Here is a 55,743-nt window from a genome sequence, read left to right on the forward strand (position 1 = left end):
GATATGATCATCGGTGTCGATTTGAACAACGACAAGAAGGCCTGGGGCGAGCGATTCGGAATGACGCATTTCGTCAATCCGAAGGAGATCGACGGCGATATCGTCCCCCACCTCGTCAACATGACCAAGCGCGGCGCCGACCAGATCGGCGGCGCTGACTACACGTTCGACTGCACCGGCAACACCAAGGTGATGCGTCAGGCACTGGAAGCTTCGCATCGCGGTTGGGGCAAGTCGGTCGTCATCGGCGTCGCCGGCGCTGGCCAGGAGATTTCGACCAGGCCGTTCCAGTTGGTCACCGGACGCAGCTGGATGGGCACCGCCTTCGGCGGCGCACGCGGTCGCACCGACGTGCCGAAGATCGTTGACTGGTACATGGACGGCAAGATCCAGATCGACCCGATGATCACCCACACGCTGAAGCTCGAGGACATCAACAGGGGATTCGACCTCATGCATGAGGGCAAGTCGATCCGGAGTGTCGTGGTTTACTGAAGACGGCCACATGCCGCCGGCCATCCGGCCAGCGACCCCTGTGGTGAAACATGGGAGGAGAGAAAAATGGCGGAGAAACTGCATCCGAAAATCGACAATGGCCTGCCCAAGGAAAGCGCGAGCTTTGCCGGCGGCACGCTGGTCTGCGCCTGCACCAGCAAGCCGGTCAAGGTGAAGGTCAAGGGCCAGATCGCCCACAACCACGCCTGCGGCTGCACCAAATGCTGGAAGCCCGAAGGCGCTATATTCTCGGTGGTAGCGGTTGCCGGTACCGGCGATGTCACGGTCACCGAGAACGGCGACAAGCTGAAGGTGGTCGACCCCTCAGCGCTGATCCAGCGTCATGCCTGCACCCAATGCGGCGTCCACATGCATGGACCGGTCGAGCGCGATCATCCGTTCAAGGGCCTGTCCTTCATTCACCCCGAGCGCTTCGAGGAAGACGGCTGGTCGCCTCCGGGCTTCACCGCCTTTGTCTCGTCGATCATCGAATCGGGTGTCGACCCGAGCCGCATGGACGGCATTCGCGGCAGGCTGAAGACAATCGGCCTGGAGCCCTACGATTGCCTCAACCCTGGCCTGATGGATTACATTGCCACCTGGACGGCCAAGAAGTCCGGCGCCTTGCCGGCCTGATCACTATAAGATTTTCAGGCAGGGGCCGGATACATTTCCGGCCCCTGCTCGTCTCTGGAGAGACAATGCCCGCACCCGCCATCTACGTCGACGCCGACGCTTGCCCGGTCAAGGCCGAGGTGGAAAAGGTCGCTGAACGCCTTGGCGTCGTCGTCACTTACGTCTCCAATGGCGGCCTGCGCCCATCGCGCGACCCGATGATCCGCAATGTCGTGGTCTCCAAGAGCGCCGACGCCGCCGATGACTGGATCGTCGAGAACGCCAGGCCCAACGACATCGTGGTGACGGCGGACATTCCGCTTGCCGCACGCACGGTGGCGCTCGGCGCGCATGTGCTGGGACCGACCGGGCGGCCGTTCACGCCCGAGACGATCGGCATGGCAGTGGCGATGCGCGACCTCAAGCAGCACCTGCGCGAGACCGGCGAAAGCAAGGGCTACAATGCCAGTTTCGCGCCGCAGGACCGCTCCCGGTTTCTCGGCGAACTCGACCGTATCTTGCGGCGGGCGCTGAAATCCGTCACACCGGAGTAGCAACCACGCGCCATTCAGGTGGAGACCGCCATGGCCGCCGAAACCCCGATCGAGAAACCGATGCAGCGCCATATGCTGTTCGCGGTGTCGGCCTGTATCGGTGCGTTTGCGCTGCTTGTGGCGTTGCTGCTGCACGCCCCGCTCGCCTATTCGATCGGCGCCAACGCATTTTTTGCCGCTTACGTCGTTCTTGTCGTCAGTCAGATGCCCAAGTTCACCGGCAAGTACCTGAGCAAGAACGCACGCGCCACCGACCAGCCGGTTTTGGTCATCTTCGCGGTGACGCTCATTGTTGTCGGCGTTGCGCTTATCTCGCTGTTCCTGCTGATCAATCGGAAGGATGGGGATCACCCGATCGAACTCGGCTTCGCACTGCTGTCGATCCCGCTCGGCTGGTTCACCATCCATGCCATGGCGGCGCTCCATTATGCCCATGTCTACTGGATGGACGGCGACGCGGTCGATACCGGCACCAATAAGAAGATCCCGGTCGGTGGCCTGCTGTTCCCGGGCGACAGACGCCCGGAGGGCTGGGATTTCCTCTACTTCTCGACCGTCATCGGCATGACGGCGCAGACCGCCGACACCAACATCTCGACGACGCATATGCGTTGTGTCGTGCTTGTCCACTCGATCCTGTCGTTCTTCTTCAACACGGTCATCGTCGCCGCGGCCGTCAATCTCGCCGTCAGCCTGGGCGGTCCGTCCATAATAAATCCGTGATCGGATGAAACATCGGTTTGGATCGCGACGTATCAGGAGGACAATGAACACGTAGGACAAGCCGCAAGGCCGGGAGACCAGACAAGATGGAATCGGTTGCCAGAAGCCAATCCGAAATTGGACCGGGTCTCCCCGCTTCAAAAGAGAAACCATTGATCTACCGGCAGTCGGGCTGGACGCGGCTGACACACTGGCTCTGGGCCATCTCCTTGTTTTTCATGCTGCTTTCCGGCCTGCAGATTTTCAATGCCCGGCCTCAGCTCTACATCGGCAAGCAATCCGGCTTCGGCTACAACAACACCGTTTTCGCCATAGGCGCCGAAAACACCAATGCCGGGCCGCGCGGTTACACCGAAATCTTCGGGCACCGTTTCGACACGACAGGCGTCCTCGGCTGGTCGGGTCCGGCAGGTAACGAGACGGCGCGCGGTTTCCCATCCTGGGCGACGATCCCCTCCTACTATGATCTCGGCACCGCCCGCGTCATCCATTTCTTCTTTGCCTGGATGCTGACGACGACATTGATCGTCTGGCTGGTCGCCAGCCTGATCAACGGCCACATCCGCCGCGATCTGGCGCCGCGCCTGGATGACCTCAAACGGTTGCCGCAGGACATCGCCAATCACGCCAGGCTGAAATTCCACCACACGCGCGAATACAACACGCTGCAGAAAATGGCCTATGGCGGCGTGCTGTTCGTGCTCTTGCCGCTGATGATCATCACCGGCCTCGCCATGTCGCCGAGCATGAATTCGGTGCTGCCGTTCCTCAATGATTTGCTCGGCGGACGGCAGACCGCCCGCACCATCCATTTCACCGTCATGGTTCTGCTGGTCGCCTTCTTCATCATTCACATCCTGATGATCGTGGCCGCCGGCCCTATCAACGAACTGCGTTCGATCATCACCGGCTGGTACCGCACCGATCCTCCCGTGCATGACGACAAAACGCCCGAGAGGAGTGCCTGAAATGGCGAAATTTGAGATCAGCCGCCGGAAATTCCTGACCGCGGCCAGCCTCGGCGCTTCCGGCGTCATGCTGTCGGGCTGCGACGCCTTCGACAGTCAGCTCAGCATCGGCAGCGGCCTGCGCGGTTTCCTCGAAAATGCCAACGGCCTGACCCACAGGGCACAGCGGTTGCTCGGCGGCGGCAATTCGCTGGCGCCGGAATTCACCGAGGCAGATATCCGCCAGCCGCAACGGCCGAACGGCGTGACCGCGCCCGATGACGACACCTACAAGAACCTGCTCGCCAACAACTTCTCCGACTGGCGTCTGGAGGTTTCAGGCCTCGTGGAAAAGCCGCTATCGCTTACCCGCGAGCAACTGATGAACATGCCGAGCCGCACCCAGATCACCCGTCACGACTGCGTCGAAGGCTGGAGTTGCATCGCCAAGTGGACCGGCACGCCGCTGGCGCTGGTGCTCGACCAGGCGGTGGTCAAGCCGCAGGCGCGCTATGTCATGTTCCATTGCCTCGACACGATCGACCGCAGCCTGTCGGGCGACGTCAAATACTACGGCACCATCGACCTGATCGATGCCCGCCATCCGCAAACGATCCTCGCCTATGGCGTGAACGGCAAGCCGCTGCCGGTCGAGAACGGCGCGCCGCTGCGTGTCCGCGTCGAGCGCCAGCTCGGCTACAAGATGCCGAAATATCTCTACAAGATCGAACTGGTCGACGGCTTCGCCAATGTCGGCGGCGGCCGCGGCGGCTATTGGGAGGACAATGGCTACGACTGGTATGGCGGCATTTGAACCGCGCACGGCAAAACGATGATCGGCCCGTGGGGGCCACGAGCCCATCAGTTACGCCTGGCCAGGGCACCGGATGGAAAACGGTTTGGCGGTTTTCGCAAACCCGATGCTCAATAACGAGATGAAGCCCCCCGGCCCCGCTCGGTAGCCGGCGTAAATCCATTGGCCGCCAACGAGGATTGCAAGCCTATGCCGACCGGTCCAACATCTCGATGAACACGGCATCATCTCAAGGCGGCATACAGCCGAACCGGCGTGCGCCGTCAATCGGAACAGGTCCGGCTGGTCAGCATTGCGCTGCGGGATCTCACCGATCACCGTGACGGCAGCATATCGTAGAGTGATCCGAGTGATCGCCGGTTTCGCCGCCATCGCGCCCCTCAAGGAACACTTGCGAGGTCGCAGTTCGCCACGTTGCTAGCTAACTGTGCGCTAGCAAGGTCGGCGATAATCTCGATTTCACCCGGTTTTCTGCGCTTCCGTCGTCTGACAGGTTGGGGTAAAATCCCTCTTGTCGAGCCAAGGAAATTAGGTGCAAAAGCCTCAGCGAAGATCCGCCAGCCTGCAAGACATCGAGCCGTCTTCGCGCGTTTGGTGGACGAATGCCCAGAGAGCTATGTCCACAATATTCTTTGCGCTCGCGATTTCTTGTTTTTTCTTTAGTGGGATTATCGGCGTAATTTTCGAGAGTTTTGGAAGACCACGATCGCCTAATATCGAGAAAGGATTCATATCCCTGGCCCATGACAAAATGGGGGACTTCTATGGAACTCCATTGGAAGCGTTTTTTGGAACCGGTCACGGCCCATTCTGCGCACTCTGTTTGTTCTTCATCGGAACCATATTGTCTCCGGAAGTCTGGCGCGGCGAAAAACCTATACCAACAGAGCGCCTATTCGGCAGTGTAGCCATTTTATCGTTTGGTGTTTTTCTAGCTGTTTGGTGGCGTGGCTTTTGACCGGCCAACTCATGCCAGGCGATCAAACTTCTTAGGCTACCTTGTCGAGCAACGGCTTCAGCGCCGGATGGATTTCCGGCGAGGCATGCTTGATCAGGGTCAGCAATGCGCGCTCATTCTCGTACAAAGGCCGGTCCGCCCCGATATGCTCGATTAGCCATCCGGCTTCACCGGCATCGATCGTCTCGGCCCGACGGGCTAGCGCCTCGGTTGCCCTATTCTTGGCTTCCCATTCGGTCTCTACGTCGTCAGGAGACCGGTAGGCCTCTATGATACCGGCAAGGCCGCCGGAGACCATGCGGCTGAAGAAGCCGCCGATTTCCGGATCGGCGTTTTCGAGGAAGGTTTCCTGGCGCAGCGCCACCTCGCGGGTCGGGGCCTCGTAACCGGCCGAGCACATGACGAAATTGGCGATCGCCTTGACGAACAGGTCGTTCCAGGACGGATCGTTGTTGGCCTGGGCTGTCCGCTCGTTGATCCTGAACAGCACCTCGGCCTCGGCCCGGGTGATGGCGATGTTGCCGTCGCCGCCATGGGCATGGAGGATACGGCGCAGAAGCTCGACTTCGGCCCTGGCGATCAATCCGGGCGCCAGCGCACCGCCGAGCATCAGCGGTCCCTTGCCGTCGACGACGGCATGGGCGACCTGCTCCAGCGCGTAGACGCAAAGCCGGCTCGGCGAGGATTTCGCCTCTTCCAGCACATGGACCAGCAATTCGAGTTCGGTCCGGCTGTCGACCAAGCCGTCGCGCGAAATCGTGCGGACCAGCCAATCGGCATTCTCCTGCGAAATGTAGCCCGAGGGCTTTTCCTGGTGGACGATGTAGTCGGTGACCGCCTCGACGAAGAACGGTGCCCATTCAGCGCATTTGTCTCGCGCCGTCTGGTCGAGCGCGAACAACGCGTCGGCTTCGCCCCGGGTCACCACCCCGTCGGCGAACACGTCGCGGCGCAGCATTACGACATCCTCTGAAGCGATGCGGTTCTTCGAAGTCAGCCCCGCCACCGCAGCGCTCATGATCAATTCGCCCATCTGTCGTCCCCGTCCGCCCCAACGCGTCACATCGGCCTGCTATATCAGGAGTGTCTTGAAAAACCGGCAAACGGCGTGGTTAGCGAAGACTTGTCAGAACAATGTCGCTGGGAGGTGACAAGGTGTCGCCGACGGGCTATGGATGGCGCGTCGAGGGCTCAAGGTTTGAGTCCTACCTGTTTGCGGGAGAGAGCAGCGAGAGCTGCCGCCGAAGGGGAAATCGCCCGAAATCTCTCAGGCAAAAGAACCGTAGACGGGAAAGACACTCTGGAAAGTCGGGGCTTGCCCCCGCGCCGAAGGTGTAAGCGCCGCTGACAGAGTTCCGGCTGCGCGAGTCTCTCAGGCTTCAGACAGAGGGGCACGGACTGGTCGCCATCCGCGACCGATTGCGTGCGACTCTGGAGACGACATGACGGGCGACGATAGACACCTTCCCCTCGAAGATATCCATGCAGCGGCCGGTGCGCGCTTCGGCGCCTTTGCCGGCTGGTCGATGCCGCTGACCTATCCGGCCGGCGTCATGAAGGAGCATCTTCACACCCGCGAACATGCGGGCCTGTTCGACATCTCGCACATGAAGCTGTTCGAGGTCAGCGGGCCAGACGCCGTTGCGCTGCTCGACCGCGCCTGCCCGCTAGACGCCGGCGCGCTCGAAATTTCGCAATCCAAGCTGACCTTCTTCCTCAATGAGGCGGGCGGCATTCTGGATGATCTGATCGTCACCCGGCTCGGCGATACGAGGTTCATGGTGGTCGCCAACGCCGGCAACGCCGTCGCCGACGAAAAGCATTTGCGCGCGCTGGCAGCCGATTTTGATATAAAGGTCGAGCCTCTCGATCGCGTCTTCCTGGCCATCCAGGGTCCGGAAGCCTGGGCGGCACTGTCCCGCGCCGGCCTCGAAACCGGCTCGCTGCTGTTCATGCACGGCATCGAGCCGCGAAAGAACTGGTTCATGAGCCGGTCCGGCTACACCGGCGAAGACGGTTTCGAGATCGGCCTGCCGGAGGCCGATGCAAGAGAACTCGTCGCCAAGCTGCTCGAGGACGAGCGTGTGCTCTGGATCGGCCTTGCCGCGCGCGACAGTCTGCGGCTGGAGGCAGGCCTCTGCCTGCACGGTCAAGACATCACGCCGGAAACCGACCCGGCCGCGGCGGCGCTTATGTGGGCAATCCCAAAAGAGATCCGAGCCTCAGGCACCTTCATCGGCGCCGATGCCTTGCGCGCCGTCGTGGAACGAGGCCCGGCGCAAAAGCGCGTCGGGCTGAAACCGCAGGGTCGCCAGCCGGTGCGTGCCGGCGCTTCTCTGTTTGACACCGACGGCAACCCCGTCGGCCATGTCACATCGGGCGGTTTTGGCCCCTCGGCCGACCATCCGGTCGCCATGGGCTATGTCGCCACCCCACTGGCCAAGCCCGGAACGCGGGTCTTCGCCGATGTGCGCGGCACGAAGATCCCGATCGATGTCAGTTCCCTGCCCTTCACTCCTCATCGCTACCGCAAAGGATAGACCCATGGCAAAGATCTATTTCACCGCCGATCACGAATGGCTCAGCGTCGAGGGCGGCATCGCCACGGTCGGCATCACCGACTACGCGCAGGAGCAGCTCGGCGATCTCGTCTTCGTGGAACTGCCGGAAACGGGAAAGAAGCTCGCCAAGGGCGACACCGCCGTCGTGGTCGAATCCGTCAAGGCGGCCTCCGACGTCTACGCGCCGGTCGATGGCGAGATCACCGAGGCCAACGGCACGCTGTCGTCCGATCCATCGCTGGTCAACTCGGCGGCAACCGGCGCCGGTTGGCTGTGGAAGATGAAGCTCGCCGACGAAAGCCAGCTCGCCAGCCTCATGGATGAGACCGCCTACAAAGCCCATATCGCCTGACATCAGGAATTTACTGACATGACCGCAGCACCCTACCCCTTCTCGGCCCGCCACATCGGGCCCGGCCTTGCCGACGTCAGAGCCATGCTCGCCGTCCTCGGTGTTCCCTCGGTCGAGACGCTGATCAGCCAGGCCGTGCCGAGATCGATCCGCCTCGACCAGCCGCTGGCCCTGCCGGCGCCGGCCAGCGAAGCCGAAGCGCTCGCCGAATTGTCGACGATCATGGCAAGGAATACCGTGCTGAAGAGTTTTATCGGCGCCGGTTACCACGGCGTCCACGTGCCGCCGGTCATCCAGCGCAATCTGTTCGAGAATCCGGCCTGGTACACCGCCTACACGCCCTACCAGGCCGAGATCAGCCAGGGCCGGCTCGAAATGCTGTTCAATTTCCAGACGCTGGTCACGGAACTGACCGGCCTGCCGGTGGCATCGGCTTCATTGCTCGACGAGGCAACAGCGGTCGCCGAAGCGGTCGGCATCGCGCTGCGCCACCACCGCGACAAGCGCACCAAGGTGGCACTCGCCGGCACGCCGCACCCGCAGACGCTGGATGTGGTGCGCACCCGCGCCGAGCCGCTCGGCATCGAGATCGACGGCGAGACGATCGACGACAACACCGCAGCCCTGCTCGTCTCCTGGCCGGACACTTTTGGCGTCTATGGCGACCACAAGGCGGCGATCGAAAAAGCGCGCGCCACCGGCGCCATTATCGTCTTCATCGCCGACCCGCTTGGCCTGACGCTGACCGACGCGCCGGCGAAACTCGGCGCCGACATTGCCGTCGGCCCGATGCAGCGCTTCGGCGTGCCGATGGGCTTTGGCGGCCCACATGCCGCCTATTGCGCCGTCTCCGACAAGCTGACACGGCTGATGCCCGGCCGCCTGGTCGGTCAGTCGACCGACAGCAAGGGCCGTCCCGGTTATCGCCTCGCCTTGCAGACACGCGAACAGCACATCCGCCGCGACAAGGCGACCTCCAACATCTGCACCGCGCAGGCGCTGCTTGCCAATATGGCGACCGCATACGCCATCTGGCATGGCCCGGCGGGCCTGCAGGCGATCGCCGGGCGCATCCATGCGCTGGCCAACCGCCTGGCGAGCGGCCTCAAGGCCGCGGGTGTATCGGTGCTCGGCTCCAGCCGTTTCGATACGGTGACGGTGGAGGCCAAGGGCAAGGCCGCCCGGATCGCCGCGGCCGCCGAAAAGACCGGCCGGCTGCTGCGTGTGCTCGACGCCGACCATGTCGGCATCAGTTTCGACGAGACGTCGACCGATGCCGATGTCGAGGCGATCGCGGCTCTGTTCGACGCCAAGGCTGCTTCTTCCGCCGACAGCACGGTGCCCGGCAAGCCGCGCGGCAAGGAGTTTTTGACCCAGCCGGTCTTTCATGAGAACAAGTCGGAAACCGAGATGATGCGTTTCCTGCGCCGGCTGGCCGACAAGGACCTGGCGCTCGACCGCGCCATGATCCCGCTGGGCTCCTGCACCATGAAGCTCAACGCCGCGGCGGAAATGATGCCGGTGAGCTGGCCGGAAATCGCCAATTTGCATCCCTTCGCGCCATCAGCGCATTCGGCCGGCTATCGCGCCATGATCGGCGAACTGGAGGGCTGGCTGTCGGAGATCACCGGCTTCGACGCCGTGACCTTGCAGCCCAATGCTGGCAGCCAGGGCGAATATGCCGGGCTGCTCGCCATCCGCGCCTATCACCGCTCGCGCGGTGAGGGTCATCGCACCGTCTGCCTGATCCCCTCCTCCGCGCATGGCACCAATCCGGCGAGTGCCGCGATGGCCGGCATGAGCGTCGTCGTCGTGCGCTGCCTGGAAGACGGCAACATCGACATGGACGATATGCGCGCCAAGGCCAACGAGCATTCCAGGAATCTCGCGGCGCTGATGTTCACCTATCCATCCACGCATGGCGTCTACGAGGAAGGCGCGCGCCACCTCTGCGCGCTCATCCATGAGCATGGCGGCCAGGTCTATTTCGACGGCGCCAACCTCAATGCCTTGGTCGGACTTGCCCGTCCCGGCGACATCGGCGCCGACGTTTGCCACATGAACCTGCACAAGACCTTCTGCATCCCGCATGGCGGCGGCGGACCGGGCGTCGGTCCGATCGGCGTCAGGGCGCATCTGAAACCCTATCTGCCCGGCCATGTCACCGAAGGCTCGGCGCATGCCGTGGCCGCCGCTCCCTTCGGCAGCGCTTCCATCCTGCCGATCACCTGGATGTACATCCGCATGATGGGCGCTTCCGGCCTGAAGCAGGCGACCGAGACGGCGATCGTGTCCGCCAATTACGTGGCGACGCGGCTCGCGCCGCACTTCCCGCTGCTTTACAAGGGCAGGAGCGATCGTGTCGCCCATGAATGCATTCTCGATACCCGCGTGCTCAAGGAGAGCGCCGGCATCAGCGTCGAGGACATCGCCAAGCGCCTGATCGACTATGGTTTCCACGCGCCGACCATGTCGTTTCCGGTCGCCGGCACGCTTATGGTCGAACCGACCGAGTCCGAGCCCAAGCGCGAGTTGGACCGCTTCTGCGAGGCCATGATCGCCATTGCCGGCGAGGCGGCGAAGGTGGCCAAAGGCGAATGGCCTTTGGCCGACAATCCGCTGGTCAACGCCCCGCATACATCGGCTGAGGCGCTGGCCGGTCAATGGAACCACCCTTACTCGCGCCTCGAGGCGGCCTATCCCGCCGGCGACGCCGACACAGCGGCAAAGTACTGGCCGCCGGTATCGCGCATCGACAATGTCGCGGGAGACCGCAACCTGGTCTGCTCCTGCCCGCCGCTGTCGGACTATCTGGGTGCGGCCGAATAGCTACGCGGAGCGCAAGGCCGGTTTGACCGGGTCGGCCTTGTCCATCCCTTTGCGGCTGATGACGCAATTTCGCCCCGCACGCTTGGCGGCATAGAGCATGGAGTCGGCCCTGGCCAGCACCTCGTCGAGGGTGCTGCCGTCGGCCTCGCCGAATCCAATCCCGCCGCTGACCGTGCTGCGCAAGGGACCGAGCGGGGTGGGCACGATTTCCGTGCCGAAAGCGACGCCGATCTTGCTGGCAAGATCATAGGCGCGCTCTTCCGTCATCCTCGACATGACGATCGCGAACTCCTCGCCGCCCAGGCGAAAGGCGTCAACCCCGGTCCTGGCATATTTCCTGATGACGGCGGCGAAGCGGCACAGGACCTGATCCCCGACCGGGTGTCCATAGATGTCGTTCGTCCGCTTGAAGTGATCGAGGTCAAACATGACGATCGCCATGAACGGGCCGAAGGTGCACTCGCCATAAAGCGACATCAGACCGCGACGGTTCATCAGACCGGTCAACGGGTCGGTCATGGTCTCGGCCTTGAGCTCGATCTGCGCCTGCAAATGATGGAGCGAAAGCGTCAATGCGCCGAGGCCGGTCATACAGGCCACCGCCACGACCGAGTTGAGGCGTTCGGCCCAATTGTCGGGCGCGACGCCGAGCGTCCACTGCCCTTTGGTCATCAGAACCACGCCGCAAAGGGCAAACGACAGCGCACAGGTGCCGCTCAGAAACGACACCACCAGCAGGATGCGGCGATCATGACTGCCGTTGATCCAGAACATGGCTCCGATCGTCGAGAGCAGCGCGGTAACCGTCGCGTAGGTGATCACGAAACCGATACCGTCAAGGCCCATGAAGGTCACGGCCGCACCGATAGCCATGGCGGCAAATGTCGGAGCAATCGCACGCCTGTGGTCCGGCATACCGAGATATTGCATGGCCGAAATGCAGATGATCAGAAAACCCAGGCTGAGCAGCGCCAGCGCGACCTGGCAAAGCAGCGGATCGGGCTCCCTGGTATAATGCCAGAACAGAATCACATGCGCGACGAGCACGAGAATGCCGCATGCGACCGTCAGCACGAATCTGGCCCGCGGCGCAGTGGCCCAGATCGCGAACATAGTAACACTGAGACAGACGCCCGACAGCGCGGCTGCAAGCAGGAGCGAACTGAAATCCAGCATATCGGGCGGGGGCCTCTCGAGCATCGGCGGTTGCGCGGCATTCTAGGTCAGCGGCAGCCCTCGGACATGGTTTTCAGGCGATCTCTCGACCCAACCTGCGGATACGGTTTACAAAGCGTCGATGCCACCTGTCCCGAAACCGCACCCCTGGCTGGCGCGAGGATAAAACGGCATCAGCCCTTGTTCAGCAAGGCGAGGTTGGCGTCGACAACGGTGGGATCGGCCATGCCGGCCTTCGCCTCCAGCAGCAGCGCCCTGGCCTTCTTCTTGTTGCCGCGCAAAAGTTGCGAATAGCCCATGTTGTTGACGATCTGCGGTTTGCGGCCGGCGACCTTCACAAGCTGGCCATAGGCGCGGTCGGCGAAGTCGAAGCGGCCGAGTTCGTCATAGGAAGCGGCAAGCCCCATCCAGGCCTCGGCATTGTCGGCCCTCAGTTCGACGGCCTTGCGGAAATGCGCTTCGGCAAGACCATAATTGGCATCGCGAAACTGTGCCTTGCCTTCCGCCAGGTCGGATGTGTCGACATCCTTGGCTGCCGGCTGGATCGCGGTGGTCTTGGTCGTGTCGACGTTATTGTTCGTCGTGCACCCGGTGATCATCAGGACGGCCGCCATCGTGGCCACCGCCGCAAATTTTATCTGACGCATTCCCTGCCCCGTCGCCCGATTTGCCGGGTCGTTCTTCAGGGAAAGACACTACAGCACAGCGATTAAGCTTCGGTGCCGAAATGCCCCCAAGTTTTGGTTTCCGGCACACCAGCCATTAACCATCGCCAGCGGCGTTCTCACTGCTCCAGGGCCTTGAGCGTCGCCGGAAGCTGGTAGCGGTTGCCGTCATAGCGCAGCCGGTAAGTCCGCTTCACGGACTTGCCGGGGTGGGATTGGCACTCGCCATTCTTGTCGGGAGCGGGTTCGTCGGTATCCATTCGCTCGGTCACGGTGATATCGTGATAGCCCTGATGGCCCGCCCGGCTCATCGCCAGGCTGACCTGGCTAGAATGAAAGGATCCGGCGCAATTGGTATCGCCTTCGCCGCCAAAGCCGGCCACGTCGAGGCCATCGAGCACCATCCGTAGCGCATCGCCGTCGAGGGCATAGAGTCGCAGGTCGGTTTCCCTGAAGGGATTGGCCTGCGAATGAGTTGCCATGTCGATGCGCAGGCCGAAGGCGGTGATTTTGGGCGCCGGCTGATAGCGGCCTGTATCGAATCCGATGCCGCGGATGGCGATGGCATCATCGTTCATCAGCCCGGGCTGCAGCAGGCGCTGGCGCACCTGCTGGTTCTTCCTGTCGACGACCAGAAGCTCGATATCGCCGATATGCATGCCGTCGACGGATAGGGCGCTGTCGATCAGCGGTACCGCGACCAACAGCAGTTGGTCATGGGCGGGCCAGATCTTGCAGACCAGCCTTGGCGTGTCGTAGTCCGGAGGCGTCAGGGCGATGCTGGTGTGAGGTTCAAGTGTGAACGAGGCGCCGTCGGCGCTCCTTCGGGCCTTGGGATAGGCCTGCTGCACCAAGGCGGCAGCATCACCGCAATCGCCGGCCGCGGCCTGGGCGGGCGGCAAGCTGGCCGCGGCGAGGCCCAGCAAGAGGGTGGGCAACAGTATTCGCACGGACTTCTCGTTTATTCGCGCACTTTGCGGGTCCGATGCATCACTTCGACGGATGTTTGCATGCCTGATTCCGTCGACGCGGCGCCCTTTAGTGACCCGTCATTTTGACGATGATGGGAATGACAGCGATCATCAGCACCACCGGCAGGATGCAGACCACGACCGGCACGGACATCTTTGCCGGCAAGGCATGCGCCTTCTCCTCGGCCAGCGACATGCGCTTGTGGCGCATTTCATCGGAAAACACCCTGAGCGCGCCCGACAGGCTGGTGCCTAGTTCCTTCGACTGCTGCAGGAGCGTGGCGAAGGAGCGTACCTCGTCGAGGCTGAGGCGATCGGCGAGCGCCTTCAGCGCGTCGTCGAGGCTGCGCCCCGCCCGAAGCTCGAGCGATACGAGCTGCAGGTTCTGGCTGAGCGAAGGATAGGTCTTGGCGAGTTCTTTCGAAACGCGCTCGACGCCCGCTTCCATGCTCATGCCGGCATCGGAGCAGACGATCATCAGATCCATGAAATCGGGGAAGCCGTTGCGGTATTCGCGCATCTTTTCCCGCACCTTCTGGGTCAGCACCAGGCCCGGCAGGAAATAGCCGGCAGCGCCCGACAGGATGATGAAGGTCCACCGGCTGGTCATGGTCGCGTCCGGGCTGGCCATCCACCGGTTGAGCACGAAGACGGCGAACGTCGTGCCGATCATTGCCGTGAACCGGATGAGGAAGAACATGCCGACGGCGCGCGGCTCCATGTAGCCGGCCTGGATGAGCTTCAAACGCAGGCGGGCGACATTTTCCGGGTCGCTCTTGGCGTAGAATTCCTGCGCCCTCTTCACCGCTTTTTCGCGCACGACGCCGCTGTTCTTCTTCTGCGCCGGTTCGGGCTTGGCCGCCACCGGACCGTGGTCGACCTTGAGCCGGCGCTTGACCTCGTTGCGGTCGCCCCTCGCCGCCACCATCGGCCAGGCGACCGCAACGGCTCCCATGGCCAGCAAAAGCATGGCCACCGGCATCAGCGACGTCGGCGCGAGGGAGGCGAGGAATTCGATGACGCCTTGCATGTCAGAACCTGAAGTTAGACATCTTGAACATGATCAGATTGCCCAGCATCAGCCAGCTAACCGATCCGCCGATCATGTACCATGTCTTCGGAACGCCCCAGACGTCGCTGTAATATCCCGGCATCATGGCCATGATCGCGGTGAACAGCAGCGCCGGCACGGCCGTCAAAATGTAGGCCGACAGGCGGCCTTCGCTCGAAATGGCCCGCACCTTGCGGCGCAGCTTGCCGCGTTCGCGGATCGTCGTCGACAACCCATCGAGGATTTCGCGCAGATTGCCGCCCGAGCTGGTCTGGATCGAGACGGCGGTGACGAACAGCGGCAAATCCTCGTGGCCGACCCGGTCGAAAAGCGAGTTCAGCGCCGAGACAAGGTCGGAGCCATAGGTGACTTCGTCGGCAATGACGCCGAATTCCGTGCCGATCGGATCGGGCATCTCACGCGACACCATGGCAATGGCCACCGGCACCGGGTGACCGGCCTTGAGGCCGCGCGTGATCAGTTCCAGTGCCTCGGGCAGTTGGATGCCGAAACGCTTGAGCCGGCGCTTGCGCATGGAGCGCATCACCATGATCGGCAGCAGCGGCATCAGCACGACAACCAGGATGAGCCCCATCAACAGCGGCAAGCCGCGCGAGATGGCGAACAGGGCCACGGCCATCGCCACACCGCAGGTGATCATCAGGAATTTCGAGAGCGGTATGACCATGCCCGACTGCGTGCGCAGGGCATGGAACCGGCCGGGCGAGAACAGCGACGTTCCCACGTCGAGACCGCGCTCCTTGCGCAGCTGGATCAGCACCTGTTCCTGGCTGATCTTGTTTTCCTGCAGCTTCATACGCCGGTTGATGGCGGTTCGCTTGTCGCTACGACCGGCATAGAGCAGGTAGACCGCTTCGGCGACCATGATGCCGGTCAATGCGGCCCCGGCATAGACGACATAGATCGCGCTGAACCCATCGAACACCCCGGCTACTCCTGCGGCCGGCCGGGTTCGAAATAACGTCCGGGAAACTCGATGCCCATCGCGCGCAGATCTTCCAGAAAACGCGGTCGTATGCCGGTCGCCTCGTAGTAGCCAAGGATCTTGCCATCAGCCTCCATGCCGGTGCGCACGAAGCGGAAGATCTCCTGCATCTGGATGACATCGCCTTCCATGCCGGTCACCTCGGCGACGCTCGTCACCTTGCGCTTGCCGTCGGAAAGCCGGGTCAGTTGGACGATGATGTCGATGGCGCTTGCGATCTGGCTGCGGATCGACTGCACCGTCATTGGCATGCCGGTCATGCCAAGCATCTGCTCCAGGCGCGAAATACAATCGCGTGGCGTGTTGGCGTGAATGGTCGCCATCGAGCCTTCGTGGCCGGTGTTCATCGCCTGCAGCATGTCGAAGGCTTCCTCGCCGCGGCACTCGCCGAGAATGACCCGGTCGGGACGCATGCGCAGCGCGTTCTTGACCAGGTCGCGCTGTTTGAGCTCGCCATGGCCTTCGATATTGGCGGGGCGCGTTTCCATGCGCGCGACGTGCGGCTGCTGCAATTGAAGCTCCGCCGCGTCCTCGATGGTGATCAGCCGCTCGTCTTCCGGAATGAAGGCCGACAGTGCGTTGAGCATCGTCGTCTTGCCGGTGCCGGTGCCGCCCGAAATGATTGTCGTCTTGCGGGCATGCACGGCCGCCGCCAGCACTTCGGCCATGTTCTGTGTGATGGCGCCGAATTCGACCAGCCTGTGCAGGCCAAGTTTGTTCTTGGAGAACTTGCGGATCGACACCAGCGGGCCGTCGACGGCCACCGGGCGGATGGCTGCGTTGAAGCGCGAGCCGTCCAGCATGCGAGCGTCGACCATCGGCTGCGATTCGTCGACCCGGCGGCCGACGGCGGCCACGATCTTGTTGACGATTCTGAGCAGATGCGCCTCGTCCTTGAACGGGATATGGACCTGCTGCAGCTTGCCCTTCTTTTCGACGAAACAGTTCTGATGACCGTTGATCAGGATATCGTTGATGTCGGGATCCTTGAGCAGCGGCTCGAGCGGGCCGAGGCCGACCATCTCGTCGACGATATCGTCGACCAGCGCGTCGAGTTCGGCGGTGTTGATCGCCATCCGCTCCTGACGGGTCTTTTCCGACACGAAATCATGCACTTGCCGGCGCATTTCATCCTTGGGCAAGCGCTCCAGCGCGACCAGATTGATCTCCTCGAGCAGCATCCGGTGGATGCGCACGCGGGCGTCGAGCACCTTGTTGGCATTCTTTGCCGGTGCTGCTTCCAGTTTCGCCGGCAAAGCCTTTCGGCTGGTCGGGATGACAACGGCATGATGCGCGACCGGTGTTGATTCCGGCGGACGCTGCGGGCGCGCGTCGCGGTTCTGCAGGGTTGAGAAACGGCTGGTCATCCAGCTTTCCTTTTCAAGAGGCCCCTGCCGAAACCGAACAGCGACTTCGACTTGCTCGCCGTCGCCACTGCCTCTTCCGGGAGGATGATCTTCTTCAGGTCGTTGACGACATTGGCATTGGGATCGATCTCGTGCAGCGGCACGCCGCGATCGACCGCCTCGCGCACCAGCCGGTAGTTGTTGGCGATGCCGCCGACAAAATGCTCGCCAAGGATTTCCTGGACATCCGCCTGCTTGATGCCGTTGTCGAACATCTTCTGCTCGAAACGGTTGACGATCACGTTCGGCTTCACTTCCTTGCCCGCGGTCTCGTAGACGGCCTGGATCAGCCGCTGCGTATGGCGCAGGCACGGCACCGTCATTTCGGCAACGATGTAGAGTTTATTGGAACCGAGCAGCACCGTTTCCGTCCAGGGAAACCAGGTGCGCGGCATGTCGATGACGACATTGTCGAAATAGGCCGAAACGAGGTCCAGCATGCGCACCACGACATCGGTCTTGAAGGAGCGCATTTCAGCCGGATGCGTCGGCGCCGCCAGCACGCAAAGTCCGCTGGCGTGCTTGGACAGCATCACATCGAGCAATTGCCGGTCGAGGCGCTCGGGCTGGTTCTCGATCTCGGTGATGTCGAAACGCGGCTCCAGATCGAGATATTCGGCGCAGGCACCTTGCTGGAAATTGAGGTCGACCACACAGGTCGAGGCGCCGCGCGTCACCGAATGATGCAGCTGGAACGCGGTCTGCAGCGCCAGCGTCGTGGTGCCGACGCCGCCGGCGGCGGGCATGAAGGTATAGATCTGCGATTCGGTGTTTTCCTCGCGCCCCGGCCCCTGCAACGCTCGCACGACCGAACGCACGAGGTCGGCCGTGGTGATCGGCTTGACCAGGAAGTCCGCGACCTTGAGCTGTACCAGGATGCGCACGGCGGCGGCGTTGAACTCCTGGGTGACCACGACCACCGGTGCCTTGCCCTCGAGCCGGCGCATGACGCGCTGCAGGGACTCGATTTCTTCCAGTTTCGCCGCATCCATGTCGACGATAACGACGCCGAACTCGGCCTCCTGGACCTCGCCGCGCAGCTCGGTGATGTTCTTCTCAACCGTCATGAGCTGGATGATCTCCGAGGCGGCAAAGGCCGTCTTCGTGTCCTGCGCGAAGGTCCGGTCTGTCGATACGAGCAGGATCTTCTTGGTGCTGTTTGCCATTCTCGCCGCCTGTGAGGTCGATCGCCGTCTGGATCAGTTGCCGGTGGTGGTTTGCGCTGCCTTGGCCCCGGCCGCCTGATCGGGTGTGACCGGTTCGGCGGTTCCGCGCTTGGCGGGCACGAGAAGCCTCGTGTTCTGGACCCCATACTTCCACGGGTCCACCATCTGCATGACGGTGTTGGCGGCCTGCGCCTCACCGGCGACTGACGTCACGCCTTCGCTGCGCAAATAGTCGTCGCTGGTGCAGCCGCTTGCCAAACCGGCAAGAAGCAGGGCGATGCTCGATCTCAGGACCAGACGCATGATTTCAGTCCTTCGGCAGGTCGAGGAAATGACCGACTTTGGTCGCGGAAGCGCCCCGCACGGCGCTGCCGTCAGCCAGCGCCAGCGCACGGTTGGTGTCCGACGCCTTCACCTCCTCGGTGTTGTTGAGGAAATAGTCGACGTTGCTGGCGGGCTGCGTGCCATCGGTCGGCACAGCCATTTTCTTCGACGGGTCGACCGGCTTGACCAGATAAGGTGTGACGATGATGACCAGGTCGGTCTCGCGCCGCTGATAGGATTTCGACGAGAACAGCGACCCCAGCACCGGCATCTTGCCGAGACCGGGAATGCGCGACGTGGTGATGTCGTTCTGGGATTGCAGCAGCCCGGCGATCATGAAGCTCTGGCCGTTCTTCAGGTCGACCGAGGTCTTGGCGCGGCGCACGATGAACCCCGGCACCGAAATGTTGCCGATATTGTAGGACGCCGAAGCGTCGATCGAGGAGACTTCCGGCGCGATGTCGAGGCTGACCAACCCGTCCTTCAGCACGGTCGGCGTAAAGTCCAGGCTGACGCCGTATTTCTTGTAGCTGACGGAGATCTTCCCATTGTCCTCGGAAACCGGGATCGGGAATTCGCCGCCGGCAAGAAAGCTCGCCGTTTCGCCGGATCGGGCAATCAGGTTCGGTTCGGCCAGCCTTCGTGCAAGGCCGCGCTCCTCCAACGCCTTGATGGCGATGTCGATCGAGACGCCATTGGACAGCAGCCGGCCAATGATCTCGCCAGTCCCCGCCGCCGGCACCGAGCCCGGATCGAGAGAGACATCGCGACCGCCGAAGCCGTAGGCGAAATTGGCGCTGTATTTCGCGCCCAGGTCCTGCCCGGCCTGGCGGTTGATCTCGACGAAGCGGACATTGAGCTGGACCTGCTGCGACGAGGAGATATTGACCGAATTGATCACCTCCTCATTGCCGGAGAAGCGGGTGGCGATCTTGTTTGCCTTTTCGGCGGCGACCGCGTCATCCGCCTCGCCCGACAGCACCACGCGGCCATTGGCCGAGCCGACCTTGATCTTGGCGTCCGGCACGCTGGCACGGATGGTGCTCGCCAATTGGTCGGTGTCGAGCGTCACTTCGATGTCTACGGTGCCGACGAGCTGCTTCTTCTCGTCGAACAGCGCAATGCCGGTGGTGCCGAGATTGTTGCCCAGCACATAGAAGGATTTGTCGGTCAGCGGGTTGACGTTGGCGATCTCCGGATCGCCGATGACGATCTGATAGAAGGCCGCGCTCGTCATGATCGTCTTGGGCTTGCCCTTCGCGACCTTGATCGAGGCATTCCTGGTCGACGAGACATAGACGATGTCGTTGTCCGCCCTGGCCGCGCCAACGAAGGCGAGCATGCCGCTCGCGGCCAGTGAAGCCGCCATGGCCAAGGCGCGCACGAAACGCAACAGATTCGTCATTCGATATAGGGTGTGCATCACCATGATCCCGTCCCGCCCGGTCCCCACCGGTCTTTACTTCTGGTCCCGCGAAGGGACTTGGTATTCCTCGGCCTGCGTGCCGCGCGTCACGATGACCGTCTTGAATTTCGGCTTCTCCGGCTCCTTGGCGATGGCATCGAACAAGGAGCCGGCGGCGGCCTGGGCATTGGAAGCCACGGATCCGCCGAAGGACGAGATGGTGGTGACGCCGTTCTTGCCGTCGCCGCCTTCGCTGGCGGAGCGCAGCGACAGCGACAGCGTGCCTACCGTGCGGGCAAGCGCCACTTTCTGCGCGCCTTCGGTCGTCACCTCGAGGGTCACGGAATTGGCCACCTGCGGCGTCGTCTGGCGCTCGTCGGCGCCCTGCCCGACGCTCAGCACCTTGGCGTCGGCAACGACGATCTCCGAGGTGATGGTCGAGCCGGCCGCGCCTTGCGCGTTCTTGGCGACTTCCTGGATTTCGCCGGCATCGCGGGTGAGCACGACATCGACCCGGTCGCCCGGCGTGACGAAGCCACCGACCCCAGCGATCTCGTCGGTGCGGATGGTGACCGCCCGCATTCCGGGCGTCAGCATATTGGACAGCGTCGCGCGACCGTTCGGTCCCGACAGCTTGGTGAGCAGCAACGGCTCGTTGACCTCGATCGGCGACAGCACGACCCGGCCGCCTTCGCCGAGCAATCCATCGATGGTGGCAAAGGCGCCCTGCGGCAGGGACTCCTGCGGCCACGGGATTTCGCTGAGTTTGGCGCGGTCGAGCTCCATGCCATAGCGCAACGGCGCATTGGCCACCACGATCGTCTTGAACTCTATTTTGGGTGCTGGAGCGGAGATCGACGCCGTTTTCTCCTGCGCATCGGCCTTGGCCTGGCTCTTGACCCAGAAATCCGCGGCAAAGATCGAGATCGCGCCGAAAACGGCGGCGATGCCGATCATCGTTATGGCCTTGCCCCTCACGCCGAAACCCCTGATGCCCGTCGTTTCTTGTTATGTTGGGCTCACGCTAGTCCGCATTGGTAAAGAATCGGGAATCTTGTGCGGTGGCATTCGACCGATTTCCGCCTGCTTGGTTATCGAATGGTTTTAGGGTAAGAGGGGTTAAATCCCCGAACGTAACAGGAACCTCCGTCGCCTGGCGCCAAAAAGCGTGGCAGTATCGACGTGTGATTCGCAGCACCGGACCCTATGGTTGGCATGGACGACAACAACGATCTCTTCGGCAATCTGGGCAAGCAGCAGCAACCGGTTCGCACGCCGGCGCGCCCGGCCGACCCGCTGGTGCAAGCGGCCGCCAGGCGCCCGGCCGCTGCCAAGGATGGCAGCGAGGGTTACAGCGCCGCCGACATCGAGGTGCTCGAAGGCCTGGAGCCGGTGCGCCGGCGGCCGGGCATGTATATTGGCGGCACAGACGACAAGGCGATGCACCATCTGTTCGCCGAGGTCATCGACAATTCGATGGACGAAGCGGTTGCCGGCCACGCCACCTTCATCGATGTCGAGCTTTCAGCCGATGGTTATCTCACTGTCACCGACAATGGCCGCGGCATCCCGGTTGATCCACATCCGAAATTCAAGAAGCCCGCGCTCGAAGTGATCATGACGACGCTGCATTCGGGCGGCAAGTTCGATTCCAAGGTCTATGAGACATCAGGTGGCCTGCACGGCGTCGGCGTTTCCGTCGTCAACGCCCTGTCGGATCATCTCGAAGTCGAAGTCGCGCGCGGCCGCCAGCTCTATCGCCAACGCTTTTCACGTGGCATTCCGGTAAGCGGTCTGGAGCACCTGGGCGAGGTGCACAACCGCCGCGGCACCAGGACGCGTTTCCACCCCGACGAGCAGATTTTCGGCAAGGGCGCGGCATTCGAGCCGGCGCGGCTCTACCGCATGACGCGTTCGAAGGCCTATCTGTTCGGCGGCGTCGAAATCCGCTGGACCTGCGATCCCTCCCTGATCAAGGAAAAGGATCAGACACCGGCCAAGGCGGAATTCCATTTCCCCGGCGGCCTCAAGGATTATCTGAAAGCGTCGCTCGGCGACGAATTCCAGGTGACGCGCGAAATCTTCGCCGGCAAGAGCGACAAGCAAGGCGGCCATGGCTCGCTCGAATGGGCGGTGACCTGGTTTGGCGGCGACGGCTTCATCAATTCCTACTGCAACACCATCCCGACCGGTGAAGGCGGCACCCACGAGGCCGGCTTCCGCAACGTGCTGACGCGCGGCCTGCGCGCCTATGCCGACCTCGTCGGCAACAAACGCGCGTCGATCGTCACCTCGGAAGACGTCATGATCTCGGCCGCCGGCATGCTGTCGGTGTTCATCCGCGAGCCGGAATTCGTCGGCCAGACCAAGGACAGGCTGGCGACGATCGAAGCGATACGCATCGTCGAGACCGCGATCCGTGACCCGTTCGACCATTGGCTGGCCGACAATCCGCAGGAAGCCTCGAAGCTGCTCGACTGGGTGATCGCGCGCGCCGATGAGCGGGTGCGCCGCCGCCAGGAAAAAGAGGTGTCGCGCAAGAGCGCTGTGCGCAAGCTGCGCTTGCCGGGCAAGCTCGCCGATTGCACGCAGAACGCGGCGGCAGGTGCCGAACTCTTCATCGTCGAAGGCGATTCCGCGGGCGGCTCGGCAAAGCAGGCGCGCGATCGCGCCAGCCAGGCCGTCTTGCCGCTGCGTGGAAAAATCCTCAACGTCGCCAGCGCCGGCAATGACAAGCTGGCCGCCAACCAGCAGATATCGGACCTGATCCAGGCGCTCGGCTGCGGCACGCGGTCAAAGTACCGTGACGAGGATTTGCGCTACGACCGCGTGATCATCATGACCGACGCCGACGTCGACGGCGCCCACATCGCTTCGCTGCTGATCACCTTTTTCTACCAGGAGATGCCGGCGCTGGTACGCGGCGGCCATCTCTACCTGGCGGTGCCGCCGCTTTACTCGATCAGGCAAGGCGGCAAGGTCGCCTACGCCCGCGACGACGCGCACAAGGACGAGCTTCTGCGCACCGAATTCACCGGGCGCGGCAAGGTCGAGCTCGGCCGCTTCAAGGGCCTGGGCGAGATGATGGCTGCGCAGCTCAAGGAAACCACCATGGACCCGAGAAAGCGCACGTTGCTCAGGGTCGATGTGAACGAAATCGATTCTGCCACCAAGGACAGGGTCGATGAGCTGATGGGCACCAAGCCCGAAGCTCGCTTCCGCTTCATCCAGGAACGCGCCGAATTCGCCGAGACGGAAGTGCTGGATATCTAGCCGCTGGCGAATTTAGCTTGCGTTCCTGACATGGAGACCAGCATGTGACCTGGGCGCGGCTGAAAACCTATTTCGAGACGAGCCTGGCCGGGCTGACGCAACCGACGCGCTCCGACTGGATTTTCGCCCTGCGCACCGTTTCAGCCGGCATGATCGCGCTTCTCGTCGCCTATGCGCTGAAGCTCGACCATCCGCAATGGGCGATGATGACGGTGTTCATCGTCGCCCAGCCGGTTGCCGGCATGGTGCTGGCGAAAGGCTTCTACCGGCTGCTCGGCACGCTTGCCGGGGGTATCGCGGCAGTCGGCATCACCACGGCGTTCGGCACCGGCCCCTGGATTCTGGTGACGGTGCTTGCCGTCTGGATTGGCATTTGCACCTTCGTCTCGTCCCTGCTGCGCAATCCCGAGGCCTATGGCGCCGCCCTTGCCGGCTACACCGCCATGATCATCGGCCTGCCCGCTTTCGGACAACCGCATCTGGTCGTTGACCTCGCGGTCGCGCGTTGTGCCGAGATCGTGCTCGGCATCGTTTGCGCCGGCCTCACCAGCCGGCTGATCCTGCCAAAACTGGCCAGCGACGCCATTATCTCGCGGCTGAAACGCTGCATTCTCGACCTCGCCACTTACGCTGGCGGTGCGTTCTCCGGCGGAGACCGGGCAACCCTCATCGGCCTGCACCGGAAGCTTGTCGCCGACACCCAGACGCTTGGTGAAATGCGCGCCTATGCCAGGCTCGAAGCGGCGAGCTTCGCGCCGCGCGCGCATCCGGTGCGACGCACCATCGGACAGCTGCTCTCGGCCCTTTCGGCGGCGCGCGCGCTCTATTCGCATGCCGCTCCGAAAAACGCGGCCCTCATCCCGGTGCGCTCGGAGTTGCAAGCCCTTGTCAGCGAACTGGCAGCCAAGCCGGGAGCGCTGGACGACACCTCGCCCTGGTTGGCACGACTCGACGCGATCTCGATCAGAGCACGGCAAATACCCGATGCTTCGACCGAACAGGGTGAGGACAGGGTCGGCACCATCACTCGCCTCACCATAGCGGCCGATTTTGCCGAGGCGCTGAAACAGGTGCTTCGTGGCCTCGACGCTTTGCGCGCGCCCGTTAGCCGCCGACGAGGTCCCGGCAGCCGGCAGCCGGCCTTGGTGGTGCATCGCGACTATCCCGGTGCCGCGCGCAACGCCATCCGCGCGGCCCTTGCCACGTTGCTGGTCGCGGCTTTCTGGCTGACGACGAAGTGGTCGGAAGCGGCCGGCACCGTCATCCTCGTTGCCGTCGTGTCGAGCCTGTTTGCCGCTCGCCCCGACCCCGTGCAGGTATCCTGGGGTTTCTTCAAGGGAACGCTGCTCGCTTTGCCATTCGCCTTTCTCGTCGGTCAGATCGCGCTTCCCGCTCTGCCCGGCTTCGGCTGGTTCATGCTGTTCGTCGTGCTCATCATGGTGCCGGCGGCACTCGCCATGGCCAATCCGCGCTATGTCGGGGTGGCGACGGCATTCGCCATCAACTTCCTGGCCTTCCTCAGCCCGCACCAGGCAATGACCTATGATCCCGGCCCCTTCTTCGCCGGCTCGGCATCGATCCTGGTCGGCATCCTGCTGGCAATCGGCGTCTTCATCGTCGTGTTCCCGGCGGATCCATGGCTGGCCGCCGACCGCATCGTGCGAGCCATGCGCGAGGATCTGGCGCGGCTTTGCCTGCATGAGCGCTTGCCGAGGCGTTCGGCCTTCGAGAGCCTCGCTTATGACCGGGTCAATCAGTTGATGCCGCTGGTGCAGAATTCCGGCAGGAAGGGTGAGGCGGTGCTGGGCGGCGGCGTCGCCTCCGTCACGGTCGGCCTGGAAATCCTGCGGCTGCGCAATGCGAGCCAAAACCATGCCATCCCATCGGAAATGACGCTTTCAATCGCTAACTTCCTGAGGGGATTGGCGCGCGAGCTGCTTTTCCGTGCCTCCGGCGATCCGCAAACAGCGACCATTGCCGTCGCCCGGCAGTACGCGGCAGGCATCGCCCAGCGAGACGCCACCGGCGACATGCTGCAAATCGCGGCGTCCCTGCGCATTATCGCCGCGGCAATGGAGGATTTCCCGGATTTCTTCGCGAGGGATAAAACCTAGGCTGCGGCGATCGCCAGCGCATGGCCGCGTGCGTTCTCGCGCAGAGCATCAAGGTGGATCGACTTGACCAGGGCGGCGAGATCGCCTTCGGCGGATTGCCCGCCCAATTCCTTGAGCATCAGCCAGCTGACTTCCTGAACACCGGCGACGCGCTTGCCGTTGGCAACCTCGCGCCAGATCTTCAGCGCACGCAGGATGACCGCATGCGTGGCGGCAGCCAGACCTGCGCTGCGAAACAGCGCCTGCAGGGCCACATCGTGCCCGCCGGCCAGCAGTGCCCTCACCCGTGCTTCGGACTGCTGGCTGAGCGCGACCAGCGCTGAGCCGAAGAAATCGACCTTGCCGTGCGCGATGGTGCGGATCAGGAAGCTCGCGGTGAGATCGCCGCGCAGCCTGAGATGCTCGATCAGCGCCGCGTGCTCTTCCTGGCGCGTGCCTTCGATCAGCGTCACCGAGGCCTTGACGCAGGCGTCCCGCATGACGCGGTCGGCTCGCGCGGCTCCCATCAATGCCATGACCAGCGGCGATGTCTTCAATGTCTCGCCGAGCTTGACGAGCAGCATATGCCGGCAGTCGGCAGGCAGGCGCGCGTCGGATATCAGCGCCTCGCGCACCAGAGGCAGGTGGCCATGGCGTTCAGCCATGCGGCGGAAGCTGAGGGAGGCAATGTCGGCGCCGGTGTTGGCCAAAAGCACGGCGCAGGCTTCCGCCTCGCCAATCTCGGCGATGGCCGCCGCTAGCGCCATCGAGACTACAGGTCGGTCGGCGATCAGTTTCTGCGTTGCCCTCTGGCTCCCCGCCACACGGTTGATCAGATCGGCGTCGGTGAGCAGCGGCGAGCGCGCCAGCACGACACCGGCGACTTCCGGCTGGTCGGAGGCTAGCACGCTGATGATCTGCAGCGGCGCGTGGTGGCTCATCGAGAGCGCCTCGGCCATCGCCAGCCGCACCTTTGACGAGGCGTCGTCGAGTAGCAGCGTCAGCGCCGCCTCGGCGGCGCAGCGGTCCTCGAACGGCAATTCGGAATTGACATAAGCCCGGGCCAGCGCACTGGCGGCGGCGGCGCGCTCCGACACCCTGGCCGTGCAAATCCATCTCAAAAAATGCGAAACAACCATGCCGCCTGCTTACGCCTCTTGCCAGAACGTTCCTGGCCCCGTGGTGACGGTAGGCAGAAATGGTTTACGAACGGTTCACCATGTTCATTAACTGGCTTGCGAGCCTGGAAAGCAGCGCCTATCAACCTTTGCAGCAGAGGAGCAGGACATGGCCGGGCTTTATCTCCAGGAGTTCGTCGTCGGCCACGTCTTCCAGCACACGCTGCGCAAGACCGTCACCGAAAGCGACAACATGCTGTTTTCGGTGATGACGCTGAACCCGCAACCGCTGCATATCGATTTCGACTTCGCCGCCAAGAGCGAGTGGGGCAGGCCGCTGGTCAACTCGCTGTTCACGCTCGGCCTGATGATCGGCATCTCGGTCAACGACATCACCTTCGGCACCACTGTCGCCAATCTCGGCATGAAGGAAACCGTGTTTCCGCACCCGGTATTTCATGGCGACACCATCCGCGTCGAAACAACGGTGATTTCGGTGCGCGAATCCAGGTCGAAACCCGATCGCGGCATCGTCGAATTCGAGCATCGCGCCTATAATCAGCATGGCGACCTCGTCGCCAAATGCACGAGACAGGCGATGATGCTGAAGAAGGCGGCCTGATGCGTTCGCTGCTGTTCGTTCCCGGCGATTCCGAACGGAAGCTCGAAAGGGGTTTTGGCGCCGGCGCTGACGTGGTCATCGTCGATCTCGAGGATTCCGTCGCGCCGCAGAACAAGGCGCCGGCGCGCGAGATCGCGGCGCGCTTCATCCTTGAACGCAGGGGGCAAACCAACTCGGCGATCTATGTCAGGGTCAACGATCTATCGACCGGACTGACGGATGACGATCTGGCGGCGCTCGTCGCAGCGAGGCCCGACGGCATCATGCTGCCCAAGTCGAACAGCGGCCAGGATGTGCAGCAACTCGCGGCCAAGCTCAGGGTCCGGGAGGCCGAGAACGATCTGTCCGACGGTTCGATAAAAATCCTGCCGATCATCACCGAAACGCCGGCGGGTGTGCTGGCGGCGGCGACCTATGCGGGGACAAGCGCGCGGCTTGCTGGTCTCACCTGGGGCGCGGAAGACCTGTCGGCCGCGATCGGCGCGCGTGCGGCCCGCGACGATCACGGCCGCTACACCGATCTCTTCCGTCACGCCCGCCTGACGACCATCCTCGCGGCGGGGGCTGCGGAGGTCGCCGCGATCGACACCGTGTTTCCGAATTTTCGCGATATGGCGGCCTTCGCCGCGGAATGCGCCGAGGCCGAGCGTGACGGCTTCACCGGCAAGATGGCGATCCATCCCGATCAGGTGCCCGTTATCAACGCCGCCTTTACGCCCTCGGCCGAGGCGGTGAGACAGTCGGCGGCCATCGTCGCGGCGTTCGAGGCAGCCGGAAATCCCGGCGTCGTCGGCATCGACGGCAAGATGTTCGACCGACCGCACCTGCGGCTGGCCGAACGCCTTCTGGCACGCGCGAGGGCGGCCGGGACATCCGCCTGACAGCTATTTTTTTTCCCAGCGCGGCCGGCGCATCGAAAAGACCTCGTTGACGCTGGCATAGTCCATGTAGCCGAGACGAGCGACATTGCCGGCCTTGGTGATGTCAAACAGGCCGTCTTTCAGGAAAGCATCGTCGATATGCACGCCGATCACCTCACCGGCGACGACGACGGCGCTCGTCGGCAATCCGTCCAGCGCCTTTGGGCGAAACACTTCCGTCACCCGGCATTCGAGCGCCGCGGGTGCCGCCGCCACGCGCGGCGGTCTGACGAGACGCGAGGGCGCCATGGCGAGATCGGCATAGACGAATTCGTTGACGCCACGCGGCGCGTCGATGGACGTGTAATTCATCTTCTCAGCAAGGTCGCGGCCGACCAGATTGGCAACGAACTCGCCGCTTTCCACGGCGAAAGAGGCACTGTCCTTCTCGCCCTCGGAGGAGAACCAGACGATAAAGGGCCGCGTCGAGACCGCATTGAAGAAAGAGTAGGGTGCGAGGTTGATCTCGCCTGCCCCGTTCAGCGTCGATATCCAGCCGATCGGGCGCGGCGCCACGATGGCCTTCGAAGGATCATGCGGCAGTCCGTGCCCTTTGGATGGCTCGTAAAACATTCAGCCCGCCCAAGGCCCTGAATAGTCGGCATAGAGCTTTGCCGAATCGGGCCGTGGCCGCTCCGGCGCCGGACCGGCATAGGAACCCATATGGATAAAACCGACAACGCGCTCCTGCGGCGCCAGTCCAAGGATCGCCCTGCCCTCCGGCACGTCGGAATACCAGTTGCTGATCATGTTCGTGCCATAGCCCAGTGCATTGGCCGCGATCATCAGGTTCATCGCCGCCATGCCTCCGGACAGGAACATCTCCCATTGCGGGATTTTTGGGTTCTCCCTGGGAATTGACACGACACCGATCACCAGCGGCGCGCGCGAGAACCGCGCCAGTTCCTGGTTGCGACGGCCCTCGGGCAGCGGACCTTCGCGCTGCTCGGCCAAGGCCGCCAGCTTTTTACCGATCCCGATGCGGGTTTCGCCGCGATAGAGGATGAAGCGCCAGGGTTCGAGCCGTCCATGGTCGGGCACGCGTGAGGCGGCGGCAATCATTGTCGCGATATCGGCGTCGCTGGGCGCCGGCTCCTTGAGGTCGGGAATAGGCGCTGAATTTCGGGTCAGCAGGAAGTCGATGATCGGCGACGCCATGGGCGCAAGTCTCCTGGCACTCTGTTTTGAGCTGAAGCGCACCATCGGGAATTCAGGCGGCTCGGGCAAAGGCGCGCTAGCGCCGGGCTGAAGAGTCACGCACCGGACTCTTAAGCCTTGAAATTGCCACCGCCATGGGCTTCAACGCAAGGTATGTTTGAGGGGCGACTGCGTCTTTTCCTGATCCGGCTCTGCGCCGCGCTGTTCCTGCTGCCGGTCTCCATGGCTGTCGCGCAGGAAAAGGACGGTGTCAGCGACCTGAAACTTCCCGGAATTTCGAGCTATGCGACGCCGAAGAACGAGACTCCACTGGCGCTTGGCGGCGGTGGCGCCATCACCCTGTCGGCCCAGTTGACCGACAAAGGCACCGACATCACCCGCGGCCTCGTCTGGCGTGTCTTCAAGCCTGAAGCCGTCAACGGCAAATTGCCGATGGTCGCCTCCGCGCATGGCGGCAGCGCCGTCTTCCAGCTCGAACCCGGCAGTTATCTGGTCCACGCCTCCTACGGTCGCGCCGGCGCCACCAAGCGCATCACCGTCGGCAAGGAAGCCAAGCGAGAAAGCCTGGTGCTTGATGCCGGCGGCCTGAAGCTCGACGCGGTTCTGTCCGGCGGCGTGCGCATTCCGCCGAAAAGACTGCGCTTTTCGATCTATGAGGGCACCGCCGACGCCAATGGCGATCGCGCGCTAGTCATTCCCGATGTCGAACCCAACAGCGTCGTGCGGCTCAATGCGGGCATCTACCACGTCGTCTCGACCTATGGCGCGGTCAACGCCGTCATCCGATCCGACATCCGTGTCGAGGCCGGCAAGCTGACCGAAGCCACCGTCGAGCATCACGCCGCCGAAATCACCATGAAGCTGGTGCGCGAGGCGGGTGGCGAAGCGATCGCCGACACCTCCTGGTCGCTGCTCAACGAATCCGGTGATCCGATCAAGGAAACCGTCGGCGCCTTCGCCTCGATGGTGCTGGCCGAAGGCGACTACACCATCATCGCCAAGAATCGCGACCGGATCTACCAGAAGGATTTCACGGTCGTTGGCGGGCAGAACCAGGAGATCGAGGTTCTCGCTACCGAAGCAGCGGCCATGGATCCGGAAGAAGGCGCGGACTAAAGCAATTCCAGCAAAAGTGCGAAGCGGTTTTGCGTTCGGAATTGCGTAAAAGCAAAGAGATAGAGCATTGGAGGCGATCTCGTTTTCGCCGGAGATGCTCCTTCAGGCAGCCAGCTTGGTCCGCGCCGGAAGGAACGGGATGCGACGGCGCGGCAGGGCCGGAGCCAAGTCGAACACACCGCGATAAAGCCGGTCGAGCAACGCCTTGCGATCGCGCAACGGCTCCAGTTCGCTCCAGCTGAGTACATTGCCGACGCGCACCTCGATCGCCTTGCCGGACAGCCGCGCGAATTCACGGATGAGCAGCGAGGTACGCAAGGTCAGCGAGGCCTTGCCGACGAATTTAGCCACACGCCCGTCGCGCTCGGCCATGTTCATCGGACCGCTGACCAAATGGAAAAGCCTGCCGTTCTGGCCGGAGAAATGCATGGGAATGACCGACGCCTTGGCTTCCTGGACGAGACGGGCCGGAAACCATCTTCCATGGCAGATCGCGCGCGCGGCCAAAACCCTTGGGCGCGGTGGCGACGCCGCCAGCCGGAAACACAACGATGGTGACGCCCTCCTTCAGCAGCCGCACCGCTTCATGGCGCACCGCCATGTTGTTCTTCACCGCGTCCTTGGTCTCGGAAAAGTCGATCGGCAGCGAATAAGGCTCCATCTCGCGAATCCTGAGCAAATCCTTGTGGATCATCACTCGAAAGGGTCGCCCGAGTTGCTCTGCCAGTGACAGCACCGCGATGCCGTCGCCGATGCCGAAGGGATGGTTGGCAACGATCACCAGCGGCGTGTCGGGCAATTGCGCTGGCGGCCATTGGTCGGGGCTTCGCACGCCCACATCGATGAGGTCCAGCATGCGGCTGAACACACGCTCACCGGTCGGCACAACCTGATGGCGCCAGAATTCATAGAGCGCGGCGAACCGGTCGCGGCCCGAAAGGCCTTCCACCGAATGAATGAACCAGCGCGCCAGAGCCGGCTGGTGCGGATTGGCGTAAGAAAGCTCGGGGAACGGTCGTTCGCGCGATTTCAGCTTGAGCATAAGGGCTCGTTACAACGTTGCCGTGACAGGGATATGAAAACGGCGGTGGATCGCTCCACCGCCATTCGATCGAGAACACTTCGAATCAAGCAGCGCGCTTGCGTCGGCGGTCAGGTGTGATCGCTTCTTCGGTCAGCCGTTCGATTGCTTCGGCAAGGCCAAGCGATTCCTGGTCTCGCGAACCGAGCCGGCGGATATTGACCGTCTGCTCCTCCGCCTCGCGTTTGCCGCAGACGAGGATGACCGGCACCTTGGCCAGGCTGTGCTCACGGACCTTGTAGTTGATCTTCTCGTTGCGCAGGTCGGCTTCCGCCAACAGCCCTGCGGCCTTCAGCTTCGCGACGACCTCGGTCGCGTAACTGTCGGCGTCCGAAGTGATCGTCGCCACCACCACCTGCAGCGGCGCGAACCACAGCGGGAAATGGCCGGAATAGTTCTCGATCAGGATGCCGAGGAAACGCTCCATCGAACCGCAGATTGCGCGGTGCACCATGACAGGCTGCTTCTTCTCCGAATCCGAGCCGATGTAGAATGCGCCAAAACGTTCCGGCAGGTTGAAGTCGACCTGCGTCGTGCCGCATTGCCATTCGCGGCCGATCGCATCCTTCAGCACATACTCGAACTTCGGCCCGTAGAAGGCGCCCTCGCCCGGGTTGATCGAGGTCTTGATGCGGTTGCCGGAGCGCGTCCTGATCGTCTCCAGCACGCTGCCCATGATCGCCTCGGCATGATCCCAGGCCTCGTCGGTGCCGACACGCTTCTCCGGCCGCGTCGAAAGCTTCACGCTGATTTCGTCGAAACCGAAATCGGCATAGGTCGACAGGATCAGGTCGTTGATACGCAAGCACTCGGAAGCCAGCTGTTCCTCTGTACAGAAGATATGCGCATCGTCCTGCGTGAAGCCGCGCACGCGCATCAGCCCGTGCAGCGCGCCCGACGGTTCATAGCGATGCACATTGCCGAATTCCGCAAGCTTTACGGGCAGATCGCGATAGGATTTCAGCCCATGCTTGAAAATCTGCACGTGACCGGGGCAGTTCATCGGCTTCAGCGCGAAGACGCGGTCATCGTCAGTTTCATCGCCTGCGACCGTCACCTTGAACATGGCGTCCCGGTACCAGCCCCAGTGGCCCGATGTCTCCCACAGGCTCTTGTCGAGCACCTGGGGTGCATTGACCTCCTGATAGCCCTGTTCGTCGAGCCGGCGGCGCATGTAGTTGACCAGGTTCTGGAACATCTTCCAGCCCTTGGCGTGCCAGAAGACGACGCCCGGCCCCTCTTCCTGGAAATGGAACAGGTCCATTTCGCGGCCAAGCTTGCGGTGGTCGCGCTTCTCGGCCTCCTCCAGCATCATCTGGTAGGCTTCGAGCTGTGCCTGGTCGGCCCAGGCCGTGCCATAGATGCGCGTCAGCATCGGATTGTTCGAGTCGCCGCGCCAATAGGCGCCGGCCACCTTCATCAGCTTGAAGGCGTTGCCGATCTGCCCGGTCGAGGCCATATGCGGACCCCGGCAAAGATCGAACCAGTCGCCCTGCGCATAGATCTTGAGATCCTGATCCTCGGGAATGGCGTCGATCAGTTCGAGCTTGTAGCGCTCGCCCTTGTCGGCGAAGACCTTTTTTGCCCTGTCGCGCGACCAGACCTCCTTGGTGAACGGCTTATTGCGCGCGATGATCTCGCGCATCTTCTTCTCGATCACCGGGAAATCGTCCGGGGTGAACGGCTCGTTGCGGGCAAAGTCGTAATAGAATCCGTTCTCGATCACCGGCCCGATGGTTACCTGCGTTCCCGGCCATATCTCCTGAACGGCTTCCGCCAGCACGTGCGCGGTGTCGTGACGGATGAGTTCCAGCGCACGCGGGTCTTCGCGGGTGATGATCTCGACCTTGCCGGATTTGCCCAGGGGATCACTGAGGTCGCGCACGGTGCCGTCGATGGCATAGGCCACGGCCTTCTTGGCCAGCGACTTCGAGATCGACTCGGCAAGCCCGGCACCGGTCATCGCTGCGTCGTAGTCGCGCACGGAGCCGTCGGGAAATGTCAGGGAAACGGAATTCAGCATATGTATCTCCTATCCAGTCCCGCAAACGAGCGCGGGTGGTAAAAATGCAGATATCAGCGGTTCGGGAGCTGCGACCTGCCAGAGTGCCGGAGGCGTCCGGCGGCGGCAGTCTTTTATGAGCAGATGCCGCCGCCGTAAAGCCCGGCTCACTAAATCAGCTGCGGCAGTTCCTTCAGGAACGCGGCCCGTGTCGCCAACCCCTTCGGCATGTCGGTCCGCTTCGTATCGACGACGAGCCGGGCGAACACGATCTGGCGGCCGTCTTTCCGCGCCCAACCGACAAACCATCCGAGCGAGCGCTTGTCCTTGCCGCCCTCGCCGAGCCGGGTGCTGCCGGTCTTGCCCTGAACGACCCAATCGCCGGCCTTAAAACTCGGGATGATGGCCCGTGTCATGTCATGCGCCTTGGCCGATACCGGCATCCTGCCGGCGAGCAGTTGCCGCAGGAAGGCAACCTGTTCAACCGGCGATATCTCGAGCGAAGAGTTGACCCAGGAATGGGTGAGCCCGTCATCCTTGCCGGGATCGCCCGAAACGTCAGTGTTGCCGTAGTTGAACTTCGATACGTAGCCGGCAAATTTCTCAGCTCCAAGCCGACGCGTAATCTCCCGAGAATACCAGATGATGGAATCGCGTTCCCATATCACCGGATCGACGGTCTTCCGATCCCGCTTCACCGCGTTGAATTCGGGTTTATAGTCCCAGCTTGGCGTGTGCTCGTCGCCCAGGATGCCGGCGTCGTAGCCGATCAGCGAAAGCGGCACCTTGAACGTCGAAGCCGGGCTGAAGCGCTGGTCACACACCCCTTCCTGGTAAAGCGTCTTGCCGGTTGCGGCATCGGCGATCAGCGTGCACTGCACATCCCTGAGCGGCGCTGACTGCGCGCGCATCGGAAATCCCAGCAGCCAGGCGAGCAGGAACAGGACTCCGGCAAAGATGAAAGGAAGACGGTCGACGTTGCGCATGGGATGCTCGCTCCAGGAGGGGTTCGCGAGCGGGCTTAGCGATGTCTCTTGTCTCGATTTTGTCTCAAATGCGCAGTTGTCGTGCAGGCTTGCGTTAACCCTACCGGATCGTAAACGGGCGCGGCGCGACCAACGCTCTCATCCCTCACGCTTCGCCGCGCTTGCGGCCGATCCGCCAATATCGCCATGGCAAGAACCAGACGTAGCGGGACGCCAGCACCTCCGGCACGAGGTCAATGCCGTGCGTGCCGAATGGGCCGCAGCGCAGCACGCGAAACAACCCCATCCAGCCGCCGGCCCACAGGCCATGGCGGGCGATCGCCTCATGCGCGTATTCCGAACAGGTCGGCAGATGCCGGCAGGAATTGCCGACAAAGCCGGACAGCGTCAGCTGGTAAAGCCGCACGAGCGACGTGCCGAGCAAGCGGCCGGGCGTCTTGCGCCACGGGCCGGGCCAGTTGCGGCCGCGCCTCGACGCTCCGACTGTATGCGCATGCCCGTGCTGGTCGCCCACTGCGATCTCCGCGTTTCCAGGTGATAGATGTGAGCTTCCGCCGAAGAACGCAATCCCGCTCGCCCTGCCGTCACGGGTGGTAACGGCGAAATGGGTGCCGGTCGGCCGGAGGTGCCCACCAGCCAGAGGGAGATCGCGGCCGCCAGCGGCGTTTCCGACGGGACCATCAAGTCGCAATTAGCGACGATCTTCCACAAGACGGGAACGGGCGACCACCGGGAGCTTGAACTGCTGATACGCGAGTTGTCGTCACCGCTGCGCTCGCGCTGACCCTGGCCTTCATTCATCCCGCTTGCGGTTCCCCGAGCCTACTCCTCGGTCGGCATATGCAGGTACATCGACTGGATGCCGACCCTGCCCGGGCCGGTGAAGCGGTTGACGATGAAATTCATATTGGCACCGAAGAAGCCGCTCGACAGCCGATCGATCTTGGTTTCCATCCTGACCGAGGCATCCTTGAACAGCCAGCCGCCGGGTTCGATGTCTATGGTTTCGCCTGGAGCGAGCGTCTTTTCAAACACGTTGCCATAGCCGTGCAGCCAGACGATGCCGTCACCGGTGTCGCCGCGAAACCGGTCGATAAAGAAGCCGCTTTGGCCGAACAGCATCGTCGCCAGGCCGCGTACGCGCTCAAACGTGTAGTCGACGTTGCCGGTGGCGGCCAGAAACTGGTGCTCGCGCACATGGATCTCCTCGCCTCGCCGCAAGTGAATAGGCACGATGTGACCCGGCCCGTCACGGCTGAACGCGATGATGCGCTCCCGAGGCCTCGGTAACGAAGATCTGCATGCCGGCCATCATGCGCTTCAGCGCACCCTTCAGCGATTTCAGGCCGATGGTGATCGTGGAATTTTTCCACAGCAGGATATGGTGCTCGAAATAGACGGGCATCCGCGTCACGTCGACGGAAAGCACAGGCACCAGTTCGCCCGCTATGTGATAGGTGACGCCACCAAAGGTTTCGTCCGACACCTCGGTCGGCATCAGTTCCGGCAGACTTGGCATGGCTCCCCCCAAAGCCGTCCTGCGCGCCGGTTTATTCCGGCTTCGCGCGGGTCGGCCTAAGCAGCTTTGGTGCCGGACGTCAGGGCCGTCAAACGAAAACAGACCCGGGTCGTGCGCTCGCGCGAAGGTGATCACGTGCTCAGGCGGCAAGTACCCGTTCATAGATCAGCGCCGGGATGGCCGAGCCGGCGGAGCCGCAATTCTCGGTGCGCCCGGCCTGGATGAAGCCATTGGCCTGATAGAAGGCAACGGCGCGGGTGTTCTTCTCTTCCACTTCGAGCCGAATCCGGTGGGCCTCCGGAAAGCTCTCGATGATTTCGTCGAGGAGCATGCCTCCAATGCCTCGGCCCTGCAGCGAGGGAAGCACATAGAGCTGCCTGAGCATGACCACGCCGCCGTCGCCGACGGCTTCGGCAAACGCCATGCCGCCAATGCGCTTGCCGTCATCGGCAACGAGGAACTCGCTGCTCGGCTTAGCCAGCCTCGCCTTCAATGAGGCGATGGAGTGCCATTCATTGGTGATCTCGGCGACCCGCTCGGCACCGTAAATCGCGTCATAGGTGGCATGCCAGGTCTCGACCAGCAACGCCCGTACGGCTGCGAGGTCGCGGTCTCCGGCGGTGCGGACGAACATACCTTTACTCGATACCCAGCTTGGCCTTGACGAGATCGTTGACAGCCTGCGGATTGGCCTTGCCGCCGGTCGCCTTCATCACCTGGCCGACGAACCAGCCGGCCATCGTCGGCTTGGCCCCTGCCTGTTCGACCTTGTCGGGATTGGCCGCGATCACCTCGTCGACCGCCTTCTCGATGGCTCCGGTGTCGGTGACCTGCTTCATGCCGCGGGTCTCGACCAGTTGGCGCGGATCGCCGCCCTCGTTCCAGACGATCTCGAACAGGTCCTTGGCGATCTTGCCGGAGATGGTGCCCTCCTTGATCAGGTCGATCACCGCACCGAGCTGGTCAGGCGAAACCGGAGCGGATTCAATGTCCTTGCCGGCCTTGTTGAGAGCGCCCAGCAGATCGTTGATGACCCAGTTGGCGGCGAGCTTGCCGTCGCGCCCGGCCGCCACCTTCTCGAAATAATCGGCGATCGGCTTTTCCGACACCAGAATCGCTGCGTCGTAGGTCGAGAGGCCGAGCGAGGAGATCAGCCGCATTTTCTTGTCATCGGGCAATTCCGGCAATTCCTTGGCCAGGGCATCGACATAAGCCTGGTCGAATTCCAGCGGCAGAAGGTCGGGATCGGGGAAATAGCGATAGTCGTGCGCCTCTTCCTTGGAGCGCATCGAGCGCGTCTCACCCTTGACGGCATCGAACAGCCGCGTTTCCTGATCGATCTTGCCGCCGTCCTCGAGGATAGCGATCTGCCGGCGCGCCTCGTAGTCGATGGCCTGGCCAATAAAGCGGATCGAATTCATGTTCTTGATTTCGCAGCGGGTGCCGAATTCGCCACCTGGCCGGCGCACCGAGACATTGACGTCGGCGCGCAGCGAGCCTTCGTCCATGTTGCCGTCGCAGGTGCCGAGATAGCGCATGATGGTCCGCAGCTTGGTCACATAGGCCTTTGCCTCGTCGCCGGAGCGCAGGTCGGGTTTCGATACGATCTCCATCAACGCCACGCCGGAGCGGTTGAGGTCGACATAGGACATGGTCGGATGCTGGTCATGGATCGACTTGCCGGCATCCTGCTCCAGGTGCAGGCGCTCGATGCCGACCTCGATGTCCTCGAACTCGCCCTGGCGGTCGGGACCGACCGAGACGATGACCGTGCCCTCGCCGACGATCGGCTGTTTGAACTGCGAGATCTGGTAGCCTTGCGGCAGGTCCGGATAGAAATAGTTCTTCCGGTCGAAAACCGACTTGTGGTTGATCGCCGCCTTAAGCCCCAGACCGGTACGGATCGCCTGCTTGACGCACTCCTCGTTGATGACAGGCAGCATGCCGGGCATGGCCGCATCGACGAGGCTGACATTGGCATTGGGCGCGGCACCGAAAGCGGTCGAAGCGCCGGAGAAGAGCTTTGCCTCCGATATCACCTGCGCATGCACTTCAAGCCCGATGATGATTTCCCAGTCGCCGGTGGCGCCTGGTATCAGGCGTTTGGCGTCGGGCATGCGGGTATCGATGATGCTCATGGTAGCCTGCGAATTACGGTGACTCTGACGGAAGTTTCATGTTTGGGACGTGACTTTCACGTCTCGCGTGAAAGCCATTCGCTAGTGCAAACCGCCAAAAGAGACAAGCGCAAAGCCACGGCCGGGGATTTTCTGGACGTCTCGGAGAGCGGATGTCCACTTACGCTCAGTCCCGGTAAGGCCCTGACCTCGTAGCGAGGCCGGGCAGAAAACCGAAAATTGAAACGCAAGAAACGGTTTCGACGTCGGACGCAACCGCATCACAAGGCGCGGGCACGTCCGCTCAGAACTCGACAACAGGTAGTCTTGGTGCCGCCGGCCGGCATTCGGCCGGCGGTTCCCGTCACCGCTCAGGCGGTGGCGATATAGGCCCGGATTTCCGCGGCCTCGCGCTCGACGTCCTCAATGCGGCGCTTGACCACGTCGCCGATGGACACGATGCCGTCCAGCAAGCCGTCCTTTTCCACCGGCAGATGGCGGAAACGACCCCTGGTCATGATCTCCATCACCTCGTTGACGGTGTGGTTTTCATTGCAGATCTTCACCTTCGGCGTCATGGCCGAACGCACGGGGATATCGAGCGCGGCGCCGCCTTCCCTGGCAACCACGCGCACGATGTCGCGTTCCGACAGGATGCCGACGATCTTGCGATCGCCATTGGTGATGACCAGCGCCCCGATCCTGTGCTCGGAGAGGATTCGGATGGCTTCGCTCAGTTTTTCGTTCGGCCCGAGCGTCAATACGTCATGGCCTTTTTGCTCGAGAATGGCCTTAACCGTCATGGCGTCCTCCTCTATTTTGCCAACCGGTTCCTGCCCTGACCGGCTTTCACATAAGAGTGAACATCGTGCGCCGTGATCGGTTGCATTTCAAGTCCGGTCGGAGGTCTCCCAGTCAGGCGCTTGCCATCCCCTGTCGAACCGGCGCAGGCCGAAAAAGCCCGCGAGAAAGCCGCCAATATGCGCCTCCCAGGCGATCTGGCCGTCGATGCCCGGCGCGAATCCGAGAAGGCCGGTGGCGAGATTGATGATCATCCACATGGCCAGGAAAATGACGACGCCGCGCGAACGCAGCACGATCGCGACCGGCAGCACCGGGCCGGCGAAACCAGCCTTGCCGGCCGAGCGGTCGGTGCGGAAACCAAAACGCGCCGCAGCCCCCATCATGCCCGATATGGCGCCCGATGCGCCGACCAGCGGCGCTTCTCCATAGGGATGCATCGCCCAGAAGAGCGCCACCGAAGCCAGTCCGGTGACGGCAAAGAACAACGCGAACCGGAGCGCGCCGAGACGATTGGCCAGCGGCGAGCCAAAAGCGGCGAGCCAGACCATGTTGATGGCGATATGGGCAAAGCCGCCATGCATGAAGGCGTAAGTGAAAGGTCGGGTGAAAAGGAACCAGTCGAAGCCGTATTGACCGGTATAGAGGACCGGAATGAAAGCCCCGTCATACAGCAGCGTCATCTGCTGGGCGTCGTTCAGCACATATTGCTGCAGCAGATAGACGATCGCGCAGATGCCGATCACCGCCAGCACGATCGGCGGGAGGTTGAACACCGGCTCACGCGCCGGTGGCGGCATGATCTCGGCCGTTTCGGGCTCGGACGGATATTGCGGTTCGCTCATCTGCAATCGCACTCGATGCTGGTTCGGCCTGGGCTGGTTCGGTCCGGCGTGGTTCGGTCTGGCCAGCATCTAGATCACCGCCGATGGAACCGCAAACGGCGAATCGTCCCGCTCCGAATCAGGGACGCGAATCAAAAAAGAAGCCGTCCAGGGTTTCCCCTGGACGGCCGGTCGAGCCCCCTGCTCCCCTAAAACTCTTGACTGAAGTGCTGCCGATCGTCGCGAAACGACCGCTTCTGGAGTGGCTTTTGTGTGCCACACGGCTTGCCAGGGCGCAACGTAAACCAATTGTTAACCTTAACGGCCCCGACCCGTGAACAAGTGTTAACGACGCTGGCACGCTTCCTGCTCCCCAACGCATGTAGGTCATCGGAGGGCGCCCTTCTGTTCACCGATGGGACATCAGACGACAGAATGCGCGGAGCTTTTTAGTATGAACCAAAACGGATCGATCACGCTGTTCCACTATTGGAACCGCCTGCGTGACGGACGCCCCGCTCCGAAGCGCTCGGAAGTCGAGCCGGCCGATATCAAGTCGCTGCTGGCCGATACGTTCATCCTGGAAAGGGACACACGCGGGCAGCCGGTATTTCGTCTGGCCGGCACCAGGCTCTGCGCCTGCTACGGCCGCGAACTCAAGGGGTTCTCTTTCCCCTCGCTATGGCGCGAGAAGGATCAGCGGCTGGTTTCGCGGCTGATCCACGGGGTCTTCGACCAGAAATCCGTCGTGCTGATCAATTTCGAGGGCTTCAGCCGCAACGGCCGCTCCAACAAGTTCGAATTGCTCGCCTTGCCGCTCGATGGTGGCATTGAAAATCCGCGCTGCCTCGGCGTGATCAGCGCCGTTGAGAAGCCGTTCTGGCTGGGCGCCGATCCGATCACCGACGCCTTGATCGATTCCATACGCGTCATCGATCCGGAGAAAGAGCTGCTGAAAAACCGCCCGGCGATCGACGTTCCCTCGCTCGTTCCCGACGAAATTGGGGCGCCTGACACGATCTCGGCGCTTGGCCGGGCGCGCCGCATTCGCCATCTCGTCGTCTTCGACGGCGGGCGCGGAGATAGTTGATGATCACACAGTCCCGCGAGCTCGTTTTTCCCCTTTGTTAACCCGCTTTGTTGTACTTCTCTGACGAAGTCCCTTGCATCGACGCGCGGGATGCCAAACGGGGTGTAGGCAGTCATGAGGTCAGCGGCGGTCGACTACGCGCCGTCCCAAGCTGAAAGGCGTAACTTTCAGCGCGTCCGGGTCAAGATATACGGACGATTCATGCTGGAGGACCGCACCGAGCACCCGTGCCAGGTCGTCGACATGTCGCCCGGCAACGTCGCGCTTCGTACCGACCGCATCGGCATGCCCGGCGAGAAAGTCATCGCCTATATCGATCATATCGGCCGCATCGAAGGTGTTTTGACACGCACGCTGCCGGACGGCTTCGCGATGACGGTGATTGCGTCCGACCGCAAGAAGGACAAGCTCGCGGCGCAGTTGACATGGCTTGCCAACAAACACGAGCTCGACCTGCCGGAAGACCGCCGTCACGAGCGCGTCTCGCCACGCAATCCGACCAGCGTGCTGCAGCTCACCGACGGCCGTCAGTATCAGTGCCGGATCATCGATCTGTCACTGTCCGGCGCCGCGATCGAGATCGACGTCAAACCGGCGATCGGCGTCCAGGTCATGCTCGGCACGATGCGCGGCCAGATCGTCCGGCATTTCGAAGACGGCGTCGCCATCGAATTCGCCGTCATCCAGCGCCCCGAAACGCTCGATTCCGAATTCAACACGCCGCGCGCCTGATCAGGTCGCAAAGCACGCCCATCAAGCCGGCCCTCGCGGCCGGCTTTTTGATTCCGGGGTGCGGCGATCGGTCCGCGCGGCCGAAATGGCAGAAAACCAGCCCAGCAATCCAAACAATTCAATACTCAAATGATTCAAATTTTATGTTTATTCTACTGGCGTTTTACTTAAAACCTACTTCGCGTTTTTGCGTCGAATAAATCCACATGTGGCAATGTCTCCTTCGAACGGGGAGACTGAACAATGAGAAAAGCGAGGGGCAAGCTGTTGCTGATGGCAATGGCGATGCAGCTTTCCGCCTGGGGATCAGCATATGCCGCGGGACCGGCCTATATGCATACCGGCGGACGCACCACGCAGCCTGTTGGCCATTATGAATTCTGCCAACGCATTCCTGGCGAATGCAACGAGAAGACCCCCAAGGGAGAGCCGGTCGACCTGACCCGCAAGCTATGGGCGACGATCGTCAGCATTAACAATTCGGTCAACACCCGCGTCAAGCCGCGCACCGACATGGAAAACTACGGTGTCGAGGAATACTGGGCCTACCCGGACAATGGCTATGGCGATTGCGAGGACTATGCGCTGGAAAAGCGCCGCGAGCTGATGGATGTGGGCGTGCCGGCCGGCGACCTTTTGATGACGGTTGCGCGCCAGCCGAACGGCGACGGCCACGCGGTGCTGACCGTGCGCACCAGCCTCGGCGAGTTCATCCTCGACAATCTGGAAACCAAGGTGCTGTCCTGGACGGACACCGACTACACCTATCTCAAGCGTCAATCGACGGAAAATTCCGGCGTTTGGGTGACGATCAACGACGGCCGTTCCGACGCGGTCGCCAGCGTCCGCTGAGGACGCCAACAAGGTCAGGCGCGTTGCACGACGCGCTCAACAAGAAACCCGGTCGAGTCCCCACCCTCCCCGTCCCCAACGACCGGGTCAAAGGAGCCGGCCCCGTCCCCGGGCCGGCTCCGCCATTTCTGGAGGAAGCTGCTAAAACTGACCCGATGACACGTGGTGCATCACGCTGCCCCTGCCTTTCCACGCGCAAAAGATCGATGCACAATCGGCCGTTTCGTTTCCTGGATCACTGCCGATGCTGGAAATCCCGGAAGATCGATGCGAGCGCCACCGGCTGTTCAAGGCAATCGACGATGCCTTCAAGGCTGGCGACTTCGGGGCCCTCGGCACCGCCTTGGGCGGCTCGGAGGGGTGGTTCGACGAGCACATGCCGTTCGAGCTCGGTCTCGGCCATCCGCTGGAATACGCGATCTACTGGAGCCCTCTCGCCTTCGTCGCAATGCTGATCGAGGCCGGATGCAGCCCGAATTACGAGGATCATGCCGGATTTCCCTCCATTATCGCGGCGCTGTCCACCAAGCGCGCGGACAAGCTCGACATCATTCGCATCCTGATCGATCACGGCGCCGATCCGGACATGCGAGGCGTCAACGACTGGACGCCGCTCCACTAAGCCGTCGCCACGCGCGACGCGGAGGCGATCCGCCTGCTTCTTGCCGGCGGCGCGGACCCTTCGTTAAGGACCCGTATCGACGACTGTACGACAGCCCTTGAAGAAGCAGAGATTGCAGGATTCGAGCTGGGCGCGTCGCTGCTGCGAGCAGCCATTGCCGAGCGCGTAGCGGGTAGCCGGGAACGATAAGCGCAACCGGTGGCCGACGGCGTGCGTCGGCCGAGAGTTCAGACCTTCTTCAGCCCCGTCTTGAAGCGCCTGGCGTTGGCGACATAGTGCGCGGCCGAGGCTCGCAGCCGCTCGACCGCCGCGTCGTCCAGCACCCTGATCGCCTTGGCCGGCGAACCGACGATCAGCGAATTGTCCGGAAACTCCTTGCCTTCGGTGACCAGGGCGCCGGCGCCGACGAGCGAATTCTTGCCGATCCTGGCGCCGTTCAGCACGATGGCGCCCATGCCGATCAGGCTGTTGTCACCAATCGTGCAGCCATGAAGCATGGCGCGATGGCCAATCGTACAGCCCTGTCCGATGGTCAACGGAAAGCCGGGATCGGTGTGCATGACGGTATGTTCCTGCACATTGGTGTCGGCGCCGATGACGATGTGCTCGTTGTCGCCCCTGATAACGGCGCCGAACCAGAAGCCCGCATTGCAGCCGATCCTGATGTCGCCAATCAGCGTGGCATCGGGCGCGATCCAATTCGAGTCCGCGTCGGCGAAGCTCGGCTCCGTTCCATCGATCGCATAAAGCGGCATTGTCGGTCTCCGAATCGTCTCAGGCCGGAAACCCTAGGAGACGGACCGCCCATGAAGCAATGGCGAGCACGACGATGCCCAGCGCCAGGGACCAGGCAATAGCGGTGCAGCCGCATGACAAGAGCGCCGCTGTCGAAATGCGGTTCTGGCGCCGCGCATCAAGGGCATCGTTGACCAGCATGAACGGCCCGGCGCCGGCAGTGGCAGCCAGTGAGCGCAGCACATGCGAGGGCGACACATAGGGCTCGGTGAAGGCGACCTTGCGACCCGATACCAGTTCCATTGTCGAACCGGTCAGCCCGCAAACCGTCAGCCCGACGACAAAAGCGAACAGCAAGAGCTCCATCTGGGCCATATTAACCCTCCATTTACCATGAAATCGCACAGTCGTTTCAGGACGGCAGCAAGAGCCGTGCCGTGCGATGTGTGCCGTCAAGGGACACCGGGATGGCGGACACCCGGATGGCGGACACGCGGATGCGGACAGGTGGCGGGACGAGGACCGAGATGAAGCAGGCAGCGATCGCCGACGGCCCAGAACTCACCGTGGTCGATTCCATGCTGATGAAGCGGGTGTTCTACGCGTTCGCCGCACTTGCCTTGCTGTCGATAGTCATCAGCCTTGGCGGCAAATGGTTCGGCCGTTCCATTGCCATGGCCGGCTACACCGACGACGCGACCGTGCGCGAGGTGGTGATCGGCAACAACATCATCACCGTGCCAGCCAATTTCATCCGGTTCGAGCAGGCCCGGCGCGACGGCATCGCCTCGCGCCTCGACCTCTATTTGCGCTATCCCCAGATGGACGGCTACAGCGAGGCGTCGCGCGATGATTTCAATCACGCCGGGGCCAACAGGAACATCATCTTCCTGTCCTTCGAGCAGCAGATGATGTCGCGCGACATGAGCGGCCGGTTCGGGCCGATCTACAGCGCGCTGATCGTCCAGCCCGGCATTCCAGGACCTGGCGGCACGACGGTCTACGGCTTCAATGAGAAATCAGGCTATCTGAACGAGGTGCTGGTCGTCGGCAAGCGTGGGGGCAAGGACCCCTTCGTGGCCCGCTGCCTCAGCGGGCCGAGCGCCGGCGAATCGCTGGCTCCTTGCGAGCGGGACATCCATGTTGGGGATGATCTCAGCCTTACCTATCGCTTCCCGAAGGAATTCCTTGGCGACTGGCAGACGCTCGATGCAGCGATCGCGGCCGAGGCGGGGCGAATCCTGAAGACCGGACATTGACCGGCTGAAAGCGGCCCGGCCGCGCTCGATGCGGCCTGCCGTGGCATTGCTGGCTCAGGCCAGGTCGATGTCCAGGATCGCCATCGAGAAATTATAGTCGCCATCGTCCTCGTCCTTGAAGACGATGCCGAGGAATTCGTCACCGACATAGACTTCGGCCGAATCTTCCTTGCGCGGCCGTGCCTTGACCTCAAGTCTGGGGTTCTGGAAGACGCGCTTGAAATAGGCGTCCAGCTTTCTGATTTCGTCCTGCTTCAACAGTCTTCTCCGATCATCGGCTTGCTCGTTTGAACGGCGCTTCTGGCACGTCGACAATGGCGATGTAAAGGCAAGCCGGCCTTATTGCACCGGAAGCGGCAGCACCACCGGGCAAATCGCAATCATGCGGGGCAACTGCCAGCAAATCAGATATCGAAACTGATCACGTGGTCCATCTTCTGCGACGGCAGAAGCTGGTCCATCTGGCGCGAAGGCTGGTCGCAACCGGTCTCGCCGACCACGCGGGCCGGTACGCCGGCAACCGTCTTGTTGTGCGGCACAGGCGACAGCACCACCGATCCGGCGGCAATCTTGGAGCAATGGCCGACCTCGATGTTGCCGAGAATCTTGGCGCCGGCGCCGATCAGCACGCCATGGCGGATCTTGGGATGGCGGTCGCCACCGGCCTTGCCGGTACCGCCCAGCGTCACGCCGTGCAGGATGGACACATCGTCCTCGATCACCGCGGTCTCGCCGACGACGAGGCCGGTGGCGTGATCGATGAAGATGCCCTTGCCGATGCGCGCGGCCGGATTGATATCGGTCTGGAAGACCGCGGACGAACGGCTCTGCAGGTAGAGCGCGAAATCCTTGCGGCCGTGGTTCCACAGCCAATGCGCCAGCCGATGGGTCTGGATGGCGTGAAAGCCCTTGAAATAGAGCACCGGCATGATGAACCGGTCGCAAGCCGGGTCGCGGTCATAATAGGCCTGGATGTCGACGCGCACCGTGGTCGGCCAGTCCTTATCATCGGCAAGCATCGACTTGAAGGTCTGGCGGATGAGATCGGAGCCGATATCCTGATGGGCAAGCCGCTCCGCGATCCTGTGGACGACAGCCTCTTCCAGGCTCTCCTGGTTGAGGATCGTCGAATAGAGGAACGCGGCCAAAAGCGGGTCGCGGTTGACCGCTTCCATCGCTTCGTCGCGGATCGAACGCCAGATCGGATCGACCGGCTGCAACGCGCTGTGGCGGGAAATGCTGATGCTGTTCATCGACGTCTCGTCCTGCGTCCTGCTAGTCTGCTGTCATCGGGGCCGCACATATAAGCCAGATCATAGCACGATTGAACTCAATTTTCCTTAGTGCTGTGTCAAATGGATTTGGTTCGCGGGAATTCAAGCAGCCATGGAAAACGAACCCTTGATCGACGACGCCCTGAAAACCGAACTTTCGGTCCTCTATCAGGCCACCGGCCGCCATTACCACAACCTCGCGCATATCGAGGCAATGCTGGCGCTTGCTCGCGACTATCGGGGAGAGCTCGGCGACCCCGAAGCCGTCGAAGCGACGATCTGGTTCCACGACGCCATCTACGACAGCAGGGCCAGGGACAATGAGGCGCAAAGTGCCGCCCTCGCCGAGCAAAAGCTCGCCGGCCGCATCGATGCCGGCCGCCTGGGCCGCATCAGCGCTATGATCCTCGCCACCGCCACACACCAGTTGCCGCTGTTTGACGACGCGGCGGCGATACGCGACGCCAGCCTATTTCTCGACATGGATCTGTCGATCCTGGGTGCCGCGCCTGAGGCGTTCGACGCCTATGAACGCGCGGTCCGCCGCGAATATGGCTGGGTGGAGGAGCCGATGTGGCGTGCCGGCCGCGGTGCGGTGCTGAAGACCTTCCTTGCCCGACCGCATATTTTTCACACGCAGGAGTTCCGGCAGCGCTTCGAACCGCAGGCAAGGCTGAACATTGCGCGGTCGCTGCAAGCCTTGACGTAGCTTAGTTTCGGAATCCGAGGCGCCTCGTCCCCAGAAACCGGCCCCTCAGAGCGGATTTTCGGCGTAGAACTCCAGCACCCGTTGCTTGAAGGTCTTGTCCCCGACGGCCAGCATATGGTCGCGGCTCTCGATGTGGAAGACCCTGGCGTTGGGCATCAGCGCCGCAAGCTCGTCCGGCGATCCGCCAATGTCGTCGGTGGTACCGACCGCGACCAGCGTCGGCTGGGCTATGCGGGCGATATCCTCTTCACCAAGCAATTCCCGTGAGGTGACGATGCAGGCGGCAAGCGCCCGGCGGTCGCTTCGGGTCTGGTCGGCGAAGGCGCGAAAAGCGCGACCGCGCGGATGGGTGGTCGCGGCCGGATCCTCGGCAAGGAGAGCGGCGGCGATCGGATCCCAATCGCCGACGCCGTCAATCATGCCGATGCCGAGGCCGCCAAAGACCAGCGTCGCCACCTTGTCCGGGTCGGACAGTGCCAGGAAGGCAGCAATTCGCGCGCCCATCGAATAGCCCATGACATGGGCCCGTTCGATGCCGAGATGATCGAGCAAGGCAGCGGCATCCGAAGCCATTTTCGCGGGTGTATAATCGGCCTCGTCGTAACTCTTGGATGACGAGCCGTGGCCGCGATTGTCGAAGGCGATGGCGCGATAGCCGACATCATTGAGCGTCTTGAACCAGCCGGGCGACACCCAGTTGACATAGTGGCTCGAGGCGAAGCCATGGATCATCAGCACCGGATCGCCCTCGCCCGATGCCGGTTGGCGGTCGAGGAAGGCTAGATCGAACCCGCCATGGGAAAAAAACTGCATCGGAAGGCGGTCCCGGCGCTCAATCAGAATCGACGTTCGGAGAATCGCCCTTGTCCGCGGGCGGCATGCCAGGACCCGGTGCCGTGCCGATCGCCGGATGGCGCAGCAGGTCGCCATCCGCGATGCCGTCCCTGGCGGCAGTGCCAGCCTTGAGTTCGAGCACGAAGCGAACCGGCTCGCCCGGCGAAACAATTGCCTCCGACTGCGGCTCGCCTTGCTTGATCGCGCGGATCCTGCCGTCCTGACCGACAAAGATCAGATCGAGCGGCATCGGCGTATTCTTCATCCAGAAACTGACGTCGCGTGTCTCGTCGAAAACGAACAGCATGCCATGATTGGCGGCCATGTCCTCGCGAAACATCAGGCCGGCTTCCCGCTCGGCCTCTGTATCGGCAACTTCGATCGAGAAGGAGCGTTTGCCATTCTTGGTCACAACCACCAGCGGCGCGGGATCGACCGGAAGGATCATCGCCCGGCCATCGGCCGCGCTGGGTACCTGGAAATAGAAGAATGCGGCTGCAGCGACTATGACGGCGGCCACAGCGCATGCCACGCCCGTCGTCAGCCCGTTCCTGTGTCTCATATGAAATCCTCGGCCGGATCGCCCTAGTGCGAGACCGGCAAGGTGCCCATATCGGGGTGAATTTCGGCAGCCATAAGGCCTTTGTCACCGCGGCCGAAACGGACAAGGACGACCTGGCCCGGCCGAAGCTCGGTGATGCCGTAGCGGCGCAAGGTCTCCATATGAACGAAAATGTCCTCGGTGCCCTCGCCGCGCGTCAGGAAGCCAAACCCTTTGGTGCGGTTGAACCATTTGACCAGAGCGCGTTCGAGCCCGCTCTCCGGCGTCACCGAGACATGGGTGCGCTGTTCCTGCATTTCCGCGGGATGGACGGCAGTGGTGACATCCATGGAAAGCACACGGAAGGCCTGCAGCCCGCGCTCGCCCTGCTTCACAAGACAAACCACGCGCGCGCCTTCCAAGGCTGTCTGGAAGCCGTCCCGTCGAAGACAAGTCACATGGAGGAGGATATCGCCCGAAACACCGTCATCCGGAAGGATGAAGCCATAGCCCTTGGCCACATCGAACCACTTGATGGCGCCGGCAATTTCGGCGAGGTCGGCGGCGTCGCCGCCCTCGTCGCGCGTCAAGGCGTCGCCAAGGGTATTGGCCCGCCCCGTCAAAGAGGCCTTTTCCCCCATAAGAATGCCCCCTTTATTCAAGAACACCGCAACTGATTCTTGACACCAGATTAACACCGCGGCTTCCGGTATGTGCAAGACCTGACGTGCCTTTTTTCACGGTTCATTGCGGGAATACCGGATTTGTTCTTTGCCGGCGCTGCCTGACCCCGGCGATTGCCCTTTGACCGGGCCGACCCTATGTTGCGCCGCAACCCAACAGATCGAGGAAAACACATGCGCTATCTGCACACCATGATCCGCGTCGCCGATGTCGATGCCTCGCTCGATTTCTATTGCAACAAGCTCGGGCTGAAGGAAGTTCGCCGCTATGAAAACGAGCAGGGCCGCTTCACGCTGATCTTCCTGGCCGCTCCGGAAGACGAGCAGAGCGGCATCGCCGACAAGGCGCCGCTGGTCGAGCTGACCTACAACTGGGATCCGGAAGACTACAAGGGCGGGCGCAATTTCGGCCACCTCGCCTACGAAGTCGACGACATCTACGCCACCTGCCAGCGACTGATGGACAATGGCGTCACCATCAACCGGCCGCCGCGCGACGGCAACATGGCCTTTGTCAGGTCGCCGGACGGCATCTCGATCGAGCTTCTGCAGAAAGGTCCGGCCAAGGCCAAGGCGGAACCGTGGGCGTCGATGGCGAATACCGGAAGCTGGTAATCGATCACCTTTTCGAGTGGCCGGCGGCCACTCCATGGTGTTTCGCCAGGTTGTGCCTATCTATGCGCCTATGGCGCCTGCCCTGAAGAGCAGCGCCACGTCTTGAGATAGCTTCGGAGAACCCTTCATGCCGACCAGCCATGCCAATGTTTCCACGGCGCACGCAAGCCGCTATCTGCAGCAGCTGTGCAAACATTGGGCGCACAAGTTTCCCGTCGAGTTCGACCCCAATCACGGCGTCATCGACCTTTCACTCGGCCGCACGGTCATGGACGCCGACGGGGCAGCGCTGCACATCACGGTTTCGACCGACGAGTCCGCTTCGATCGAGCGCCTCGAAAGTGTCGTTGCCGACCACATCAAACGCTTTGCGTTCCGCGAGGAACTGGCCTTCGACTGGAAACGCGCCGAGGCGGCGTAGTTCGTTCAGGCGTGTCGCCGCGCATTTCCGGCGAGACGCGTGATCAATCGCTTCCGGACTTGCGCGCCATTTCCAGCAGCGCCACCACTGAGCGCCAATTGCGGGCCGTGCCCGGCACTTTCAACGTGCGCGGAATGAGGCTGGCGAACACCGATTTGCCGAGCCCGTCCGGCGCGCTGAGATAGAGCACATCGCCCTTGACCTCGAAACGCTCGGGGCCCGTGCACTTTTCCGCCAACCGCGCCACCTCATCGGCGGTCGGCTCACGCTCCAGCGCATAGGCGTGGAGCTTCGTGTGATCAGCGGCCGCTTCCGGATAGGGATTTTCGCGCACCAGCCGTTCGAACCATTCGAAATCGCGCACCATGATGCGCGAATGGAAGCCCCATTTTTCCTCGAAAGCCGCCTCGATCTGTTTGGTCAGTGCGGCGGCGTCGCCCTTGTCAGCGCGGAATACGGCATTGCCGCTCTGCACGTAGGTGGAGACATCGGAGAACCCGAGACCCTCGAAGAACGACCGCAACTCCGCCATCCTGACGATGCGGTTGCCGCCGACATTGATGCCGGAAAACAGCGCGATGAAGATCTTGCCGCTCATATTATGAAACCCGCCAGTGTCTCATTGTCGGTGATGTCCTGATACTGGACGCCCTCGGCCTCGAAATTCGCCTTCAGCAGGTCGAAATTGCGCCGATCCTTGGTTTCGATGCCGATCAGGACCGATCCGAAATTGCGCGCCGACTTCTTCAGATATTCGAAGCGGGCGATGTCGTCGTCCGGACCCAGCATGTCAAGGAAGTCGCGCAACGCGCCCGGCCGCTGCGGAAAGCGGATGATGAAATATTTCTTCAGGCCTTCGAAGCGCAGCGCCCGTTCCTTGACGTCCGGCAGTCGCTCGAAATCGAAATTGCCACCTGATACGACCGCTACAATGGTCTTGCCCCGGATTTCCTTCCTGGAAAAATCCTTCAGCGCATCGATCGCAAGCGCGCCGGCGGGTTCCAGGACCACGCCTTCGACGTTGAGCATCTCGATCATGGTCGCGCAGAGCCGGTTTTCCGGGACCAGCCGCACGCTGTCGGCGGCAAACTCCTTGAGATAGCGCAAAGGTTCGCGGCCGATCTCGGCGACCGCCGCGCCGTCGACGAAGTTGTCGACCTTGGCGAGCTTCAGCCGTTTTCCCGCCGCAAGGCTCTCGCGCAGGCTCGGCGCGCCGGCAGGCTCGCAAAACACGAACTGGGCCTCACGACCCTGATCGGCGAAATAGTGTGTCACCCCGGCAGCCAGACCGCCGCCACCCACCGGCAGCATGACCATGTCGGGCATGCGCGCGCCCGGCATCTGGTCCGCGATCTCATAGGCGACCGTCGCCTGGCCCTCGATGATGTCCTTATGGTCGAAGGGCGGCACCATATGGCCACCGGAGCTCTCGGTGAATTCGAAGGCGGCGCGATAGCAGTCGTCGAAGAAATCGCCGACCAGCCTGATCTCGACGAAGTCGCCGCCAAACAGCCTGGTCTTGTCGATCTTCTGCTGCGGGGTCGTCACCGGCATGAAGACCACGCCCTTCTTGCCGAAATGGCGACAGACAAAGGCAAAGCCCTGCGCATGGTTGCCGGCGGACGCGCAGACAAACAGCTCGGCTTGGTTGCCTTCGCCAAGCGCCTTGCGGAAGAAGTTGAAGGCGCCGCGGATCTTGTAGGAGCGCACCGGACTCAAATCCTCGCGCTTCAACAGCACCCGGGCGCCGGTCTTTTTCGACAGATAGTCATTTTCCTGCAGCGGTGTCTCCGGGAAGATCTGGCGGATCGCAGAGGCGGCGGTGGCGACGCGCGAGGAAAAGCTGGTCATGACAAGATCATTCCGGGATCGCCCGCGGGCGAGTTAGACAATAACCCTATTACACATCCGGCCCGGCAAGACCATTGCCCGGTCGAGCTCGCGCCCGCAACGGCGCCGTCCCGAAATGCTAGCAAGCACTTGGGGACGTTTGTTCATGTTTTCTCGCATCGAGCCGAGCCGCGCATTGGTGGGCGCCTGAATTCGACATCCGGCCGAGATGCAGGCGCCTGCCCTCTGCGGCGTTACGGCCTTGCTGCCGCTTTGGCTTTCGCGCAACAGTGCGAAGGCCGTCGCGAGGCGCCGACCGCATTTCGGCTGGACACGACTTACTTCCGCCGCACTTGGCCTGCTGGGGAGATATCGCGGAGGGTGGACGGCCCTTGTTTGGGCTCGAGTGGAATTTTTATCGTGCATTTGAAGACGATTTGCATTCTTGCGCTTGCGCTGCTGGTGGCGGGCTGCGGCGGCCGCAAAACCGAGGAACTGCTCGGCAGCGCGGTCATGTCGGCGCCGGTGACGGAAATCGCGGGCAACCACTCGATCTTCATTGCCACGACCCGCAAGCCCTCCGACGACCCCAACAAGGTTTTCGACGGCGAACGCTCGGCGACGCTCAACTACGCCCGCGTCAACGTCACCGTTCCCGGGCTCCACACGACCGGCCAGATCGAGCGGCGTTCACGCGGCAAGTCGGACGATCCGGCAAAGTACTTCATGGCTTCCGAGGTCGTCGGCTACGACACCCAGCCGAAATTCTCCAGCGCGCTCAACGCCGACATAGCGGCGCGCGGCGGCCGCGTGATGGTCTTCGTCCACGGCTACAACACCGGCTTCGACGACGCTGTCTACCGCTTGACCCAGATTGTCCATGATTCCGGCTATCCCGGGACGCCGGTGCTGTTTTCCTGGGCCTCGGGCGCCAAGACCACCGACTATGTCTATGACAAGGAAAGCGCCAGTGCCGCCCGCGACCAGCTCGAAGTGACCTTGCGAATGCTGCAGCAGTCCGGTGCGCGGCGCATCGACATTGTCGCCCATTCGATGGGAACTTGGGTGACAATGGAAACGCTGCGCCAGATGGCCATCAGCGGCGATCGCGATCTTGGCGGCAAGCTTGGCGATGTGGTGCTGGCCTCTCCCGACATCGATGTCGATGTGTTCAAGAGCCAGATGCGCCGCTACGGCAAGCCCGACAAGCCGTTCATCCTGCTGTTGTCGGACGACGACCGCGCGCTGAGGTTGTCTGGCCTGATCGCCGGCTCGCGGCCGCGCGTCGGCGATTACAAGGATGCCGCCGACCTTGCCTCCTACGGCGTGACGGTCGTGGATCTCTCCAAGGTCAAAGGCAGCGACAGCTTCAACCACACGAAATTCGCCGACAATCCGGCACTGGTGAAGATGATCGGCCAGCGGCTGCGCGAGGACGATGGTTTCGCCAGCGACCGGGACGTGACCGACCGCATCAGCCTGCTTGGACAGTAGATGCGGCGCCGCGGTTTTCGCCGTGCCTGTTCACCATCGCCGAACCATTGGCCTACTTTGAACTGGACCGCGCCCGTCTCTGGCCTTATCGGAGTATCGAGCGACGTCATGCGTTTGACGTCCCCTTATGCGGGAGCCGACGCGTGGCCTTGCGCTTGAAGAGTCATGGTGTCGTCGCGTTCGCGCTGCTGGTCGCTGGCTGCGCTGGAAATACGCATGATCTGCTCAACAAGACGACAGTCACCGTGCCGGCATCCGATATTGCGGCCACCCATGAAATATTTGTCGCGACCACCCGCCAGAAGGCGGCGAAGGATCCGCGACAGGTCTTCGACGGTGACCGTTCCCTGACCACCAGCTTCGCGCGGGTCGATGTCACGGTTCCGAAGAGCCATCAGGTCGGCAACATCGAGCGCGCCAAGGGTTCGGCCAACAGCAACCCGGCCAAGGATTTCACAGCCAAGGATGTCACCTTCTACGAAGGCGCGCCGCAATTCGCCAAGGCGGTCGGCGCCGACATCGCCATGCGCGGCGACCGTGCACTGGTTTTCGTGCATGGCTTCAACAATGGTTTCGACGACGGCATCTACCGGGTGACGCAGATCGCCCACGACACGAAATATCCGGGTACGCCGGTGCTGTTCTCGTGGGCGTCGAGCGCCAAGACGACGGGCTATATCTACGACAAGGACAGTTCCACCGCCGCCCGTGACGATCTCGAGGCAACGCTCAGGATGCTCGCCAAGACGCGGGTCAAGAGTATCGACATCATTGCCCATTCGATGGGGACCTGGTTGACGATGGAGGCGCTGCGCCAGCTCGCCATCACCGGCGACCGCGATCTCGGCGGCAAGCTGGGTTATGTCATCCTTGCCTCACCGGATATCGACGTCGACGTGTTCAAGAAGCAGATGATCCGTTATGGCAAGCCCGACAAGCCGTTCGCCGTGCTGCTTTCAGGCGACGACCGGGCTCTCAAATTATCCTCGTTCATCTCTGGCGACAAACCGCGCGTCGGCGACTATGGCAATGCCGCCGACCTCGCCTCCTATGGCGTGTCGGTGGTCGACCTGACCAAGACCAAGGGCGGCGACGGCGGCCTCAACCACGCGAAATTCGCCGACAACCCGTTCCTGGTGCAATTGCTCGGCGATAGGCTGCGCACGCCGGCGGGCCTCGCCGCGGACGAGGACCCCGCACAGCTCACCGATATCGGTCAGGGCCTGGGAAAGGTCGTCGGCTCGGCTGCCGAAGTCATCATCACGACGCCGTTCAAGGTGCTGACCATCGCCACCGGCGGGTGAGCAGCCAAGAGCGGACGCTCAGACGAACAGATCGACTTTCTGGAACGTCGTTACGTCGATCAGCCCGACGTCGGAAATTCTCAACTCCGGAATGACCACCAGTGCCAGCAGCGAGTGCTGCATATAGGCGTTGTTCAGGGAGCAGCCCATCTTGCGCATCGCCTCGGTCAGTTTCTCAGCCTTGGCAGCGACGATCTCGGCGCGCTCGTCCGACATCAGCCCGGCTATCGGCATTTCGACCAGCGCCAGTTCCTTGCCCTTGGAGAACAGCACAACCCCGCCACCCACTGCCCCCAGCCGGTTCACGGCCAGTGCCATGTCCTGCTTGTTGGTGCCAACGCAGATGATGTGATGGGCGTCATGGGCGACGCTGGAGGCCATGGCGCAGTCGGCCATGTAACCAAAACCGGAGACGAAGGCATTGGTGACGCCACCCGTGCCCCGGTGCCGCTCGACCAGCGCGATCTGGCAGACGTCGTTGCGGCGATCCATGGCGACCAATCCGTCCTCGACCGGCAGATCGGCCTCCAGCGCGCGCGTGGGTGCCTGGTTCTCGATGACACCGATCACCCGCACCCGCACTTCGTTGGCGCCCTTGGGTGCCGCGATATCGAAATCGCCGGCCTTCAGTTTCTTGCCCAATTTGACGGTGTTCTTCGCCGTCTTCGGATAATCATAGGCCGGGATATCGATGTCGAGCTTGCCGCCCTTGGCCAGCCTGACGCCGCGCGCATAGACCTCGTCGATGCTCATTGCGGCGAGATCGGAGACAATCAGCAGGTCGGCCAACCGCCCCGGCGCGATCGAACCGATCTCGCGTTCCAGCTTGAAATGAAGGGCGGTGTTGAGCGTTGCCATCTGGATCGCGGTCACGGGCTTCAGACCTTGGCTGATGGCGTGGCGCACCACCCGGTCCATGTGTCCCTCATGCACCAGCGTGCCGGAATGGCTGTCGTCGGTGCACAGGATGAAGTTGCGCGGATCGATGCCGCCTTCCGTCACCGCCTTGATCTGCGAGGCTACGTCGTACCAGGCAGAGCCCAGCCGCAGCATTGCCTTCATGCCCTGGCGCACGCGGGCGATTGCGTCCTCGGCGCGCG

At 62.5% G+C, this 55,743-nt stretch carries 59 protein-coding genes, 1 pseudogene and 1 riboswitch (1 of these 61 only partly in view); of the genes and pseudogenes, 26 read left to right on the forward strand and 34 right to left on the reverse strand.

What is annotated here, in order from left to right; genetic code table 11:
* From O7A60_RS14930 to O7A60_RS14960, 7 genes are all read left to right on the forward strand, one after another.
* The coding region (locus tag O7A60_RS14930; RefSeq protein ID WP_337106960.1) for a zinc-binding dehydrogenase at positions 1-495 on the forward strand (495 nt) is incomplete at its 5' end.
* Positions 496-561: 66 nt separating this feature from the next.
* The gene (gene gfa / locus O7A60_RS14935) at positions 562-1,131 is read left to right on the forward strand and encodes an S-(hydroxymethyl)glutathione synthase (RefSeq protein ID WP_337106961.1); all 570 of its coding nucleotides are present in this window, start codon (positions 562-564) and stop codon (positions 1,129-1,131) included.
* A 65-nt stretch (positions 1,132-1,196) separates the two neighbouring features.
* Positions 1,197-1,664 (forward strand): YaiI/YqxD family protein, encoded by a 468-nt coding sequence (locus O7A60_RS14940; RefSeq protein WP_337106962.1) that lies wholly within the window; start codon positions 1,197-1,199, stop codon positions 1,662-1,664.
* 30 nt (positions 1,665-1,694) lie between these two features.
* The gene (locus tag O7A60_RS14945; RefSeq protein WP_027144996.1) at positions 1,695-2,387 is read left to right on the forward strand and encodes a DUF1345 domain-containing protein; all 693 of its coding nucleotides are present in this window, start codon (positions 1,695-1,697) and stop codon (positions 2,385-2,387) included.
* Positions 2,388-2,473: 86 nt separating this feature from the next.
* A complete protein-coding gene (locus O7A60_RS14950) occupies positions 2,474-3,355 on the forward strand; it encodes a cytochrome b/b6 domain-containing protein (RefSeq protein ID WP_337106963.1) in 882 nt (293 codons plus the stop codon).
* A 1-nt stretch (position 3,356) separates the two neighbouring features.
* Positions 3,357-4,148 carry a molybdopterin-binding protein gene (locus O7A60_RS14955; protein ID WP_337106964.1) on the forward strand — a complete coding sequence of 264 codons (792 nt, stop codon included), beginning with the start codon at positions 3,357-3,359 and terminating at the stop codon, positions 4,146-4,148.
* A gap of 532 nt (positions 4,149-4,680) precedes the next feature.
* Entirely contained in the window at positions 4,681-5,106 is a 426-nt protein-coding gene (locus O7A60_RS14960) for a hypothetical protein (protein WP_337106965.1), read from the forward strand.
* Between the two features lie 31 nt (positions 5,107-5,137).
* On the opposite strand, the gene O7A60_RS14965 is transcribed toward O7A60_RS14960, so the two are convergent.
* Positions 5,138-6,139 carry a hypothetical protein gene (locus O7A60_RS14965; protein WP_337106966.1) on the reverse strand — a complete coding sequence of 334 codons (1,002 nt, stop codon included), beginning with the start codon at positions 6,137-6,139 and terminating at the stop codon, positions 5,138-5,140.
* A gap of 173 nt (positions 6,140-6,312) precedes the next feature.
* Positions 6,313-6,399, forward strand: a riboswitch (glycine riboswitch).
* A 149-nt stretch (positions 6,400-6,548) separates the two neighbouring features.
* On the opposite strand from O7A60_RS14965, the gene gcvT reads away from it, so the two are divergent.
* From gcvT to gcvP, 3 genes are read left to right on the forward strand one after another with little or no spacing between them, the layout of a single operon-like run.
* Complete coding sequence (gcvT, locus tag O7A60_RS14970; protein WP_337106967.1) at positions 6,549-7,646, forward strand: glycine cleavage system aminomethyltransferase GcvT; 1,098 nt, start codon at positions 6,549-6,551, stop codon at positions 7,644-7,646.
* A 4-nt stretch (positions 7,647-7,650) separates the two neighbouring features.
* Entirely contained in the window at positions 7,651-8,019 is a 369-nt protein-coding gene (gcvH, locus tag O7A60_RS14975) for a glycine cleavage system protein GcvH (RefSeq protein ID WP_027145002.1), read from the forward strand.
* Positions 8,020-8,037: 18 nt separating this feature from the next.
* On the forward strand, positions 8,038-10,848 hold the full coding sequence (gene gcvP / locus O7A60_RS14980; protein WP_337106968.1) for an aminomethyl-transferring glycine dehydrogenase: 2,811 nt from the start codon (positions 8,038-8,040) through the stop codon (positions 10,846-10,848).
* On the opposite strand, the gene O7A60_RS14985 is transcribed toward gcvP, so the two are convergent.
* The 10 genes from O7A60_RS14985 to cpaB all read right to left on the reverse strand — a co-directional run bounded on the left by O7A60_RS14985 (position 10,849) and on the right by cpaB (position 20,996).
* Positions 10,849-12,048, reverse strand: coding sequence for a GGDEF domain-containing protein (locus tag O7A60_RS14985; protein ID WP_337106969.1), 1,200 nt, complete (start codon positions 12,046-12,048; stop codon positions 10,849-10,851).
* Between the two features lie 149 nt (positions 12,049-12,197).
* Positions 12,198-12,671 (reverse strand): tetratricopeptide repeat protein, encoded by a 474-nt coding sequence (locus O7A60_RS14990; protein WP_337106970.1) that lies wholly within the window; start codon positions 12,669-12,671, stop codon positions 12,198-12,200.
* A 137-nt stretch (positions 12,672-12,808) separates the two neighbouring features.
* A complete protein-coding gene (locus O7A60_RS14995) occupies positions 12,809-13,639 on the reverse strand; it encodes a PA3715 family protein (protein WP_337106971.1) in 831 nt (276 codons plus the stop codon).
* Positions 13,640-13,727: 88 nt separating this feature from the next.
* On the reverse strand, positions 13,728-14,690 hold the full coding sequence (locus tag O7A60_RS15000; RefSeq protein WP_337106972.1) for a type II secretion system F family protein: 963 nt from the start codon (positions 14,688-14,690) through the stop codon (positions 13,728-13,730).
* 1 nt (position 14,691) lies between these two features.
* Positions 14,692-15,657, reverse strand: coding sequence for a type II secretion system F family protein (locus tag O7A60_RS15005; RefSeq protein WP_337106973.1), 966 nt, complete (start codon positions 15,655-15,657; stop codon positions 14,692-14,694).
* A gap of 5 nt (positions 15,658-15,662) precedes the next feature.
* A complete protein-coding gene (locus tag O7A60_RS15010) occupies positions 15,663-17,084 on the reverse strand; it encodes a CpaF family protein (RefSeq protein WP_337106974.1) in 1,422 nt (473 codons plus the stop codon).
* Positions 17,081-18,289, reverse strand: coding sequence for an AAA family ATPase (locus O7A60_RS15015; protein WP_337106975.1), 1,209 nt, complete (start codon positions 18,287-18,289; stop codon positions 17,081-17,083). Before O7A60_RS15015 ends, O7A60_RS15010 begins: the two co-directional genes overlap by 4 nt.
* Before the next feature lie 33 nt (positions 18,290-18,322).
* The gene (locus O7A60_RS15020) at positions 18,323-18,592 is read right to left on the reverse strand and encodes a hypothetical protein (RefSeq protein ID WP_027145011.1); all 270 of its coding nucleotides are present in this window, start codon (positions 18,590-18,592) and stop codon (positions 18,323-18,325) included.
* Between the two features lie 4 nt (positions 18,593-18,596).
* Complete coding sequence (locus O7A60_RS15025) at positions 18,597-19,982, reverse strand: type II and III secretion system protein family protein (RefSeq protein ID WP_245262244.1); 1,386 nt, start codon at positions 19,980-19,982, stop codon at positions 18,597-18,599.
* Between the two features lie 90 nt (positions 19,983-20,072).
* Positions 20,073-20,996: a Flp pilus assembly protein CpaB gene (cpaB, locus tag O7A60_RS15030; protein WP_246672981.1), complete on the reverse strand. Its 924-nt coding sequence runs from the start codon at positions 20,994-20,996 to the stop codon at positions 20,073-20,075.
* Positions 20,997-21,233: 237 nt separating this feature from the next.
* On the opposite strand from cpaB, the gene parE reads away from it, so the two are divergent.
* Together parE and O7A60_RS15040 are read left to right on the forward strand one after the other, a co-directional pair.
* Positions 21,234-23,291, forward strand: coding sequence for a DNA topoisomerase IV subunit B (parE, locus tag O7A60_RS15035; RefSeq protein ID WP_337106976.1), 2,058 nt, complete (start codon positions 21,234-21,236; stop codon positions 23,289-23,291).
* Positions 23,292-23,335: 44 nt separating this feature from the next.
* The gene (locus O7A60_RS15040) at positions 23,336-25,405 is read left to right on the forward strand and encodes an FUSC family protein (RefSeq protein ID WP_337106977.1); all 2,070 of its coding nucleotides are present in this window, start codon (positions 23,336-23,338) and stop codon (positions 25,403-25,405) included.
* Here the strand turns inward: O7A60_RS15040 and O7A60_RS15045 are convergent.
* Positions 25,402-26,523, reverse strand: a complete 1,122-nt coding sequence (locus tag O7A60_RS15045) for a DUF2336 domain-containing protein (protein WP_337106978.1) — start codon at positions 26,521-26,523, stop codon at positions 25,402-25,404. The genes O7A60_RS15040 and O7A60_RS15045 overlap by 4 nt on opposite strands.
* Positions 26,524-26,671: 148 nt before the next feature.
* Between O7A60_RS15045 and O7A60_RS15050 the strand changes: the two genes are divergently transcribed.
* The gene (locus O7A60_RS15050; RefSeq protein WP_337106979.1) at positions 26,672-27,124 is read left to right on the forward strand and encodes a MaoC family dehydratase; all 453 of its coding nucleotides are present in this window, start codon (positions 26,672-26,674) and stop codon (positions 27,122-27,124) included.
* The gene (locus tag O7A60_RS15055; RefSeq protein WP_337106980.1) at positions 27,124-28,005 is read left to right on the forward strand and encodes an HpcH/HpaI aldolase/citrate lyase family protein; all 882 of its coding nucleotides are present in this window, start codon (positions 27,124-27,126) and stop codon (positions 28,003-28,005) included. The genes O7A60_RS15050 and O7A60_RS15055 overlap by 1 nt, the downstream gene beginning before the upstream one ends.
* A gap of 3 nt (positions 28,006-28,008) precedes the next feature.
* Here the strand turns inward: O7A60_RS15055 and O7A60_RS15060 are convergent, their stop codons facing one another.
* Together O7A60_RS15060 and O7A60_RS15065 are read right to left on the reverse strand one after the other, a co-directional pair.
* On the reverse strand, positions 28,009-28,617 hold the full coding sequence (locus tag O7A60_RS15060) for a flavin reductase family protein (RefSeq protein WP_337106981.1): 609 nt from the start codon (positions 28,615-28,617) through the stop codon (positions 28,009-28,011).
* Positions 28,618-29,202, reverse strand: a complete 585-nt coding sequence (locus O7A60_RS15065) for a nitroreductase family protein (RefSeq protein ID WP_337106982.1) — start codon at positions 29,200-29,202, stop codon at positions 28,618-28,620.
* Between the two features lie 153 nt (positions 29,203-29,355).
* Between O7A60_RS15065 and O7A60_RS15070 the strand changes: the two genes are divergently transcribed.
* Entirely contained in the window at positions 29,356-30,318 is a 963-nt protein-coding gene (locus O7A60_RS15070; RefSeq protein ID WP_337106983.1) for a hypothetical protein, read from the forward strand.
* Positions 30,319-30,420: 102 nt separating this feature from the next.
* Here the strand turns inward: O7A60_RS15070 and O7A60_RS15075 are convergent.
* From O7A60_RS15075 to yidD, 4 genes and pseudogenes are all read right to left on the reverse strand, one after another.
* Positions 30,421-31,360, reverse strand: a pseudogene (locus tag O7A60_RS15075) (lysophospholipid acyltransferase family protein).
* An 85-nt stretch (positions 31,361-31,445) separates the two neighbouring features.
* On the reverse strand, positions 31,446-33,422 hold the full coding sequence (thrS, locus tag O7A60_RS15080) for a threonine--tRNA ligase (RefSeq protein WP_140770788.1): 1,977 nt from the start codon (positions 33,420-33,422) through the stop codon (positions 31,446-31,448).
* A 149-nt stretch (positions 33,423-33,571) separates the two neighbouring features.
* The gene (gene blaOXA / locus O7A60_RS15085; RefSeq protein WP_337106984.1) at positions 33,572-34,387 is read right to left on the reverse strand and encodes a class D beta-lactamase; all 816 of its coding nucleotides are present in this window, start codon (positions 34,385-34,387) and stop codon (positions 33,572-33,574) included.
* Between the two features lie 145 nt (positions 34,388-34,532).
* A complete protein-coding gene (yidD, locus tag O7A60_RS15090) occupies positions 34,533-34,901 on the reverse strand; it encodes a membrane protein insertion efficiency factor YidD (protein WP_337106985.1) in 369 nt (122 codons plus the stop codon).
* Between the two features lie 90 nt (positions 34,902-34,991).
* Here yidD and O7A60_RS15095 point away from each other — a divergent pair, with 90 nt between their 5' ends.
* Complete coding sequence (locus O7A60_RS15095; protein ID WP_337106986.1) at positions 34,992-35,171, forward strand: MalT transcriptional regulator family protein; 180 nt, start codon at positions 34,992-34,994, stop codon at positions 35,169-35,171.
* Between the two features lie 38 nt (positions 35,172-35,209).
* On the opposite strand, the gene O7A60_RS15100 is transcribed toward O7A60_RS15095, so the two are convergent.
* From O7A60_RS15100 to O7A60_RS15125, 6 genes are all read right to left on the reverse strand, one after another.
* A complete protein-coding gene (locus tag O7A60_RS15100) occupies positions 35,210-35,620 on the reverse strand; it encodes an AIM24 family protein (protein WP_337106987.1) in 411 nt (136 codons plus the stop codon).
* A gap of 16 nt (positions 35,621-35,636) precedes the next feature.
* On the reverse strand, positions 35,637-35,906 hold the full coding sequence (locus tag O7A60_RS15105) for an AIM24 family protein (RefSeq protein WP_337106988.1): 270 nt from the start codon (positions 35,904-35,906) through the stop codon (positions 35,637-35,639).
* A 139-nt stretch (positions 35,907-36,045) separates the two neighbouring features.
* Entirely contained in the window at positions 36,046-36,540 is a 495-nt protein-coding gene (locus O7A60_RS15110) for a GNAT family N-acetyltransferase (RefSeq protein ID WP_337106989.1), read from the reverse strand.
* 4 nt (positions 36,541-36,544) lie between these two features.
* Positions 36,545-38,044, reverse strand: a complete 1,500-nt coding sequence (gene gatB / locus O7A60_RS15115) for an Asp-tRNA(Asn)/Glu-tRNA(Gln) amidotransferase subunit GatB (RefSeq protein ID WP_337106990.1) — start codon at positions 38,042-38,044, stop codon at positions 36,545-36,547.
* 350 nt (positions 38,045-38,394) lie between these two features.
* Complete coding sequence (locus tag O7A60_RS15120; protein WP_027145030.1) at positions 38,395-38,826, reverse strand: CBS domain-containing protein; 432 nt, start codon at positions 38,824-38,826, stop codon at positions 38,395-38,397.
* Positions 38,827-38,913: 87 nt separating this feature from the next.
* A complete protein-coding gene (locus O7A60_RS15125; protein WP_337107127.1) occupies positions 38,914-39,669 on the reverse strand; it encodes a rhomboid family intramembrane serine protease in 756 nt (251 codons plus the stop codon).
* A 433-nt stretch (positions 39,670-40,102) separates the two neighbouring features.
* Between O7A60_RS15125 and O7A60_RS15130 the strand changes: the two genes are divergently transcribed.
* The 4 genes from O7A60_RS15130 (at position 40,103) to O7A60_RS15145 (ending at position 42,944) form a co-directional block, all read left to right on the forward strand.
* Positions 40,103-40,738: a PAS domain-containing protein gene (locus O7A60_RS15130; RefSeq protein WP_337106991.1), complete on the forward strand. Its 636-nt coding sequence runs from the start codon at positions 40,103-40,105 to the stop codon at positions 40,736-40,738.
* A gap of 114 nt (positions 40,739-40,852) precedes the next feature.
* Entirely contained in the window at positions 40,853-41,470 is a 618-nt protein-coding gene (locus O7A60_RS15135) for a PilZ domain-containing protein (RefSeq protein WP_015318053.1), read from the forward strand.
* Between the two features lie 243 nt (positions 41,471-41,713).
* A complete protein-coding gene (locus tag O7A60_RS15140) occupies positions 41,714-42,322 on the forward strand; it encodes a transglutaminase-like cysteine peptidase (RefSeq protein ID WP_337106992.1) in 609 nt (202 codons plus the stop codon).
* A 244-nt stretch (positions 42,323-42,566) separates the two neighbouring features.
* Entirely contained in the window at positions 42,567-42,944 is a 378-nt protein-coding gene (locus tag O7A60_RS15145; RefSeq protein ID WP_337106993.1) for a hypothetical protein, read from the forward strand.
* A gap of 227 nt (positions 42,945-43,171) precedes the next feature.
* Here the strand turns inward: O7A60_RS15145 and O7A60_RS15150 are convergent, their stop codons facing one another.
* Together O7A60_RS15150 and O7A60_RS15155 are read right to left on the reverse strand one after the other, a co-directional pair.
* Positions 43,172-43,699, reverse strand: coding sequence for a gamma carbonic anhydrase family protein (locus tag O7A60_RS15150; RefSeq protein WP_337106994.1), 528 nt, complete (start codon positions 43,697-43,699; stop codon positions 43,172-43,174).
* Between the two features lie 19 nt (positions 43,700-43,718).
* Complete coding sequence (locus O7A60_RS15155) at positions 43,719-44,054, reverse strand: DUF6949 family protein (protein WP_337106995.1); 336 nt, start codon at positions 44,052-44,054, stop codon at positions 43,719-43,721.
* 152 nt (positions 44,055-44,206) lie between these two features.
* Here O7A60_RS15155 and O7A60_RS15160 point away from each other — a divergent pair, with 152 nt between their 5' ends.
* A complete protein-coding gene (locus tag O7A60_RS15160; RefSeq protein WP_027145037.1) occupies positions 44,207-44,938 on the forward strand; it encodes a hypothetical protein in 732 nt (243 codons plus the stop codon).
* A 54-nt stretch (positions 44,939-44,992) separates the two neighbouring features.
* On the opposite strand, the gene O7A60_RS15165 is transcribed toward O7A60_RS15160, so the two are convergent.
* Together O7A60_RS15165 and cysE are read right to left on the reverse strand one after the other, a co-directional pair.
* A complete protein-coding gene (locus O7A60_RS15165) occupies positions 44,993-45,196 on the reverse strand; it encodes a DUF3126 family protein (RefSeq protein ID WP_337106996.1) in 204 nt (67 codons plus the stop codon).
* A gap of 146 nt (positions 45,197-45,342) precedes the next feature.
* Complete coding sequence (gene cysE, locus O7A60_RS15170; protein WP_140503499.1) at positions 45,343-46,191, reverse strand: serine O-acetyltransferase; 849 nt, start codon at positions 46,189-46,191, stop codon at positions 45,343-45,345.
* A 133-nt stretch (positions 46,192-46,324) separates the two neighbouring features.
* On the opposite strand from cysE, the gene O7A60_RS15175 reads away from it, so the two are divergent.
* Complete coding sequence (locus tag O7A60_RS15175; protein WP_337106997.1) at positions 46,325-46,921, forward strand: HD domain-containing protein; 597 nt, start codon at positions 46,325-46,327, stop codon at positions 46,919-46,921.
* Between the two features lie 45 nt (positions 46,922-46,966).
* On the opposite strand, the gene O7A60_RS15180 is transcribed toward O7A60_RS15175, so the two are convergent.
* Genes O7A60_RS15180 through O7A60_RS15190 form a run of 3 tightly spaced genes read right to left on the reverse strand, consistent with a single transcriptional unit; the run spans position 46,967 to position 48,937 of the window.
* Positions 46,967-47,734 (reverse strand): alpha/beta fold hydrolase, encoded by a 768-nt coding sequence (locus tag O7A60_RS15180; protein ID WP_337106998.1) that lies wholly within the window; start codon positions 47,732-47,734, stop codon positions 46,967-46,969.
* Positions 47,735-47,753: 19 nt separating this feature from the next.
* On the reverse strand, positions 47,754-48,317 hold the full coding sequence (locus O7A60_RS15185; protein ID WP_337106999.1) for a DUF192 domain-containing protein: 564 nt from the start codon (positions 48,315-48,317) through the stop codon (positions 47,754-47,756).
* A 23-nt stretch (positions 48,318-48,340) separates the two neighbouring features.
* On the reverse strand, positions 48,341-48,937 hold the full coding sequence (locus O7A60_RS15190) for a cold-shock protein (RefSeq protein WP_032935881.1): 597 nt from the start codon (positions 48,935-48,937) through the stop codon (positions 48,341-48,343).
* 216 nt (positions 48,938-49,153) lie between these two features.
* Here O7A60_RS15190 and gloA point away from each other — a divergent pair, with 216 nt between their 5' ends.
* Positions 49,154-49,594 carry a lactoylglutathione lyase gene (gene gloA / locus O7A60_RS15195; protein WP_337107000.1) on the forward strand — a complete coding sequence of 147 codons (441 nt, stop codon included), beginning with the start codon at positions 49,154-49,156 and terminating at the stop codon, positions 49,592-49,594.
* Positions 49,595-49,721: 127 nt separating this feature from the next.
* Complete coding sequence (locus tag O7A60_RS15200) at positions 49,722-50,015, forward strand: DUF2218 domain-containing protein (RefSeq protein WP_027145506.1); 294 nt, start codon at positions 49,722-49,724, stop codon at positions 50,013-50,015.
* A 43-nt stretch (positions 50,016-50,058) separates the two neighbouring features.
* Here the strand turns inward: O7A60_RS15200 and O7A60_RS15205 are convergent, their stop codons facing one another.
* Both O7A60_RS15205 and ilvA read right to left on the reverse strand, forming a co-directional pair.
* Positions 50,059-50,613, reverse strand: coding sequence for a DUF1697 domain-containing protein (locus O7A60_RS15205; RefSeq protein ID WP_337107001.1), 555 nt, complete (start codon positions 50,611-50,613; stop codon positions 50,059-50,061).
* Positions 50,610-51,866: a threonine ammonia-lyase IlvA gene (ilvA, locus tag O7A60_RS15210; protein ID WP_337107002.1), complete on the reverse strand. Its 1,257-nt coding sequence runs from the start codon at positions 51,864-51,866 to the stop codon at positions 50,610-50,612. The genes O7A60_RS15205 and ilvA overlap by 4 nt, the downstream gene beginning before the upstream one ends.
* Before the next feature lie 399 nt (positions 51,867-52,265).
* Between ilvA and O7A60_RS15215 the strand changes: the two genes are divergently transcribed.
* Together O7A60_RS15215 and O7A60_RS15220 are read left to right on the forward strand one after the other, a co-directional pair.
* Complete coding sequence (locus O7A60_RS15215) at positions 52,266-53,339, forward strand: alpha/beta hydrolase (protein ID WP_140503484.1); 1,074 nt, start codon at positions 52,266-52,268, stop codon at positions 53,337-53,339.
* Between the two features lie 143 nt (positions 53,340-53,482).
* Positions 53,483-54,643, forward strand: coding sequence for an alpha/beta hydrolase (locus O7A60_RS15220; RefSeq protein WP_337107003.1), 1,161 nt, complete (start codon positions 53,483-53,485; stop codon positions 54,641-54,643).
* 18 nt (positions 54,644-54,661) lie between these two features.
* On the opposite strand, the gene ade is transcribed toward O7A60_RS15220, so the two are convergent.
* Positions 54,662-55,743, reverse strand: the 3' portion of a protein-coding gene (gene ade, locus O7A60_RS15225) for an adenine deaminase (RefSeq protein WP_337107004.1). 736 nt of this gene lie beyond the right edge of the window; only the last 1,082 of its 1,818 coding nucleotides appear in the window; the start codon falls outside the window, past its right edge; it ends in the stop codon at positions 54,662-54,664.

It is taken from the genome of Mesorhizobium salmacidum (SeqCode) (assembly GCF_037179605.1).
Taxonomy (GTDB): domain Bacteria; phylum Pseudomonadota; class Alphaproteobacteria; order Rhizobiales; family Rhizobiaceae; genus Mesorhizobium; species Mesorhizobium salmacidum.

Coding starts and splice junctions, on each gene's coding strand:
- O7A60_RS15010 (WP_337106974.1), bottom strand. CDS start 17,084: ATGACCAGCCGTTTCTCAACCCTGCAGAACCGCGACGCGCGCCCGCAG.
- O7A60_RS14965 (WP_337106966.1), bottom strand. CDS start 6,139: ATGGGCGAATTGATCATGAGCGCTGCGGTGGCGGGGCTGACTTCGAAG.
- gfa (WP_337106961.1), top strand. CDS start 562: ATGGCGGAGAAACTGCATCCGAAAATCGACAATGGCCTGCCCAAGGAA.
- gcvP (WP_337106968.1), top strand. CDS start 8,038: ATGACCGCAGCACCCTACCCCTTCTCGGCCCGCCACATCGGGCCCGGC.
- O7A60_RS15145 (WP_337106993.1), top strand. CDS start 42,567: ATGCTGGAAATCCCGGAAGATCGATGCGAGCGCCACCGGCTGTTCAAG.
- O7A60_RS15045 (WP_337106978.1), bottom strand. CDS start 26,523: ATGGTTGTTTCGCATTTTTTGAGATGGATTTGCACGGCCAGGGTGTCG.
- cysE (WP_140503499.1), bottom strand. CDS start 46,191: ATGAACAGCATCAGCATTTCCCGCCACAGCGCGTTGCAGCCGGTCGAT.
- O7A60_RS15000 (WP_337106972.1), bottom strand. CDS start 14,690: ATGCAAGGCGTCATCGAATTCCTCGCCTCCCTCGCGCCGACGTCGCTG.
- O7A60_RS15105 (WP_337106988.1), bottom strand. CDS start 35,906: ATGCCAAGTCTGCCGGAACTGATGCCGACCGAGGTGTCGGACGAAACC.
- thrS (WP_140770788.1), bottom strand. CDS start 33,422: ATGCTGAATTCCGTTTCCCTGACATTTCCCGACGGCTCCGTGCGCGAC.
- O7A60_RS14945 (WP_027144996.1), top strand. CDS start 1,695: ATGGCCGCCGAAACCCCGATCGAGAAACCGATGCAGCGCCATATGCTG.
- O7A60_RS15025 (WP_245262244.1), bottom strand. CDS start 19,982: ATGGCGGCTTCACTGGCCGCGAGCGGCATGCTCGCCTTCGTTGGCGCG.
- O7A60_RS15200 (WP_027145506.1), top strand. CDS start 49,722: ATGCCGACCAGCCATGCCAATGTTTCCACGGCGCACGCAAGCCGCTAT.
- blaOXA (WP_337106984.1), bottom strand. CDS start 34,387: ATGCGCAACGTCGACCGTCTTCCTTTCATCTTTGCCGGAGTCCTGTTC.
- O7A60_RS14955 (WP_337106964.1), top strand. CDS start 3,357: ATGGCGAAATTTGAGATCAGCCGCCGGAAATTCCTGACCGCGGCCAGC.
- gcvH (WP_027145002.1), top strand. CDS start 7,651: ATGGCAAAGATCTATTTCACCGCCGATCACGAATGGCTCAGCGTCGAG.
- O7A60_RS15050 (WP_337106979.1), top strand. CDS start 26,672: ATGGCCGGGCTTTATCTCCAGGAGTTCGTCGTCGGCCACGTCTTCCAG.
- gatB (WP_337106990.1), bottom strand. CDS start 38,044: ATGAGCATCATCGATACCCGCATGCCCGACGCCAAACGCCTGATACCA.
- gcvT (WP_337106967.1), top strand. CDS start 6,549: ATGACGGGCGACGATAGACACCTTCCCCTCGAAGATATCCATGCAGCG.
- O7A60_RS15185 (WP_337106999.1), bottom strand. CDS start 48,317: ATGAGACACAGGAACGGGCTGACGACGGGCGTGGCATGCGCTGTGGCC.
- O7A60_RS14950 (WP_337106963.1), top strand. CDS start 2,474: ATGGAATCGGTTGCCAGAAGCCAATCCGAAATTGGACCGGGTCTCCCC.
- O7A60_RS15190 (WP_032935881.1), bottom strand. CDS start 48,937: ATGGGGGAAAAGGCCTCTTTGACGGGGCGGGCCAATACCCTTGGCGAC.
- O7A60_RS15175 (WP_337106997.1), top strand. CDS start 46,325: ATGGAAAACGAACCCTTGATCGACGACGCCCTGAAAACCGAACTTTCG.
- O7A60_RS15205 (WP_337107001.1), bottom strand. CDS start 50,613: ATGAGCGGCAAGATCTTCATCGCGCTGTTTTCCGGCATCAATGTCGGC.
- O7A60_RS15020 (WP_027145011.1), bottom strand. CDS start 18,592: ATGCGTCTGGTCCTGAGATCGAGCATCGCCCTGCTTCTTGCCGGTTTG.
- O7A60_RS15015 (WP_337106975.1), bottom strand. CDS start 18,289: ATGGCAAACAGCACCAAGAAGATCCTGCTCGTATCGACAGACCGGACC.
- O7A60_RS15120 (WP_027145030.1), bottom strand. CDS start 38,826: ATGACGGTTAAGGCCATTCTCGAGCAAAAAGGCCATGACGTATTGACG.
- O7A60_RS15180 (WP_337106998.1), bottom strand. CDS start 47,734: ATGCAGTTTTTTTCCCATGGCGGGTTCGATCTAGCCTTCCTCGACCGC.
- O7A60_RS15065 (WP_337106982.1), bottom strand. CDS start 29,202: ATGGCGTCGCCGATCATCGACTTCCTGCTGACCCGAAATTCAGCGCCT.
- O7A60_RS15125 (WP_337107127.1), bottom strand. CDS start 39,669: ATGAGCGAACCGCAATATCCGTCCGAGCCCGAAACGGCCGAGATCATG.
- gloA (WP_337107000.1), top strand. CDS start 49,154: ATGCGCTATCTGCACACCATGATCCGCGTCGCCGATGTCGATGCCTCG.
- parE (WP_337106976.1), top strand. CDS start 21,234: ATGGACGACAACAACGATCTCTTCGGCAATCTGGGCAAGCAGCAGCAA.
- O7A60_RS15055 (WP_337106980.1), top strand. CDS start 27,124: ATGCGTTCGCTGCTGTTCGTTCCCGGCGATTCCGAACGGAAGCTCGAA.
- O7A60_RS15150 (WP_337106994.1), bottom strand. CDS start 43,699: ATGCCGCTTTATGCGATCGATGGAACGGAGCCGAGCTTCGCCGACGCG.
- O7A60_RS14985 (WP_337106969.1), bottom strand. CDS start 12,048: ATGCTCGAGAGGCCCCCGCCCGATATGCTGGATTTCAGTTCGCTCCTG.
- ilvA (WP_337107002.1), bottom strand. CDS start 51,866: ATGACCAGCTTTTCCTCGCGCGTCGCCACCGCCGCCTCTGCGATCCGC.
- O7A60_RS15130 (WP_337106991.1), top strand. CDS start 40,103: ATGAACCAAAACGGATCGATCACGCTGTTCCACTATTGGAACCGCCTG.
- O7A60_RS15155 (WP_337106995.1), bottom strand. CDS start 44,054: ATGGCCCAGATGGAGCTCTTGCTGTTCGCTTTTGTCGTCGGGCTGACG.
- O7A60_RS15110 (WP_337106989.1), bottom strand. CDS start 36,540: ATGTTCGTCCGCACCGCCGGAGACCGCGACCTCGCAGCCGTACGGGCG.
- O7A60_RS15095 (WP_337106986.1), top strand. CDS start 34,992: ATGGGTGCCGGTCGGCCGGAGGTGCCCACCAGCCAGAGGGAGATCGCG.
- O7A60_RS15135 (WP_015318053.1), top strand. CDS start 40,853: ATGAGGTCAGCGGCGGTCGACTACGCGCCGTCCCAAGCTGAAAGGCGT.
- O7A60_RS14940 (WP_337106962.1), top strand. CDS start 1,197: ATGCCCGCACCCGCCATCTACGTCGACGCCGACGCTTGCCCGGTCAAG.
- O7A60_RS15060 (WP_337106981.1), bottom strand. CDS start 28,617: ATGTTTTACGAGCCATCCAAAGGGCACGGACTGCCGCATGATCCTTCG.
- O7A60_RS15160 (WP_027145037.1), top strand. CDS start 44,207: ATGAAGCAGGCAGCGATCGCCGACGGCCCAGAACTCACCGTGGTCGAT.
- O7A60_RS15070 (WP_337106983.1), top strand. CDS start 29,356: ATGTTTGAGGGGCGACTGCGTCTTTTCCTGATCCGGCTCTGCGCCGCG.
- O7A60_RS14990 (WP_337106970.1), bottom strand. CDS start 12,671: ATGCGTCAGATAAAATTTGCGGCGGTGGCCACGATGGCGGCCGTCCTG.
- O7A60_RS15140 (WP_337106992.1), top strand. CDS start 41,714: ATGAGAAAAGCGAGGGGCAAGCTGTTGCTGATGGCAATGGCGATGCAG.